This is a genomic window from Mesorhizobium sp. WSM4840 (genome assembly GCF_055811755.1).
Genome location: NZ_JBVVQD010000001.1, coordinates 1 through 55,357 on the forward strand (window position 1 = coordinate 1; position 55,357 = coordinate 55,357).

58 protein-coding genes and 1 pseudogene (1 of these 59 cut by a window edge) are annotated in these 55,357 nt (G+C 62.8%); 31 read left to right on the top strand and 28 right to left on the bottom strand.

Annotation, left to right across the window (positions count from 1 at the left end; translation table 11 throughout):
• The 3 genes from AC0L3I_RS00005 to AC0L3I_RS00015 all read left to right on the top strand — a co-directional run.
• Window positions 1-205, top strand: a 205-nt coding sequence (locus tag AC0L3I_RS00005; protein ID WP_473525550.1) for a hypothetical protein, incomplete at its 5' end; no start/stop codon positions are given.
• A 152-nt stretch (window positions 206-357) separates the two neighbouring features.
• On the top strand, window positions 358-1,104 hold the full coding sequence (locus AC0L3I_RS00010) for a GGDEF domain-containing protein (RefSeq protein WP_473525551.1): 747 nt from the start codon (window positions 358-360) through the stop codon (window positions 1,102-1,104).
• Between the two features lie 478 nt (window positions 1,105-1,582).
• Window positions 1,583-1,813, top strand: a complete 231-nt coding sequence (locus AC0L3I_RS00015; RefSeq protein ID WP_473525552.1) for a hypothetical protein — start codon at window positions 1,583-1,585, stop codon at window positions 1,811-1,813.
• A gap of 24 nt (window positions 1,814-1,837) precedes the next feature.
• Here the strand turns inward: AC0L3I_RS00015 and AC0L3I_RS00020 are convergent, their stop codons facing one another.
• The 8 genes from AC0L3I_RS00020 to AC0L3I_RS00055 form a co-directional block, all read right to left on the bottom strand.
• Complete coding sequence (locus tag AC0L3I_RS00020; protein WP_473525553.1) at window positions 1,838-2,896, bottom strand: ABC transporter ATP-binding protein; 1,059 nt, start codon at window positions 2,894-2,896, stop codon at window positions 1,838-1,840.
• 45 nt (window positions 2,897-2,941) lie between these two features.
• Entirely contained in the window at window positions 2,942-3,763 is an 822-nt protein-coding gene (locus AC0L3I_RS00025; RefSeq protein WP_473525554.1) for a carbohydrate ABC transporter permease, read from the bottom strand.
• On the bottom strand, window positions 3,764-4,723 hold the full coding sequence (locus AC0L3I_RS00030) for a carbohydrate ABC transporter permease (RefSeq protein ID WP_473486890.1): 960 nt from the start codon (window positions 4,721-4,723) through the stop codon (window positions 3,764-3,766).
• Window positions 4,723-6,060, bottom strand: a complete 1,338-nt coding sequence (locus AC0L3I_RS00035) for an ABC transporter substrate-binding protein (protein WP_473525555.1) — start codon at window positions 6,058-6,060, stop codon at window positions 4,723-4,725. Before AC0L3I_RS00035 ends, AC0L3I_RS00030 begins: the two co-directional genes overlap by 1 nt.
• A 62-nt stretch (window positions 6,061-6,122) precedes the next feature.
• Window positions 6,123-6,782 (bottom strand): GntR family transcriptional regulator, encoded by a 660-nt coding sequence (locus AC0L3I_RS00040; RefSeq protein WP_473525556.1) that lies wholly within the window; start codon window positions 6,780-6,782, stop codon window positions 6,123-6,125.
• Window positions 6,783-6,805: 23 nt separating this feature from the next.
• Window positions 6,806-7,690: a dihydrodipicolinate synthase family protein gene (locus AC0L3I_RS00045; protein WP_473525557.1), complete on the bottom strand. Its 885-nt coding sequence runs from the start codon at window positions 7,688-7,690 to the stop codon at window positions 6,806-6,808.
• 148 nt (window positions 7,691-7,838) lie between these two features.
• Entirely contained in the window at window positions 7,839-9,125 is a 1,287-nt protein-coding gene (locus AC0L3I_RS00050) for a D-tagatose-bisphosphate aldolase, class II, non-catalytic subunit (protein WP_473525558.1), read from the bottom strand.
• Window positions 9,122-10,066 (bottom strand): sugar kinase, encoded by a 945-nt coding sequence (locus tag AC0L3I_RS00055; protein WP_473525559.1) that lies wholly within the window; start codon window positions 10,064-10,066, stop codon window positions 9,122-9,124. Before AC0L3I_RS00055 ends, AC0L3I_RS00050 begins: the two co-directional genes overlap by 4 nt.
• Window positions 10,067-10,305: 239 nt before the next feature.
• Here AC0L3I_RS00055 and AC0L3I_RS00060 point away from each other — a divergent pair, with 239 nt between their 5' ends.
• Complete coding sequence (locus tag AC0L3I_RS00060) at window positions 10,306-11,331, top strand: LacI family DNA-binding transcriptional regulator (protein WP_473525560.1); 1,026 nt, start codon at window positions 10,306-10,308, stop codon at window positions 11,329-11,331.
• Here AC0L3I_RS00060 and AC0L3I_RS00065 read toward each other — a convergent pair.
• The gene (locus AC0L3I_RS00065; protein WP_473525561.1) at window positions 11,319-12,296 is read right to left on the bottom strand and encodes an alpha/beta hydrolase; all 978 of its coding nucleotides are present in this window, start codon (window positions 12,294-12,296) and stop codon (window positions 11,319-11,321) included. The genes AC0L3I_RS00060 and AC0L3I_RS00065 overlap by 13 nt on opposite strands.
• Window positions 12,297-12,314: 18 nt before the next feature.
• On the bottom strand, window positions 12,315-13,463 hold the full coding sequence (locus AC0L3I_RS00070; RefSeq protein ID WP_473525562.1) for a Gfo/Idh/MocA family protein: 1,149 nt from the start codon (window positions 13,461-13,463) through the stop codon (window positions 12,315-12,317).
• Window positions 13,464-13,828: 365 nt separating this feature from the next.
• Between AC0L3I_RS00070 and AC0L3I_RS00075 the strand changes: the two are divergent.
• From AC0L3I_RS00075 to AC0L3I_RS00130, 12 genes and pseudogenes are all read left to right on the top strand, one after another.
• Window positions 13,829-13,945, top strand: a pseudogene (locus AC0L3I_RS00075) (carbohydrate ABC transporter permease); the annotation flags it as partial.
• Window positions 13,946-13,997: 52 nt separating this feature from the next.
• Window positions 13,998-14,771, top strand: a complete 774-nt coding sequence (locus tag AC0L3I_RS00080) for a sugar phosphate isomerase/epimerase family protein (RefSeq protein WP_473525976.1) — start codon at window positions 13,998-14,000, stop codon at window positions 14,769-14,771.
• Window positions 14,772-14,781: 10 nt separating this feature from the next.
• The gene (locus AC0L3I_RS00085; RefSeq protein WP_473525563.1) at window positions 14,782-15,858 is read left to right on the top strand and encodes a Gfo/Idh/MocA family protein; all 1,077 of its coding nucleotides are present in this window, start codon (window positions 14,782-14,784) and stop codon (window positions 15,856-15,858) included.
• Entirely contained in the window at window positions 15,858-16,676 is an 819-nt protein-coding gene (locus AC0L3I_RS00090) for a sugar phosphate isomerase/epimerase family protein (RefSeq protein ID WP_473525564.1), read from the top strand. The genes AC0L3I_RS00085 and AC0L3I_RS00090 overlap by 1 nt, the downstream gene beginning before the upstream one ends.
• Complete coding sequence (locus tag AC0L3I_RS00095; protein WP_473525565.1) at window positions 16,676-17,509, top strand: alpha/beta fold hydrolase; 834 nt, start codon at window positions 16,676-16,678, stop codon at window positions 17,507-17,509. Before AC0L3I_RS00090 ends, AC0L3I_RS00095 begins: the two co-directional genes overlap by 1 nt.
• Entirely contained in the window at window positions 17,506-18,228 is a 723-nt protein-coding gene (locus AC0L3I_RS00100; protein ID WP_473525566.1) for a ribulose-phosphate 3-epimerase, read from the top strand. The genes AC0L3I_RS00095 and AC0L3I_RS00100 overlap by 4 nt, the downstream gene beginning before the upstream one ends.
• Entirely contained in the window at window positions 18,228-19,265 is a 1,038-nt protein-coding gene (locus tag AC0L3I_RS00105; RefSeq protein WP_473525567.1) for an ROK family protein, read from the top strand. The genes AC0L3I_RS00100 and AC0L3I_RS00105 overlap by 1 nt, the downstream gene beginning before the upstream one ends.
• Entirely contained in the window at window positions 19,258-19,800 is a 543-nt protein-coding gene (locus AC0L3I_RS00110; protein WP_473525568.1) for a TOBE domain-containing protein, read from the top strand. The genes AC0L3I_RS00105 and AC0L3I_RS00110 overlap by 8 nt, the downstream gene beginning before the upstream one ends.
• Before the next feature lie 340 nt (window positions 19,801-20,140).
• Window positions 20,141-21,130, top strand: coding sequence for a sugar ABC transporter substrate-binding protein (locus AC0L3I_RS00115; RefSeq protein ID WP_473486905.1), 990 nt, complete (start codon window positions 20,141-20,143; stop codon window positions 21,128-21,130).
• Window positions 21,127-22,128 (top strand): ABC transporter permease, encoded by a 1,002-nt coding sequence (locus AC0L3I_RS00120; protein ID WP_123150262.1) that lies wholly within the window; start codon window positions 21,127-21,129, stop codon window positions 22,126-22,128. The genes AC0L3I_RS00115 and AC0L3I_RS00120 overlap by 4 nt, the downstream gene beginning before the upstream one ends.
• Window positions 22,125-22,889 (top strand): ATP-binding cassette domain-containing protein, encoded by a 765-nt coding sequence (locus AC0L3I_RS00125; RefSeq protein WP_473525569.1) that lies wholly within the window; start codon window positions 22,125-22,127, stop codon window positions 22,887-22,889. Before AC0L3I_RS00120 ends, AC0L3I_RS00125 begins: the two co-directional genes overlap by 4 nt.
• A gap of 78 nt (window positions 22,890-22,967) precedes the next feature.
• On the top strand, window positions 22,968-24,053 hold the full coding sequence (locus AC0L3I_RS00130) for a Gfo/Idh/MocA family protein (RefSeq protein WP_473486907.1): 1,086 nt from the start codon (window positions 22,968-22,970) through the stop codon (window positions 24,051-24,053).
• A gap of 7 nt (window positions 24,054-24,060) precedes the next feature.
• Here the strand turns inward: AC0L3I_RS00130 and AC0L3I_RS00135 are convergent, their stop codons facing one another.
• Together AC0L3I_RS00135 and AC0L3I_RS00140 are read right to left on the bottom strand one after the other, a co-directional pair.
• The gene (locus tag AC0L3I_RS00135; RefSeq protein WP_473486909.1) at window positions 24,061-24,330 is read right to left on the bottom strand and encodes a hypothetical protein; all 270 of its coding nucleotides are present in this window, start codon (window positions 24,328-24,330) and stop codon (window positions 24,061-24,063) included.
• Between the two features lie 213 nt (window positions 24,331-24,543).
• Window positions 24,544-25,080: a TetR/AcrR family transcriptional regulator gene (locus tag AC0L3I_RS00140; RefSeq protein WP_473525570.1), complete on the bottom strand. Its 537-nt coding sequence runs from the start codon at window positions 25,078-25,080 to the stop codon at window positions 24,544-24,546.
• Between the two features lie 149 nt (window positions 25,081-25,229).
• On the opposite strand from AC0L3I_RS00140, the gene AC0L3I_RS00145 reads away from it, so the two are divergent.
• Together AC0L3I_RS00145 and AC0L3I_RS00150 are read left to right on the top strand one after the other, a co-directional pair.
• Complete coding sequence (locus tag AC0L3I_RS00145; protein WP_473525571.1) at window positions 25,230-26,495, top strand: efflux RND transporter periplasmic adaptor subunit; 1,266 nt, start codon at window positions 25,230-25,232, stop codon at window positions 26,493-26,495.
• On the top strand, window positions 26,492-29,575 hold the full coding sequence (locus AC0L3I_RS00150) for an efflux RND transporter permease subunit (protein ID WP_473525572.1): 3,084 nt from the start codon (window positions 26,492-26,494) through the stop codon (window positions 29,573-29,575). Before AC0L3I_RS00145 ends, AC0L3I_RS00150 begins: the two co-directional genes overlap by 4 nt.
• A 97-nt stretch (window positions 29,576-29,672) precedes the next feature.
• Here AC0L3I_RS00150 and AC0L3I_RS00155 read toward each other — a convergent pair whose 3' ends face one another.
• Window positions 29,673-30,146, bottom strand: coding sequence for a L,D-transpeptidase (locus AC0L3I_RS00155; protein WP_473525977.1), 474 nt, complete (start codon window positions 30,144-30,146; stop codon window positions 29,673-29,675).
• Between the two features lie 366 nt (window positions 30,147-30,512).
• Between AC0L3I_RS00155 and AC0L3I_RS00160 the strand changes: the two genes are divergently transcribed.
• Both AC0L3I_RS00160 and AC0L3I_RS00165 read left to right on the top strand, forming a co-directional pair.
• Entirely contained in the window at window positions 30,513-30,857 is a 345-nt protein-coding gene (locus tag AC0L3I_RS00160) for a hypothetical protein (RefSeq protein ID WP_473525573.1), read from the top strand.
• A 23-nt stretch (window positions 30,858-30,880) separates the two neighbouring features.
• Complete coding sequence (locus AC0L3I_RS00165; protein WP_123150255.1) at window positions 30,881-31,048, top strand: hypothetical protein; 168 nt, start codon at window positions 30,881-30,883, stop codon at window positions 31,046-31,048.
• A gap of 39 nt (window positions 31,049-31,087) precedes the next feature.
• Here AC0L3I_RS00165 and AC0L3I_RS00170 read toward each other — a convergent pair whose 3' ends face one another.
• Window positions 31,088-31,774 (bottom strand): response regulator transcription factor, encoded by a 687-nt coding sequence (locus AC0L3I_RS00170; RefSeq protein WP_123150254.1) that lies wholly within the window; start codon window positions 31,772-31,774, stop codon window positions 31,088-31,090.
• A gap of 46 nt (window positions 31,775-31,820) precedes the next feature.
• Here AC0L3I_RS00170 and AC0L3I_RS00175 point away from each other — a divergent pair, with 46 nt between their 5' ends.
• A complete protein-coding gene (locus AC0L3I_RS00175; protein ID WP_065007517.1) occupies window positions 31,821-32,600 on the top strand; it encodes a response regulator in 780 nt (259 codons plus the stop codon).
• Window positions 32,601-32,657: 57 nt separating this feature from the next.
• The gene (locus AC0L3I_RS00180; RefSeq protein ID WP_473525574.1) at window positions 32,658-34,745 is read left to right on the top strand and encodes a GAF domain-containing sensor histidine kinase; all 2,088 of its coding nucleotides are present in this window, start codon (window positions 32,658-32,660) and stop codon (window positions 34,743-34,745) included.
• Between the two features lie 122 nt (window positions 34,746-34,867).
• Here AC0L3I_RS00180 and AC0L3I_RS00185 read toward each other — a convergent pair whose 3' ends face one another.
• The 6 genes from AC0L3I_RS00185 to AC0L3I_RS00210 form a co-directional block, all read right to left on the bottom strand.
• On the bottom strand, window positions 34,868-35,272 hold the full coding sequence (locus AC0L3I_RS00185; RefSeq protein WP_473525575.1) for a hypothetical protein: 405 nt from the start codon (window positions 35,270-35,272) through the stop codon (window positions 34,868-34,870).
• Between the two features lie 276 nt (window positions 35,273-35,548).
• Window positions 35,549-36,835, bottom strand: a complete 1,287-nt coding sequence (locus AC0L3I_RS00190; protein ID WP_473525576.1) for a flavin monoamine oxidase family protein — start codon at window positions 36,833-36,835, stop codon at window positions 35,549-35,551.
• A gap of 136 nt (window positions 36,836-36,971) precedes the next feature.
• Complete coding sequence (locus AC0L3I_RS00195; RefSeq protein WP_473486916.1) at window positions 36,972-38,030, bottom strand: dipeptidase; 1,059 nt, start codon at window positions 38,028-38,030, stop codon at window positions 36,972-36,974.
• 184 nt (window positions 38,031-38,214) lie between these two features.
• Window positions 38,215-38,514: a GNAT family N-acetyltransferase gene (locus AC0L3I_RS00200; RefSeq protein ID WP_095494371.1), complete on the bottom strand. Its 300-nt coding sequence runs from the start codon at window positions 38,512-38,514 to the stop codon at window positions 38,215-38,217.
• A gap of 3 nt (window positions 38,515-38,517) precedes the next feature.
• Entirely contained in the window at window positions 38,518-39,141 is a 624-nt protein-coding gene (locus AC0L3I_RS00205) for an alpha/beta hydrolase (RefSeq protein ID WP_473525577.1), read from the bottom strand.
• Window positions 39,142-39,151: 10 nt separating this feature from the next.
• Window positions 39,152-40,084, bottom strand: a complete 933-nt coding sequence (locus tag AC0L3I_RS00210) for a VOC family protein (RefSeq protein WP_473486991.1) — start codon at window positions 40,082-40,084, stop codon at window positions 39,152-39,154.
• Window positions 40,085-40,301: 217 nt separating this feature from the next.
• Here AC0L3I_RS00210 and AC0L3I_RS00215 point away from each other — a divergent pair, with 217 nt between their 5' ends.
• Complete coding sequence (locus AC0L3I_RS00215; protein WP_473486918.1) at window positions 40,302-41,879, top strand: alkaline phosphatase family protein; 1,578 nt, start codon at window positions 40,302-40,304, stop codon at window positions 41,877-41,879.
• A gap of 50 nt (window positions 41,880-41,929) precedes the next feature.
• Here the strand turns inward: AC0L3I_RS00215 and AC0L3I_RS00220 are convergent, their stop codons facing one another.
• Window positions 41,930-43,327, bottom strand: coding sequence for a PRC-barrel domain-containing protein (locus tag AC0L3I_RS00220; protein ID WP_473525578.1), 1,398 nt, complete (start codon window positions 43,325-43,327; stop codon window positions 41,930-41,932).
• Between the two features lie 293 nt (window positions 43,328-43,620).
• Between AC0L3I_RS00220 and AC0L3I_RS00225 the strand changes: the two genes are divergently transcribed.
• On the top strand, window positions 43,621-44,541 hold the full coding sequence (locus AC0L3I_RS00225; protein WP_473525579.1) for a diacylglycerol/lipid kinase family protein: 921 nt from the start codon (window positions 43,621-43,623) through the stop codon (window positions 44,539-44,541).
• Between the two features lie 29 nt (window positions 44,542-44,570).
• Here the strand turns inward: AC0L3I_RS00225 and AC0L3I_RS00230 are convergent, their stop codons facing one another.
• A complete protein-coding gene (locus AC0L3I_RS00230; protein ID WP_473486921.1) occupies window positions 44,571-44,771 on the bottom strand; it encodes a hypothetical protein in 201 nt (66 codons plus the stop codon).
• Window positions 44,772-44,967: 196 nt separating this feature from the next.
• Between AC0L3I_RS00230 and AC0L3I_RS00235 the strand changes: the two genes are divergently transcribed.
• Window positions 44,968-46,485: a sensor histidine kinase gene (locus tag AC0L3I_RS00235; protein WP_473525580.1), complete on the top strand. Its 1,518-nt coding sequence runs from the start codon at window positions 44,968-44,970 to the stop codon at window positions 46,483-46,485.
• A gap of 102 nt (window positions 46,486-46,587) precedes the next feature.
• On the opposite strand, the gene AC0L3I_RS00240 is transcribed toward AC0L3I_RS00235, so the two are convergent.
• Window positions 46,588-47,052 carry a hypothetical protein gene (locus AC0L3I_RS00240; RefSeq protein WP_473525581.1) on the bottom strand — a complete coding sequence of 155 codons (465 nt, stop codon included), beginning with the start codon at window positions 47,050-47,052 and terminating at the stop codon, window positions 46,588-46,590.
• An 11-nt stretch (window positions 47,053-47,063) separates the two neighbouring features.
• Window positions 47,064-47,390 carry an ElaB/YgaM/YqjD family protein gene (locus AC0L3I_RS00245; protein WP_473525582.1) on the bottom strand — a complete coding sequence of 109 codons (327 nt, stop codon included), beginning with the start codon at window positions 47,388-47,390 and terminating at the stop codon, window positions 47,064-47,066.
• A 340-nt stretch (window positions 47,391-47,730) separates the two neighbouring features.
• Here AC0L3I_RS00245 and AC0L3I_RS00250 point away from each other — a divergent pair, with 340 nt between their 5' ends.
• Window positions 47,731-48,102: a response regulator gene (locus AC0L3I_RS00250; RefSeq protein ID WP_473525978.1), complete on the top strand. Its 372-nt coding sequence runs from the start codon at window positions 47,731-47,733 to the stop codon at window positions 48,100-48,102.
• A 55-nt stretch (window positions 48,103-48,157) separates the two neighbouring features.
• On the opposite strand, the gene AC0L3I_RS00255 is transcribed toward AC0L3I_RS00250, so the two are convergent.
• Window positions 48,158-48,709 carry an RNA polymerase sigma factor gene (locus tag AC0L3I_RS00255; protein ID WP_029348707.1) on the bottom strand — a complete coding sequence of 184 codons (552 nt, stop codon included), beginning with the start codon at window positions 48,707-48,709 and terminating at the stop codon, window positions 48,158-48,160.
• Window positions 48,710-48,712: 3 nt separating this feature from the next.
• Window positions 48,713-48,907 carry a NepR family anti-sigma factor gene (locus tag AC0L3I_RS00260; RefSeq protein WP_029348708.1) on the bottom strand — a complete coding sequence of 65 codons (195 nt, stop codon included), beginning with the start codon at window positions 48,905-48,907 and terminating at the stop codon, window positions 48,713-48,715.
• A 236-nt stretch (window positions 48,908-49,143) separates the two neighbouring features.
• Between AC0L3I_RS00260 and AC0L3I_RS00265 the strand changes: the two genes are divergently transcribed.
• The 5 genes from AC0L3I_RS00265 to AC0L3I_RS00285 all read left to right on the top strand — a co-directional run bounded on the left by AC0L3I_RS00265 (window position 49,144) and on the right by AC0L3I_RS00285 (window position 52,747).
• A complete protein-coding gene (locus AC0L3I_RS00265) occupies window positions 49,144-49,938 on the top strand; it encodes a response regulator (protein ID WP_258121726.1) in 795 nt (264 codons plus the stop codon).
• Between the two features lie 233 nt (window positions 49,939-50,171).
• A complete protein-coding gene (locus tag AC0L3I_RS00270; RefSeq protein WP_023797107.1) occupies window positions 50,172-50,339 on the top strand; it encodes a DUF1328 domain-containing protein in 168 nt (55 codons plus the stop codon).
• Between the two features lie 149 nt (window positions 50,340-50,488).
• Window positions 50,489-51,523 (top strand): sensor histidine kinase, encoded by a 1,035-nt coding sequence (locus AC0L3I_RS00275; protein ID WP_473525583.1) that lies wholly within the window; start codon window positions 50,489-50,491, stop codon window positions 51,521-51,523.
• Window positions 51,524-52,224: 701 nt separating this feature from the next.
• Window positions 52,225-52,422 (top strand): hypothetical protein, encoded by a 198-nt coding sequence (locus AC0L3I_RS00280; protein WP_473525584.1) that lies wholly within the window; start codon window positions 52,225-52,227, stop codon window positions 52,420-52,422.
• Window positions 52,423-52,504: 82 nt separating this feature from the next.
• Complete coding sequence (locus AC0L3I_RS00285; RefSeq protein WP_473525585.1) at window positions 52,505-52,747, top strand: YMGG-like glycine zipper-containing protein; 243 nt, start codon at window positions 52,505-52,507, stop codon at window positions 52,745-52,747.
• Between the two features lie 95 nt (window positions 52,748-52,842).
• Here the strand turns inward: AC0L3I_RS00285 and AC0L3I_RS00290 are convergent, their stop codons facing one another.
• Both AC0L3I_RS00290 and AC0L3I_RS00295 read right to left on the bottom strand, forming a co-directional pair.
• Window positions 52,843-54,486, bottom strand: coding sequence for a CHASE domain-containing protein (locus tag AC0L3I_RS00290; RefSeq protein ID WP_473525979.1), 1,644 nt, complete (start codon window positions 54,484-54,486; stop codon window positions 52,843-52,845).
• A gap of 113 nt (window positions 54,487-54,599) precedes the next feature.
• Window positions 54,600-55,357, bottom strand: partial view of an ATP-binding cassette domain-containing protein gene (locus AC0L3I_RS00295; RefSeq protein WP_065007457.1) — the 3' portion only. Its footprint extends 37 nt past the window's final position; only the last 758 of its 795 coding nucleotides appear in the window; the start codon falls outside the window, past its right edge; its stop codon occupies window positions 54,600-54,602.

Genomic DNA, 55,357 nt, shown 5'->3' on the forward strand with positions numbered 1-55,357 from the left:
GCCGGCGCGACAGACCTTCAAGCTCCTTGCGTTCCTCGGCGCTCAAGTCGATGGTTGCAGCAACTCGTCCCATGCATCGCATCTCCAATCGAATCAACGCAATAATCGCACGAATTACGCGATCATGACACTAGCGCAGCATGCTGATACAGGCGGTTGCCTGCGCTGCTGGTTGTTCAGCCTGCGCCGACACTTAGTTTGTTAACTGTTGTCTTCCATCTTTCTCGCGGGCAACTCCAGCTTCATCTGTGGTCAGCCAGAGCTCGTTCAGTCAGATCGATCAAATTGTATTGGCTTTTGAGACGGAATTTGTAACTTGCCGGCCTTATGCCAGCCTATCTGACAGGAGATCGGTTAGTGACAAAATCGATGGCGAACAGCTCTGCCCAGGCGTGGAAGAGTATCGCATGGCTGACGTTTTTGGGGACCGCCGGGAGTTTGGGCTTTTCGCTAGCCCTCAACTATCTGCTCCTGTTCGCCGATGGGCTCACGCCGTTCGGACGCGGCGTTGTCACGGCAACGCTCGTCCCCCTCGTCATTGGGCTACCGCTTTTCCTGTTGATCGGCTGGGGTCGGGTTGAGATCCGCCGCTATCGGCAAGAGCTAAACAAGTCAGCGACCTACGACGGTCTGACGGGCTGCTTGAACGGAACGGTTTTTACTTCGATCATCGAACGGAGAGTAAAGAAGCCGTCCGAGCGTGGCTCTCGTTCGGGCGCCTTCCTGGTCATCCATCCCGAACACCTTCGATCCATCAACCTGCGATTTGGTATTGAATGGGGCGACGAGGCCTTGCGGCTCATAGCCTCGACCATAAAGTCATCAGTGCGCGAGGAGGATCTGATCGGCCGCATAGGGACATCCATCTTTGGGGTATTTCTACCTGGTGCCACCGAAGAAGACGCCAAGGAGGTCGGTGAGCGTATCCGGGCGCGCGTTGCGCAAGTCTATTTCGCGCCAAAAGGGGCGGAGGATGTCCTGAGCATAGGCGTCGGAGGGGTAGTCTTCGAGGATGAACTCGCGTTCGACGACATGTTCCGGTCCGCCGAGCAGCGGCTATCCAGAAATGGAACCGACTTCGAACTGTCTCGTCTGCCCAGTTGACGATCACAGAGGGGCTAGGACGCCAATCGGAATTTTTGGTCTATGGACTCCTCTAACCAGATATCTGCACCTGCTTTGGACCGCGGCCGATTGGAAGGTTAGGTCATCCGCAGGGATGATGGAGGCTGACCGATCTCCCAGGCCGTGCTGCCGTCCTTGCCAATCGGCTTCCCTGCTTGCAGGACGGGAACTTGCTCCGCCTGCCAAGGCGAACGACGACGAGGACACACCCCACTCGCCCCAGGCGGAGCCACCCGCGAGAGTCGCCTCCACCAGCTTTTACACCCTTCGTTGGCAGCCGACAGACCGCCGGAATAAACAACTTTAAACTGAAGGTTGCATGTCGCAGCCGCTACCCGACATGGTACTTGCGCAATCCCTAAAATAATGGGATGTTGGTTCGGGGTATTGAGTATCGAGTATTGGGTTGGGGGAGCCTCTCGGCTGTTGTCAGTTCCGGGACGCTTTGAAAAAACAGATGAACGTTCTGCAGGTCCTGGTGGGGATACTCACTACGTCGTGCCTTGTGTCGATCTCGACGTATTGGGCAACGGGCTCAATCGGCTGGGCGATCATTAGCCCGATAGTTTTGCAGGTCGGGTATTTTGTCTACATGCTCTGGACGGTCTACGGCGCAGAAGCCGCAGAAGCTGATCCGGGACCCGAGAGCGTTGGCCAGCTCGACCGTAAAGATGGTATCTGGCTCTAGCGCATGACGCGCAGGCCACGCCAATCAGATACGCCGGCCGGTTTTCGCGTCGAAGAGGTGGGCGCATGCGCGATCGACTTCGATCCGCACCTGCGCGCCTTGCCTGAGCGGCAGCCGCTCGCGGAACAGGCAGGAAATTTCCTCGCCGGCGCAGTCGACCTTGGCGAAGATTTCTGAACCCGTGGCTTCCAGAAGCGTGACCGTTCCTGGCATGCCCTGGGCGGTTGCGCGGATATGTTCGGGGCGGATGCCGTAGACAAGTTCGCGTCCTGCAGCGTCAGCCGGGCGGGCACCTTCCGGCAGCGGCAGGATCAGCCCGCCGGCGCTGCGGAACACGCCTTCCTCGATGCGGCCAGCAATGAAGTTCATGGCGGGCGAGCCGATAAAGCCGGCAACGAAGAGATTGGCCGGCTGATCGTAGAGGTCGAGCGGCGCGCCGATCTGCTCGACCAGGCCGTCATGCAGCACGACGATCTTGTCGGCCATGGTCATCGCTTCGATCTGGTCATGCGTGACATAGATGGTGGTGGTGCCGAGCCGCTGGTGCAGCGCCTTGATCTCGCCGCGCATCTGGACACGCAGCTTGGCGTCGAGATTGGAGAGCGGCTCGTCGAACAGGAAGACCTGCGGGTCGCGCACGATGGCGCGGCCCATGGCAACGCGCTGGCGCTGGCCGCCGGAGAGCTGACGCGGATAGCGCTCAAGCAGCTTTTCCAGGCCGAGGATGCTGGCGGCATTCCTGACGCGGCCAGCGGTATCGGCCGGATCGGCTTTCTTGATCTTGAGCGCAAAGCCCATATTGTCGGCCACCGTCATATGCGGATACAGCGCATAGTTCTGGAACACCATGGCGATGTTCCGGTCTCGCGCCCGCAGATTGTTGACCATACGCTCGCCGATGGCAATCTTGCCGCCCGAGATCGTTTCAAGTCCGGCGATCATGCGCAGCAGCGTCGACTTTCCGCATCCCGACGGGCCGACCAGGATGACGAACTCGCCGTCGGCGATATCGACACTGACGTCGTGAATGATCTTGGTGGCTCCGAAAGCCTTCTGCACGTTGTTGATGGTTACCGATGCCATTGGATTTCTCCGGGAGAAAAAGTGATGTCGATCTCGAATGCGTCTTCAGCCGCCCTTCACCGCGCCGGCGGTCAGTCCGGCGACGATCTGCTTTTGCGCGAACATGGTCAGGACCAGCACCGGCAGCGTCACCACCAGTGCGGCGGCGGCGAGCGGCCCCCAACTCACCTGCTCATAGGAAAGCATGTTGTAGACGGCGACCGGCAATGTGCGCGTCTCGCGGCTGGCGAGCACCACGCCGAAGACGAAATTGTTCCACGAAAAGATAACGGACAGAATGAAGGCGACAACGATGCCCGGCTTGGCGATGGGCAGCGCGACCAGCCGGAACACCTGCCAGGAGCTGGCGCCGTCGATGTTGGCCGCCTCTTCCAGCTCCATCGGCGTGGTCTCGAAATAGCCGATCATCACCCAGACCACGATCGGCACCGTCACCACCAGATGGATAATGATCTGCGGCCAGAGCGTTCCGAGGATCCCGATCCATTGGAACAGCAAAAACAGCGGGATGAGATAGGACAGCCCCGGCGTCATGCGGGCGATCATGATGACGATCGCCGATCTTTCAGCCTTGAGCCGCGCTATGCCATAGCCGGCCGGTACGCCGATCAGCAGCGCCAGCAGTGTCGCCGTGCCCGTCACCAGAACCGAATTCCAGAGATAGAGCAGGAAATTGTTCTCCTCGAACACTTTTATATAGTTCGACCAGGCGAAGCGTTCGGGGATCAGGATCGGCGGATAGGCGCCGTTGTCGATCTCGAATTTCAGCGAAAGCGAGATCATCCAGAGAAAGAAGAGGATCGCCGGCGAGACGATGACCAGAGCCGCGAAAAACAGGCCGATCTGGTTGAGCAACCGTGAGCTCATCTATTTGCCCTCCGCATCGTTCCACTGCGAGCGCTGGCGCAGCATCAGGAGGATGAAGGACAGCGCCACAATGACGATGAAGAACACCACGGCCATGGCCGAGCCATAGCCGATGTCGTAGTAGGAGAAGGCGGTGTTGTAGAGATAGATATTGATGGTTTCCGACGCCGTGCCCGGTCCGCCCTGGGTCATCGCATAGATGATGTCGAAGCTCTTCAGCGCATCGATGGTGCGGATGATCAACGCAATCATCAGGAACGGCGCGATCATCGGCAGGGTGAGGTAGCGGAATTGCTGCCAGGCATTGGCACCGTCGATCTCGGCGCTCTCGAACGGCTCGCGCGGTACCGAGGCCAGCCCGCCCAGCACGATCAGCATCACCAGCGGCGTCCACTGCCAGGTCTCGACCGCGACCAGCGAAGGGATGACGGTGTTGGCGTTGAATATCCATTCCTGCGCCGGGATGCCGACCAGCGATAGAAGGTAGTTGAGCACGCCGAGTTGGGGATGGAACATCATGGTCCAGACCAGCGCCACCGCAACCGGCGTTGCCATCATCGGCATGACAAAGACGCCGCGCAGCAGGCCGCGCAGCGGAAACCTGGCGTCGAAGATCAGGGCGGCGACAGTGCCCAGGAACATCGGCGCTGCCACCGATAGCGAGGTGTAGGTTAACGTATGAACAAGGGATTCCCAGAATCGCGGGTCGCTGGCCAGACGGAGATAGTTTTCCATCCCGGCAAAGCTCCGCGACTGGCCGAGCGTCCAGCGGTTGACGCTCATCCAGAGCGTGAAAGCCCAGGGAAAGACGATCACGGCGCTAACGACGACGAGCGCCGGAACGACGAAGGGCCAGTAGTTGGGAGCCAGTCGGACCGACTGGCTCTCCTCGATGGCTTGCGTCGCCGCCCCGGTGCGATCTATCGTCGCCCCGGTGCGACCTGGGGCGATGGTCGACATCAGCCCTGCTCGCTCCTGTCGAGAACCGGCTGGAACTGCGCGGTGGCCTTCTTCAGTTCTTCGGCAGGATCGGCACCGGCAATCATGTTGGTCAACGCCACGCCGTAGATGTCGCGGAACTCGGTGACCGGGATGATCACCGGCAGCGCCAGCCTGCTGATATTGCCGGACTGAACCACCGCATCGAGCCAGCTTGCCGGCATGGTGACGCCTTCGCGCACCTTGGGATCTTCCAGCACCGACTTGCGGAACGGCACGCCGGCGCCGGCCTGGAGCAGGCGTGCGCCCATCGCCGGGGAAACCGCCCACTGACAGAAGAGATAGGCAGCTTCCTTCTTTTCGCTGGAGGCGGTCACGCCGAGGCCGTCGCCAAACGTCCCGGAGGCATGCGCCTTGGGCCCCTTGGGCATGACGCCATAGCCGACCTTGCCGACCACGCGCGACTTTTCGGGATTTTCCATCGGCGGGGCAAAACCCACGCCATCGAACCACATGCCGATCTTGCCTTGCAGGAAGGCGGACTGCGCTTCGGCCCAATTGAAGCCGGTGACACCGGGAGGGGCGGACTTGGTCATCAGCCTCTGGTAGAGGGCAGCGGCCTCGATCGCCTCGGGCGTTTCGGTGCGCAGCTTTCCCTTGTCGTCGAGCGGCGTCATGTCGTAGCCGAGCATCAGCGACGTCCACACCGGCGTGTTGGCATTCTTGAGGCCGCGGGCGACGAAACCGAACGTGTTGGTCGATGGATCGGTCAGCGTTTCGGCGGCGGCCACCAGCTGGTCGAACGATTCAGGGTATTTGAGGCCCTTGGCCTCGAACAGCTCCTTGTTCCAGTAGACGATCCAGTAGTCCACCGAGAAAGGCAGCGAACGCAGCACGCCCTGGTTGTCTTTGGCGAAAAGCATGCCGGCTTCGGCAAAATCGCTTTCAACCAGCCCTGGATCGGTCAGGGTCGGGTCGGCGAGATAGCCGGCGATGTCGGCTAGCCAGCCACCCTTTTCGAACTGACGCTTCTGCACGTGATAGCTCAAATGCACGACATCGAAGCTCGGTCTGCCGGAGCTGAGCTCGATCACCGTCTTCTGCCGCTGCTGCTGTTCCGGCGTCGCCTCGGCGTTGACCTTGATGCCGGTCAGCTCCTCGAATTCGGCGATATATTTCAGGATGGTGTCGCTGCGCGGGCTTTTAACCAGATTGACGTCGAGCGTCGTGCCGGCAAAGCGCTTCCAGTCGACGCTGGCGGAAAAACTCGGGCGAAGGCCCGCCAGGCCCGCGGCGGCGAGCGCCGTGGTTCCTGCAAGGACTTGCCTTCTTGTTGGCTTGAACGGATTGGACGACATTTCTTCCTCCCTGGGTTGCTGTCGTTGTGGCTAGTGTCGCGGCAGCCGCGAACCATACTTCCTCAGATCTGGAGCGCCAACCGGCGCGCGTTGTCGATATGCCGGCTGATCGCCTCGACCGCCTTTTGCGGGTCGCGGCTCTCGAGCGCTTCGATCACCGTCAGGTGCTCCTGCATCACCGGCACGACGCGCCCGTCGATACGGAAACGCTCCTGGTGGATAAGCCTGATCTTTACCGAGTTGACCAGATACGCCTTGGCGATGATCTCGTTGCCCAGCGCATCGATGAAGGTGTCGTGCATGGCCCAATCGATGTTCTGGGCCCTGGCTTCCATTTCCGGCGTCGGCGCCTGCGACAGCGCTTGAGCCAGCATGTCCTCATGCTCGTGCCGCAGGCGGGCGAGCTCGGCGTCGGAGGCATTGACGGTGAACAGCGCCACCGCTTCGCGCTCCATGAACAGGCGAAACTGGAAGGCCTCGCGGATCAGGTTGATGTCAATATGGGCGATCTGCATGCCGCGCTGCGGGATAGTCGTCAAAAGCCCCTCGGCCTCGAGACGCGGCACGATCTCGCGGATGGCGCCAAGCGGCAGCCCGGTAAAGGCAACCAGTTCACGCTGCGACACGAACTGTCCCGGCCTGAGATCGCGGGCCAGCAAATGCCGCGTGAAACTAGCATAAGCTCTTTCCCTGAGGGTTGCCGGTTCGCTGCTGTCGTCCATTTCAGCGCGCTTCCCTTTGCCGGTCAGGCCGGCTCTGTCGCAAACAGCCGGTCATAGGCGGCAGCAAGCTGTTGCCGCCCCTGCGAAGCGATCGGCTCCAGCGGCGGACGGACAGCCAGCCAGCGCTCGTCGCCGGTCTTGCGCGCCACCATGACCTTCACCGCCGGGGTGACCGGATATTTGAGCAATTCGAGCACGAAGCTCTCGACACGGGCATCGTCGCGCCCATCCTCGGCCATGGCACGGATTTCACCGGTGACGAAATTGGCCATGCCGGAAATGGCGCCCTGCCCGCCCTGGCGCACACTTCTGGCCAGGTGCCGCTCGTCGCCGATCAGGACCACCAGGTCGCCATGAGCTCTTAGCAGCGCCTCGCTGTAACTCCAGTCGCCACCCGAATCCTTGACGCCGGCGACCACGCCGGGGAAGGCCGCACGCAGCCGACCGATCAGGCCAAGCGGGAGCGGCACCATGGTTACAGAAGGGATGTTGTAGAGGAGGACGCCGCGGGCCAGTGGGCCGAGCGCAGCGAAGACGGCGGAAAACCATCCGAACAACCCGTCCTCGCCGACATTCTTGAAGTAGCTCGGTGGAGCCAGCAGGATGTTGCGGACACCGCACTGCAAGGCATGCTGCGCCTGTTCGGCAGCGTCTTCGGCCGCATCGACCAGCACGCTGGCGACGAGCTGATGTGCCGGAATGCCGGCGGCCAGCATGGCCTCGGTAACAATCCGCCGCTCTCCCGTGCCCACCGAGGCGCCTTCACCGGTGGTGCCGAAGAGCGTTGCGCTGCTGCAGCCGGCGCCAAGGCAAGCCCGGGCCTGCGTGATCATGGGAGAGATGGCGATTTGCCCGGAAGCCTCGAAAGGCGTGGTGAGGGCAACCGAAAGACCAAAGCGCGAGGCCACTGCTATTCTCTCCAGATATCAATGTGCAGCAGTCGTAGCACACTAACATGTTAGTTGTAAATTGCGGCGACGCTCTTTTCGAACGACGTCGACATCGGGCTCTATGAGGCGGATTTAGGCGGCTGCCGTTTTTCCGCCGGCGCAATCCCTACTGTCCCGTCGCGTCCGCGTAGATATCGAGGACACGGGTGATGCTGCCGATCAGAAGGTCGTGCGCGAGGGGCTTGACCCGGCCTGCCGCAACCTCGGCGTCGAGCTGCCCCAGATACTGGCTTATCAGAGGCCGGGGAATGTCCTTCTCGCTCAGCACGTCCAGCAGCGTCTGTGTCGCGCGCTGCGCCTCCGGCGTCGGCCAGTAATAGCGGATGCGGTCGCTGAGCGAGAAATGCCGCTGCACGCACTGCTCGTCCGGCGTGCCCAGATAATATTGCTGCCAGTTGTCCGGTGACGCCAGCATAATGCGTTCCATCGCGGCACTCAGGCTCTCGCGCGAAGGGTCCGGCGCGAGGATATCGCCGATGTGGCTGAGCCCGTACAGCGCTTCGCGAAGCGCGAAGGTCAGCCAGGGGCCGACCTTGAGAATGGCGAAGCCGTCGCGAACGAGAGCGTTAAGCGCTTCGGCCGGCTGGTAGTCGGTCGAATGCGCTTCAAAAACAACTTTTGGCATGCGGTCGAGCACGGCCGCGAGTTCGGTCGCCTTGGCCGGAGCATAGGGCACGATTTCGGTATTGCCGAACTCGACTCCCGGCTGGACGACGACGCCTATCGCTCGGGCAAAAGCGGCCTCGAGGCCGGCGCGGGAAAACGCTCGGGCGTGTACCTCCACCGTTCGCAAAGCATCGTCCGGCGCGGTCACATGCAAGTGGTCGAGCGCCTCCAATGCACCGCCCGGCACCGGCACTTCGGTGCCGATGACGTAGACCGGTTTTTCGCCGCCTGCCCGCTCGACCGCCGCCTCGGCGGTTTCAGCAAGTTCGGCCGCGCGCGCGGCGATCGTTTCGTCGGCAAGCACGGCTGGATCGTCGGCGCAGGCCATGCTCGTATCCAGATGCATCTTGGTGAAGCCGGCGCTCGCATAGGCATCGATCATCGCCCCCGCCTTCTTCATCGCAGCGGCCGCAGCCAAATGTTTCCACGGATTGGGTCCGAGATGATCGCCGCCAAGGATCAGGCGATCGACTGGGAAACCCGCTTTCAGCGCATGCGCCTCGACGAAGCTGCGAAAGCCGGCGGGCGTCATCCCGGTGTAGCCGCCCTCGTGGTTGACCTGGTTGCAGGTGGCCTCGATCAGCACGTCCGCGTGCCGCGCGGCGCCGTGACGCAGGGCAGCCTCGATGACCAGCGGATGCGCCGAGCAGACCGAGGCGATGCCGCTTCTCTCGCCTGCGGCGCGCCTGGCCGCAATGTTCGCAAACCTTCGCGTCGCGTCACTCACAGCGTGTTGCCCGTGGCGATGAATGCCTCGACCGCTTCAAGCGGGAAAATGCCTTCCATCGGCCCCTTGCGGGTGACGGCAAGCGCACCGCAGGCATTGGCGATCCGCAGGGCTTCGGCAGGAGCCGCCCCGCGCAGCCAGAACGAGACGAAGGCAGCACCGAAACAATCGCCCGCGCCGGTCGGATCGACCTCGTCGACGGCAAAGCCGGACGAGGCGACCGCACCGTGATGATCATGATAAACGGCGCCGGCGGCGCCTTTCTTTAAGACGATGCAGGACAGGCCACGGGCGAGCAATTCGTCGACTGCGCCCTTCTCGTCCTTCGCCGATGAAAACAGGAAGAGCTCCTCGCCGCTCGGCAGGAAGATGTCGGCTCGCGCCAGCACATGATCGAGCGCCGCGCGCATGCCGGACGCCTGCATGATCTCCCGGCGGATGTTCGGATCGAAGGACACGGTTCCACCTTTGGCCTTGACAGTCTCGATCGCCGATAGCGTCACCGCGATGGCGCGGTCGGAAAACAGCGACGAACCCATGACATGGACGTGATCGGCGCTAGCGAGCAAGTTTGTTGCCGCCGCGTCGGTCTCGATCAGGCCGGAGGCGCTGTTGCGGATGTTGAAGACGAAATGCCGGCTGGCGTCGGCCCGGTAGGTGACGAAGGCCGTGCCCGTTGCATGGCCCTTGTGTACCGCGATCGCCGACACGTCGGCGCCCAGTGCCCGCAGCCGCTCTATATTCAGCCTGCCGAAATCGTCGTCGCCCACGGCGCCGATGAGACCGGCCGGCTGGCCGAGCGCCGCCGCCTGGCCGATGAAGATGGCAGGCGCTCCGGACGGGTAGGGTCCAAGCAGCGGACCAGGCTCGAGAAAGCTCTGGCCGATCCGCTCGGCCATGATCTCGACCAGAATCTCGCCGGCACTGACCAGCTTCCTCATCTCGCGGAATCCCTCCCGGCGTTTCGCCCCGGCCTCGCTTCTGATGAACCGCGCGAGCACTTTCCGGGTGACATGAATTTCGAATTCGACCACGGAGGTGAATACGGCTTGTGCTTTTTCGCGTCAATTAATAAATTGACGCATGAAAACTATCAAAATTGTCTGTAAAGTTTCGCCTTGCAGATGCGCGCTGGCGTACCGTATGTAGACCGGGCAGCGCTCGCAGCAGCGCGGGGGCTTTGATGTCGATGACACACAAGACGATGGAGGATTTTGCTCGCTCTTGCGGCGTCTCCAGGCCGACACTGTCGAAATATTTCGACGATCCGACCAGCGTCAAGCCGGCGACACGTCAGCGGATCGAGGTAGCGCTGCGCTCGTCCGATTACCAGCCCAATCTCTTTGCGCGAAACCTGAACCGCAAGCGGACCCGCAGCATCGGCATTGTCGTGCCGACGGTCGCCGATCCCTTCTATTCCGAGATGGTCAGCCGAATCGAACTCAGGCTGCGCGACGAAGGCTACTGGCCGATCGTGATCTCCTCGCACGGCTCGCGCGAGCTCGAAGTGGAAGCAGCGCGAACCATTCTTTCGCTGAAAGTCTCCGGCGCGCTGATTGCGCCGCTCGGCCTGCGCTCAGACCACCGCACGCTGGAGAAGCTGACACAGACCATACCGATCGTCTATTTCGACACTTATCTCGAGGGCGACACGCCATTCGTCGGCAACAACAACAGCCAGAGCGTCTCGACCATCGTCGATTATCTCTGCCGCTCCGGCGATGCCCCGGTCTATTTCGACATCCCGCACGTCAACCACAATTCGCGCGAACGCCTGAACAGCTATGTTGGCGCCATGCAGCGGCTTGGGCATGAGCCGATGCTCATCGGCAACACCTATGACTACACCTGGGATTTCGAACGGATCGGCTACGAGCAGATGGAAGCGATGCTCGCCCGTGGCGGTCTGCCGGGCAAGACCATTCTGTGCGCCAACGACCGTCTCGCCTTCGGCGTGATGGCCGCCGCCTACTCGCAAGGCCGCAAGGTCGGCCGCAAGGGCGATTGCGACCTGCGGGTCGCAGCCCATGACGACCATCCGCTGAGCCGCTACACCTGCCCTGCCCTCACCACCATGGCGCAGGATTTCGCTTCGATGGCGGGACGCAGCGTCGAGACGCTGCTGGCCTTGCTGGACGAGGACGACGCGGCAGTTGCCCCCAAGGTCAGTCTCGACGCGACGCTGGTCATGCGTCAGTCGGCCTGAGCGTTTCCAAAGACAGGATCGAAGCCGCGCCATGCGGCAACCGCCGCGCCGACCGCTTGCCGCGCCGCCGGAACATGACGGCCCATCGACACGAAGCCGTGGATCTGGCCGGGCCAACGCCGCAGGACGACCGGCACACCGTCATCTTCCAGACGCTTGGCATAAGCCTCGCCTTCATCGGCGAGGATGTCGTGACCGGCGATGGCGACAAAGGCCGGGGCTGCGGCGGCAAGGCTCGCGGCTTTGAGCGGCGATACGCGCCAGTCGCCAATGTCCCTGGCATCGCGGATGTAGTGGTCGCGGAACCAGGCCATGGTCGCCGCGGTGAGACCATAACCCTCGGCAAAGCGGCGATAACTGTCTGCCGCCTGCGAGGCGTCCGTATTCGGATAGAACAGCAGTTGCGCAGTCGGCGGGTTCTTGTCGCCGCGCGCAAGCAGGCAAAGCACGGTAGCGAGATTGCCGCCGGCACTGTCGCCGGCGACAGCGAGTCGCTCTGCATCGATGCCGAGGTCGCCCGCGCGCTCCTGCATGAAGGAAAGTGCGGCACGGCAATCTTCGATCGCCGCCGGAAATTTGTGCTCCGGCGCCAACCGGTAGTCGGGGGAGACGACGACGCAGGCCGCCATATTGGCAAGCCACCGGCAGATCTCGTCATGCGACTCGAGATTGCCGATCACCCAGCCGCCGCCATGCAGATAGAGCAGCGCCCGGGCAGCGGCCCCGCTCGCGCCCTGTCCGCGATAGATCCTGAGCGTCAACGGGCCGCCTGGCCCGGCGATGATGCGCTCGGTCAGCGAAGCGACAGGCTCACGCTCACCTTGCAATGCCGGAAAGCCCTGCTCATAGGCGCGGCGCGCTTCTTCGGGCGTGCCAGCTTCGAATGGCGGGGCAGCCGCCTGCCGGTCGAGCCCGAGCACATGCCGCGCCTCCGGATCGAGCAAGGGCGAAAGCGATGTCGTCATGGTAGGTCCCCTCCGATATCAGGCAAGCAGGCTGGCCGCTTCGTCTTCCCCAAGAAGCGGCGGCTGATCAACCTTTGTGTTGACGGCGACGGACTCACGGCTTTCTCCCGAAGTGAGAATCGCCTCCATGATCTCCAGCACATGCAGCGCAAGGTCGCCGGACGCCCGCGGCTTTCTTCCGGTTGCCAGCGCGCGAGAAAGGTCGGCGACGCCGAGCATGCGGTAGTTGGCGCGGTCCGGCGCGGCATAGGGCCAATTGCGCAAGCCATAGAGTTCGCTCTCACTGTGGAAGTCGGCCCAGTCGGCCCCACGTTCCGACAGCGAAACGGTGCCGCCGAACGTGTCCGGATCGGGCAGCCTGAGCGAGCCTTCGGTACCGTGCAACTCGATCGGATGGTTGGAGTGCCTGAAGACATCCCACGAGGCGCCGAAGGTGACGGTGGCGCCTGAGCGGAACTTCAGCAGCGACAGGATGTTGGTCGGTGTGCCGACCTTGAAGCTGATGTTCCGGTAGGGGCCTTCGGCGGTGATCAGCCGCTCCTCCTGGCCCCGCGTCGCCATCGCCATCACGCGGGCCACCGGCCCGAGCAAATTGACCAGCATCGTCAGGTAGTACGGACCCATGTCGAAGACCGGTCTGCCGCCGGGCTGATAGTAGAATTGCGGATTGGGATGCCAGTGCTCCATGCCGCGCCCCATCATGAAGGCGGTGCCGGTCACGGCGCGGCCGATCGCGCCCTCGTCCATGAGGCGGCGCGCCCGCCGTCCGGCGGCGCCGAGGAAGGTGTCCGGGGCCGAGCCCAGCAGCAGCCCGCGCTCCGCCGCCTCGGCGACAAGGCGCCGGCCGTCGCTTGCCGAGGTTGCCAGCGGCTTTTCGGTGAAGACGTGCTTGCCCGCCGAAAGCGCTGAAAACGAAATATCGAAATGCGCCGCCGGGATGGTCAGATTGAGGACAAGCTCTATCTCCGGGTCGGCCAGAAGCGCATCGACGCTGACCGCCCGGATGCCGTATTCGCTGGCGCGCAGGGCGGCAATATCGGGCGATATGTCGGCGCAGGCGCGCAGTTCGACCTCACCGAACAGAGCCGCATTGTGCAAATAGGTCATCGAGATGTTGCCGCACCCGACAACGCCGATACCGAGCTTGGCTCCTGATTTTCCCGGCATTTTCTAGTCCACCTCCCGACGCGGCATGCCCTGGCTGAGTTACTGCACCAGCAACGGATCACATTCGAAAGCAGGCTTTACAGCATTTTTAAATGTTGACGCGCGTAAAATTTTTATGGAACATGCGGAAATGCTGCCTGGGAGGCTGCCAGAGCAAGGAGGAGAAAATGACTGATATCGTCAGGCTCGCCATCGCTGATCCCCGCGCTCGAGCCCTGCTACAACGCTGGCCACGACATTCCTGTGCCTCTTCGCCGGGTCGCCAGCTGCCTTCGCGCTGTCACGGCTCAACGTCAAGGGCCGCGTCGGCATCCTGAGGGTCATCCTTTCGGTGTCGATGTTTTCGCAGACCGCGCTGGGTCGGGCCCTGGGGTGACATCGCCGCAGCTTCGGCCGTCGTCACCGTCCCTTTGATCGTGCTGGTGCTGTTCTTCCGGCGGCACATCATCGAAGGGCTGACGCAGGGCGGCATCAAGGAATGAAAGGACGATCGTGAAAGACCTGAAAGTCGGATGCCAGACCTTTACCTGGGAAATGCTCGGAGAGCGTTTTACCGGCGGTCCCGACGACCTCCTGAAGGCGATCGCCGATGGCGACTATGCCGGCATCGAGATCACCGACACGATGATCGGCCGCTATGCCGGCAGGCCGGCGGAATTCGCCACGGCATTGAAGTCGGCCAGGCTGACGCTCGTCTCCTTCGCCTTCGGTTCGAAGAGCGGCTTCACGCTGAAGGAGAAGATCGGCGCCGACCTCGAGACCGCGAAACGCTGGATCGACTTTGCCGCTGCCTTTCCAGGCGCGCTGGTGTCGATGGGCTCGGCCACCGTCGTGTCCGATGGCCCGCGCGACGACAAATTCGCCATCGCGGCCGAGGTCTACAACAAGGCCGGCGAACTCGGGCTCAAGGCCGGCGTCCAGGTCGCCGTCCATCCGAGTTCCCATCACAACACGCTGCTCTTCGACCGTGCCGATTATGACCGGATTTTCGCTCTGATCGACCCCTCGCTCGTCGGCTGGGTGCCCGACACCGGCCACATACTGCGCGGCCATCAAGACATGATCGACACACTCACCACCTACCGCGACCGCATCCGCTACGTGCATCTGAAAGACGTCGATGCCAGCGGCACCTGGGCGATGCTCGGCAAGGGCGTCTGCGACACCCAAGCGGTGATCGACATCGCCAGCGCCGCACCTCGTTTCAACGGCTGGCTGGTGCTGGAAGAGGAATCCGAGATCGCCGCCGCCGATCCGGCCGCCGCGGTCAAGACCAACCGCCAGACGATGCGCGGCTACGGCGCGTGAGGAAGAGACCATGATCCGGAAGCAAGACCGTCGCCTTCGTGTCGGCGTGCTCGGCTGCGGGCCGATCGCCCAATTCGCCCATCTCGAATCCTGCGTGAAGGCCGGGAACGCCGATCTCTATGCGATCTGCGATGCCGCCCCCGATCTTCTGGCGCGCATGGGCGCGACCTATGAACCCGAAAAAATGTATGGCGATTACGATGAGATGCTCGCCGACCCGCAACTGGAGGCGGTGATCGTCGCGACCTCCGACGCCTACCACGTGCCGATGTCGATCAAGGCGCTCAAGGCCGGCAAGCACGTGCTGTGCGAAAAGCCGATCGGCGTCTCGATCGAGGAAGGCGAGATGCTCGCCGATGCGGTCAGGCGCTCCGGCAAGGTACTGCAGGTCGGTCACATGAAGCGCTTCGACCCGGCGCTGGAAGCGGCGCGCAATTTCGTCCGCGATGAGATCGGCGAGATCCTGGCGCTAAAAGCCTGGTATTGCGATTCCACTCACCGCTACACCAACACCGACGCGGTCCAGCCGCTGCCGGTCACCAGCAAGCTGGCGCGCAAGCCGGGTGGCAATCCGAAGGCCGATCTCAGGCAGTATTTCATGCTCGCGCACGGCTCGCACCTCGTCGACACTGCGCGCTTCCTGTGCGGCGAGATCGTCGCCGTGCGTGCCCGCCTCAACGAGCGTTTCGGCGCCTATTGCTGGTTCGTCGAAACCGAATTCGCCAACGGCGCGCTTGGCCATCTCGACCTCACCGTGGCTGTCCGCATGGACTGGCACGAGGGCTTCCAGCTCTATGGCGAAAACGGCTCGGTGATCGCGAAGACCTTCAACCCCTGGTATTTCCGGGCGAGTGAAGTCGATATCTTTCACGAGAAGGATGCAACGTCGCGAAAGCCGCTCGGCGCCGACGGGCATTTCTTCAGGCGCCAGCTCGAAGGCCTCGCCGAGACAATCCTTGACGGCAAGCCGATGCGCGGCGCCAACGTCGAGGACGGCCTTGCCTCGATCCGCGCCATGGTGGCGATCGCCCGTTCGGTCGAAACCGGCGATCGCGTCGAGATCGCCAGCGTCACGGGAGCGGTCTGATGCAGATCGGGGTGTTCGCCAAGACCTTCCCGGGCAGCGAACCGGCCGGCGTACTGGCAGCGGTCCGCGACGCGGGATTTGCCGTCACCCAGTTCAACCTGGCCTGCGCCGGCCTGCCGTCGATGCCGGATGCGGTACCGGAAGACGCCATTAATGCCATCGCGGCCGCGTCAAATGCTTGCGGTGTCGCGCTGGTGGCGCTCTCGGGCACCTACAACATGGCCCATCCCGACAGAGCTGTGCGCAACGACGGCCTGCGCCGGCTTGGCGTGGTCATCAAGGCCGCGGCAGACCTTTCTGTTCCGCTGGTCACCTTGTGCACGGGAACGCGCAACGCGGACGATCAGTGGGCGTATCACCCTGACAATGCCGCCCCTGAGGCATGGGACGACATGGCGAGCGAGATGGAAAAGGCGCTTCAACTCGCCGAGCGCCACGGCGTTGATCTCGGCATCGAGCCCGAACAGGCCAACATCGTCACCTCGGCGTCGGACGCGATGCGCCTCATCGCCGAGATGGGCTCGAAACGGCTGCGCATCGTGCTCGATCCGGCCAACCTGTTCGAACAGGCGAGCCCGGCCGAAGCACGCGACATCGTCGCCGCCGCCGTCGAAACCACGGCAGGCCATGTCGCCATGGCGCACGCCAAGGACCGTTTCGCCGACGGCCGCTTCGCCACCGCCGGGAAAGGTGTCGTCAATTTCCCGGATTTTGTCGCTCGACTAAAGGTATCAGGCTTTGACGGGGCGCTGGTCACCCACGGCCTTTCGGCCGACGAAGCGCCCGGGGTCGCCCGCTTCCTGAAGGGGCTGACCTGATGCGCCGCCTTGCCAAGCTGCTTCGCGATGACGCATTGCTCCAAGTCTGCGACCACGGCGACGGGCTTGCGGTTGTCTTTCAGCACGGCCTGGGCGGTGGCGAGGCGCAGGTCGCCCAGGCTTTCCCTTCCGGGCCGGGGTTGCGGCGCATCACGCTGGAATGCCGTGGACACGGCGCGTCCGGACTGGGCAGCCGCCGGCCGTTTTCCCTGGAGATGTTCGCGGACGATGTTGTTGCCGCCGCCGATCAGGCCGGCCTCGATCGTTTCGTCGCCGGCGGCATTTCCATGGGCGCCGCGATCGCCATGCGCCTGGCCTGCCGTCATCCGGACCGCGTCGCGGGTCTTCTCCTGGTGCGGCCGGCCTGGATTTTCGACAGCGCGCCGGTGAACCTGCGGCCGATCGCCGAGGTTGCCAAGCTTATCCTGGACCACGGCCCCGACAAGGCGAGGGCGATCTTCGCGCAATCGGAAACCGCCGCGCGCCTGCAGCGCGACGCGCCCGACAACCTTGCCTCGCTGTTCGGCTATTTCGACCGGACGGACGCCGCGCCATTCGCGCAGGTCCTCGCCGACATTGCCGACGACGGCCCGGGCGTTTCGGCGAGTGACGCCGCTGCCCTTGGCATCCCCACGCTCGTCATCGGCAATGCCATGGATGCGGTGCATCCGCTGACGGCGGCCCATACGCTCGCGGCGGCGATCCCCGGCGCAACCTTTGCCAAAACCTCTCCCAAGGCACTCGACAGCCTCAGGCATTTCGCCGAGCTGCAGGCTGAGATCACGACCTTCCTTCACACCTACTCGAATTTCCGGAGCCTCATTCCGTCATGACGACCAAAACCCTGTCCGGTCCCGCCGCCATCGCCGCCCTGCCGCGCAACCGGCTGCTCGGCGAGTTTTCGCTGTGGTCGGCCGACCTTGCCAATATGGAGCGCGACCTGAAGCGCATAGAACCTCATGTCGATCTCCACCACATCGACGTCGCAGACGCCCGCTTCACCCCCGGCTTCCTGTTCTTCCCGGATCTGGTAGCGCGGATCGCCGGGCTGACGGCAAAACCGATCCATGTGCACCTGATGGTCGAAGCGGGGATCGTCGAGGAGCAGACGCGCCAGTTCATCGAGGCCGGTGCCGACCTAGTCAGCGTCCATGCCGAAAACGGCGAAGCCGGCCTGCGCGCCGTGCGGCTTGCGCATCAACTCGGCGCCGAGGCCGGCGTGGTGCTCAGGCTGGAAACGCCGGTCGCTGCGGTCACCCCGTTCCTGCCCGAAGTCGCGTTTGTGACGCTCCTCGGCACATCCATCGGCGTCAAGGGCCAGAGCCTTTCCGACCAGGCTTGCCCCCGCCTGATTGAGGCACGCATGCTGATGCAGCAAGCCGGTCGCGAGGCCGATCTCATCCTGGCTGCCGACGGCGGCATCCGCCACGAGACGGTGCCGCGCCTGCGCGCCGCCGGGGCCGAGACGGTGGTGCTCGGATCGCTGGCATTCGGCGACCCTGACCTCGCGCAGCGCATGGCCTGGCTGCGTGGACTGAAGGTCGCCGCCTGATGACAAGACTGGCCCTCGCCTTCGATCTCGGCGGAACGGAGCTGCGCGGCGCGCTGGTCGAGAGCGGCGGCCGCATTGTCGCGCAGGTTTCGGCGCCGACGATGGCGATCGCGGGATCGGATGCGGTGATCGGCCAGATCATTGCACTGGCCGAGGCGCTTCTGACACAGCGCCCACAGGCGGATGTCGCCGGGATCGGCATCGGCGCGCCGGGACCGCTCGATCCCAAGGCCGGCATCGTGATCGCGCCGCCGACGCTGGCCGGCTGGCACGACGTGCCGTTGATCGACATTCTCGGCAAGCATTTCGGCCTGCCGGTGCGGCTGGAAAACGACGCCAACGCGGCCGCCCTTGGCGAATGGCGCTTCGGCGCCGGCCGAGGCAGCGGATCCCTGGTATTCGTCACCGTGTCGACCGGCATCGGCGGCGGGGTCGTTGCCGACGGCCACATCTATCACGGCCGGCGCGGGCTGGCGGCCGAAATCGGCCACATGACCATCACCGGCGAGGGCGACCGCTGCTTCTGCGGCGCCGTCGGCTGTTTCGAGGCGGTCGCCTCCGGAACCGCGCTCGGGCGGCGTGCCACAGCGCTGACAACGCCGGGCGACGGCTCCCGGCTCAGGCGCCTTTCGGCTGACGGCGATGTTTCAGCCAGGCACGTCGTCGAAGCCGCACGTGCCGGCGATATCAGCGCGCTCGAATTGATCGAGGCGGAGGCGAAGTGGCTCGGCATCGGCTTCACCAACCTGCTTCACCTCTATTCGCCGGACCTGATCGTCATGGGCGGCGGCCTCGCCAATGGCTTCGACCTGTTGGCTCCAACCATCAGGGCGACCGTCGAGCAGCGGGCGATGCCGGCCTACCGGGATGTGCCGATCGTGCCGGCGCAGCTTGGCGACCGCGCAGGACTGATCGGCGCGGCCAGCCTGATCCTGTGGGAAGGCGAACCGGGCGCGCCATTGGCGATGGCGCAGGACGAGGACAACAAAGACGGCGCGACTGAGCGTGCCGGCGCCAGGGAGACAAGCCATGGCTGAGCTCAAGCTGCGCGGTGCGCGCAAATCCTACGGGTCCGTCGAGATCATCAAGGGGCTTGATCTTGACGTCGAGGACCGCGAATTCGTCGTCTTCGTTGGCCCGTCCGGCTACGGCAAATCCACGCTGCTCCTGCTGAAGCTGAAGGTGGCGTCGACTGGCCCCGAAGGCGTCACCGTAACCTTGCCGGACGGCAAGGCGCTGACCGAGCAGGTCGCCGCCGGTGCAAGCAAATCTGGCGACGATCTGCTGCTCGGCATGCGGCCGGAACATCTCCGCATCTCGGCCAACGGACAATTCAAGGGGCAAGCCGTGCTGGCGGAGCGGCTTGGCAGCCTGACCATCCTGCATGTCGAGATCGCGCCTGACATCACTTGGTCGTCCAGGCCGAAGGCAGCGACAGGACGCCGTTGCACAGCCCGATCGCGCTCGACATCTCGCCATCGGCTTGCCACCTATTTCGCACCGATGGGCCAGCGCTGGCGCCTCTGCAACCGGCCTGACGGCGTGCACTTGCAGTTTGACCCGGACCACTGACGACGCCGCATCGAGCCTGCTTCGACTTCCCAGCAGTGTCGATTTCTGCTGCATCGCAGCACATCAAAAACCACTGCACACCATTTTAAATCTTGACGCGTGTCAAATTTTTCTAAAACATGCGGAAATGCTGACAGGCATCGGTCAGCGCTCTGGGAGGAGAAATGCCTGACACGAACAATGACCCGGAACGGTTCCTGAACCGGCGAGCCGCATGGCAATCGCCCAGTGGTCGGCAGCTTTTCGCAAGTGCCGGGCTGGCCTTAGCCGGCACAGGCATTCCGTTCGCCGGACAACGGGTCAATTGCGGCACAACCAACAATTAGGAGGAGGCAGAAGCATGCGTATGTTCAATTGCCTGTCGCTTGGCGCAGGCCTGTTTGCAGCCATCATTTCCATGCCGGCCCAAGCCCAGGACGCAGCCCGCGTCGCGGCTATCGTCAAGGGTCTCGACAATCCCTTCTTCCAGTATATGCACCAGGGCATCGAAGAGCAGGCCAAGGCCGAGGGTGTGGCCGTCACTATCCAGGCAGCCGCCAATATGGGCGACGCCACCGGGCAGGCCGATCGGTTGACCGCCATGGCCATGCAGGATTTCGATTGCTATCTGGTCAATCCGATCAGCGTCAGCAACCTCGTCCAGGCACTTGTGCCTGTCGCCCAGAAGAACAAGCCGATCGTCAACATCGACAGCACCATCGACGCCGAGCAGGCCAAGGCCGCGGGCTTCACCATCTCAACCTATATCGGCACAGACAACGTTGCCGCCGGCGTGCTGGCAGGCGAAGAGATGCTGAAGCTGGTTCCTGCAGGCTCCAAGGTCGCGCTGGTGGCCGGCATCGTCGGCGATGTCGGCAGCAACGCCCGCATCAAGGGCTTCAAGCAGGCTGTCGAAGGCAAGCTCGAAGTCGTGGTGATGGTCAGTGCCGACTGGGATCGCGAGAAGGCACTCACCGCTGCCACCGACATCCTGGCCGCGCATCCCGATCTCGCCGGCTTCTTCGCCGCCAACGACATCATGGCGCTCGGCGTTCAGCGCGCCGTCCAGACCTCGGGCAAGGACGTCAAGGTGATCGGCCTCGACGGCATCGTCGACGCGTTGAAATCGGTCGCGGCCGGCGAACTCGCCGCGACCGTCGCGCAATATCCCTATGTCGTCGGTGCCATGGGCGTGGAAGCCTGCAAGGCAGCGGCCATGGGCAAGGAACTGCCCGCCAACGTGCCGGCGCCGGTTCTGTTGATCAACAAGGACAATGCCGAAGCCTCGCTGAAGAACTTCCCGCGTCCGGGCGGCGACTATCCCGATCCCTTCCGCGAGATGTTGAAGTGAGCATTCCTGAACAAAACGCGCCCGTGCATACCGCGGGCGCGGCGGAGGAGAGCCGCCCCTCCCTGTCGGCTCTCCTCCTGGATCCTTCCTTCTGGGCCGACTGGGCATCGGTCGTCGGCCTTGTCGGCCTCGTCATCGTCTTCGGCATTAGTCAGCCGGTCTTTCTCAGCATCGCCAATTTGCAGGCCCTGCTGCTGGCCGCGGCAATCCTGGTCGTGCTGTCGATCGGCCAGACCTTCGTCGTCGCCACCGCCGGCATCGATCTCTCCTTGGCGGCAGCCGTCATGCTGGGCGCCATCATCCTCGGCCTCGTCGATGCCGCGGGGTATGGCATCTTCCTCGCCTGTGTGCTCGCCGTAGCCGCCACCAGCGCGGTCGGCTTCCTCAATGGCGTGCTCATCACAGCCGGGCGAATACCCGACTTCGTGGTAACGCTCGGCACGCTTTCGGGCGTCACCGGGCTCGGCCTGATCTTGTCGGGCGGCGAGCCGATAATGGTCGGCTCGCCTTTCCTGCTGCGGCTGGCCTCCGGCTCCTTTGGACCGTTCGGCTATCCCGTCTGGGTGGCGATATCGGCCGTTCTGGTGGCGCATATCGCGCTCTACCACACCCGCTTCGGCGTGCATCTGCTGGCGACCGGCGGCCAGGTCGAAAGCGCCAGCGCGCTCGGCATCCGCACCAACCGGGTCAAGATCGCCGCCTATACGATTTCAGGCTTCTGCGCCGGCATCGCCGCACTGCTCCTGGTCGCGCGCATCGGCTCGGCCGAACCGCAGATCAACACCAGCCTTCTGCTGAATTCGGTGGCGGCGGTGGTTCTCGGCGGTGTCAGCCTGTTCGGCGGCCGCGCCAGCATTCTTGGCCCGGCGATCGGTGCGCTGATGCTCACCGCTCTCGTCAACGGGCTAACGCTGCTCAGCGTTTCGGCCTTCTACCAACCCCTTGCCGTAGGGGCCATCGTGGTGCTGGCGGCACTGATCATGCGGTATCAGAAATGAGCGCCGTCAATCACTCCCCGTCGGCCGACGCGATCCTCGCCTGCGAAGGGCTGAGCAAGCATTTCGGCGGCATCCGAGCCTTCACCGATGTCGCCTTCCAGGCCCGCCGTGGCGAGGTCACGGCGGTGATCGGCGACAACGGCGCCGGCAAGTCGACACTGATACGCTGCCTGGTCGGCGTGCATGTGCCGGATGCAGGAGACATCTTCTTCGACGGGCGGCCGCGTCCCTTCGCCAATCCCGACGAGGCGCGTAAGGCCGGCATCGAGACGGTGCACCAGAACCTGGCGCTCATCGACGAACTGACCGTCGCCCAGAACCTGTTCCTCAACCGCGAGATCGTGCGTCGGATCGGTCCCTTCGCCCTGCTCGACCGCAAGGCGATGAAACAGCAGGCGCGCGCCATGCTGTCGCGCCTGTCGATCAACATGCCTTCGGTCAGTCAGCGCGTGCGGCGCCTTTCGGGCGGACAACGACAGGCGATCTCGATCTGCCGCGCCGCGGGTTCCGGCGCCAAGCTGGTGGTGATGGACGAACCAACCGCAGCGCTCGGCGTGCAGGAGACGGCCAATGTCGAAGCCCTGATCCGGCGGCTGCGCGAACAGGCCGTCAGCGTCATCCTGGTCAGCCATAATTTCGATCAGGTGCGGTGCCTGTCCGACCAGATCTGGGTGATGCGAGCGGGACGGATGGTGGCGACGGTGCGTGCCTCGGAGACGACCGGCAACGAACTCGTTGCGCTCGTCACCGGCGCCGCATGACGGACGGCCGGGTCGAGCCGCACCTGTCGCTATAACGAGCTGTTGGCTGAAACAATTGGTTTGCAAAGGGAGTGTGCCGTGGCGGTAATCCGTGTCGGACTTGTGGGTCTTGGCGAGGTCGCGCAGTCGATCCATCTGCCGGTGCTGAGCGATCAGCGCGACCGCTGGCTGATATCAGGCGTCTATGATGTTTCGCCGAGCCTGGTGGCGCTCTGCCGGTCCCAAAACCCGACGGCTGCGGCCTTTAATTCCGCCGAAGAGCTGATCGATTCGCCGGATATCGACGCGGTTTTCATCCTCTCGTCCGACGAAACCCACAGCCGTTTCGTCCGTGCCGCCGTCCAGGCGAACAAGCATGTCCTCCTGGAAAAGCCCGCCTGCCTGACGGTGCGCGAGATCGACGAGCTTCTGGCGCTGACGCCAAACTACGCCAAGACGATCCTTGTCGGCTACATGCGCCGCTACGCGCCGGCCTATCTGGCAGCGATGGAGGAACTGCCTGACTTCGCCGATATCACCCATGTCCGAATCTTCGACCTGATCTCCGAGGGCCGGCATTTCCTGAAGAAGAGCCAGAACGTCCTCTATCCCCGGGATATCGACCCGGCGCTTCTGGAGCGTGGCGCCAAGGAGCGCGACACGCTGATTCGAGAAGTGGTGGGCTCCGATGCGCCGGCCGATCTCGTGCGCGCCTATCGCGGCCTGACGGCGCTGAGCTCGCACCATATTTCGGCGATGCGCGGGCTGCTCGGCGAACCGGTTCGCGTGCTGGCGGCGCACCGCACCAATGGCGGCGCCAACACCAGCGTGACCTTCGACTACGACCATTTCGCCTGCTGCTACGACGCAGTGGTCGACGATCTCGGCCTGTTCGACGCGATGATCGAGGTGCGCTCGAATACCAAGCGGGTCCGCATCATCTACGACACACCCTACATCCGCAGCCTGCCGACGCGGCTAGAAGTGACGGAGGCCGGCGCAGCCGGCCCGGTGACGCGGACATACGGGCCGCTCTATGGCGACGCCTTCTCGAATGAACTTGAGACCTTCCATCGCCACATCACCGACGGGACAAAGCCACTGACCGACCTCGCCGATTCACGTCGCGACCTGGCGCTGATGGCCGAGATCATCGAGCAGATGAAGAAGACTGGCGGGCGCTGAAGCCTGCCTACTTGCCGCAATGGTGATCGTTGATCTTGTTCAACGCATTCGCGTCGGGGCCGACCCTTTGGTAGGAGCAGGCTCCGGCGGCCGTCGTGAACAACTGCTGGTCATAGTAGCGCGGGCCGCCGAACAGGATGTCGATGATGTCGCCTTCGGCGGGAACGTAGCGTTCAGGGTCAGCCCGTTGGTCGCGACTTCCAGCGAAGGCCGCGGCGGACATGCTGCAGCCCATCGCGAAAGCGAGCGCGCAGATCGCAAAGCGTTTTGTCGTCATCGGCAACACCCTTCTGGCCGTTCGGGTTCCCACCATACATCCAAAATCGCCAGCCGAACAAAAGTTCCCTGAACGGCACTCTGGCCAACCAGCTCAACCTGTTTCTCGACCAAGCTGGTCACCACCGGCATCGTCTACAACAGCAAGGCGCCCCTCGTGCCGGCGAGCGGAGAGGATCTCACCAAGGTGGCTACGCCCGCCCTACGCGGCAATCTATCCCGCGATGTCCAGCAAGGACGATACCAGCAACCGACGTTCGTCCTGTGAGAGAACGTCCGAATCGAAGAGGTTCATGCTGCGAAGTCCTTCGATGGCGAGGTAGCAGACCAGCAGCGCCTTGAGGTCCGGCGTCTCTCCCTTGAGGCGCTCGAAAACCTGCCGCCTGAACAATTTTATCGGTGTCAGGAAATCGGGATCCTCGGCGATCGCTGCAAATATCCAGGAAGCCGACGGCTTCGATTCCTCGGTATGTTCGGCCGAAAGCTTGATGTAAGTCGCAAGCGGGCTTTCGCCGCCGACGCCGGCCGTGCGGGCGGACTCCAGCGCCTGCTCGAAGGCGCGCAGGTAATCCTCTACCAGCGCCTGCATCAGTTTCGCCTTGGTCGGGAAATTGTACAGCAAGCCGCCTTTCGACACGCCGGCTCGGCTGGCGACGGCGTCCAGCGACAGGCTGCCGGGCCCTGTCTCGCGTGCCACATCGGCGGCGGCGGCGAGAATCTTATCACGCGAATTTGTTCTGCGGGCCTTCATCATTCGCTCCCCATACTTAGCCTACGCGGAATTGACAAGACCGTCCAGACGGTACAGTAAGATCGCCGTCATTTGAAATCGGGACCAGTCACAGGTATGTGTTTCGGTCATCCGACTGTTATGCCGGGCCATGGCCAAGGGGACTGTTCGTGATCAAGCGTTTCATCATTGCCTTCATTCTGCTCGTGCTGGTGTGCGGCGGCATCGTCGGCTTCAATTTGTTCCGCGACAATGCAATGCAGCAATTCTTCGCCACGATGAAACCGCCGGCCGCGACCGTGTCGACGACAATCGTCAAGCCGACGGAGTGGACGCCGGGCGTCGAGGCGATCGGCACTGTCAGCGCGGTCCGCGGCGTCGACCTGACCGTCGAAACCGCCGGCATCGTCAAGGACATCCTGTTTCACGCCAATCAGAAGGTTGAAGCCAACGCGGGTCTCCTTCAGCTCGACGATGCCGCCGAACGCGCCGATCTCGATGCGACGAAGGCGCAAGCAGCGCTCGACCAGACGGCGTTGACACGCGCCCTTGAATTGCAGAAACGCGATGTCGGCTCGGAATCGACGCTCGATACGGCGCGGGCAGCCGCATTGGCTTCCGCTTCGCGGGTCAACAGGCTGCAGGCGGTGCTCGAGCAGAAGCTGCTGACAGCGCCCTTCAGCGGCACCGTGGGTATCCCCAGGATCGATCTCGGCCAGTATCTCTCACCCGGTACTTCCGTAGTCACCCTGCAGGATCTGGAGACGATGCGGGCCGATTTCTCGGTTCCCGAACAGCAGCTTCCGCTGCTCAAGATCGGCCAGAAGGTACGGCTTGGCGTTGGTGACGGCGAGCTGCCGTTCGCTGGCACCATCCGCGGTATCGACCCGAAGATCGACCCGACCAGCCGGCTGGTGACGGTCAGAGCCGAGGTCGCCAACCCCGAAGGCAAGCTGACCCCTGGCCAGTTCGTGCAGGTGCGCGTCGAACTGCCCGAGGAAAACAACGTGCTGACGGTGCCGCAGACTGCGCTGACCTCCAGCCTCTACGGCGACTTCGTCTTTGTGGTACGTCCCGCAAAGCCCGCCGCGGCCAACGGCGCCGCCCCTGCTGCTCCTGCGAAGCCGGAAGAAAAGCCCGCCACGGATACTGCGAAATCCGCGGCCGAGGCGCGCGCGGCAAAAGCCGAGGAAGAACCGGCGGCAACGCCGGCCGAACCGACGGCGGAAGAACAGAAACCGCAGCTCGTGCTTGCCCAGGTGTTCGTCAAGCCAGGCCGCCGCAATGCCGGCCTGGTTGAGATCCTGGAAGGCATCGCGCCCGGCGACGAAGTCGTTACCGCCGGCCAGAACCGCCTTTCCAACGGCATGTCCGTTGCCGTCGACAACACCATCGATCCGACCAAGCCGGCAGACCAGCAGGCAGCCCAGAAATGAGCTTCTCCGACATCTTCATTCGCCGTCCGGTCCTTTCGACCGTGCTCGCCTTGATGATCCTGCTCCTGGGTTTCCAGGGCATCTTCAGCCTCTCGATCCGGCAGTATCCGGAGGTCGAAGAAACGGCCATCACGATCACCACGGCCTATCCCGGCGCCAGCGCCGACCTGATCCAGGGGTTCATTTCCGCGCCGATCGCCCGTGCCGTCGCTTCGACCGAAAACATCGACTATGTCACGTCGGCAAGCCGGGCGTCCTCCAGCACCGTGACGGTGCAGATGAAACTCGGCTCCAACCCCGACGTCGCGCTGAACGAAGTCCTCTCGAAGGTGCAAGGCGTGCGCGGCGACCTGCCGGACGAGTCCGAAGACCCGGTGATCGTCAAGGGCACCGGCGAGCAGTTCGCGATGATGTATATCTCGATGCAGAATCCGAACATGACGCCGGAACAGCTCACCGAATATATCGAGCGCGTTGTGCGGCCGCGCATGTCGACGGTCGAGGGTGTCGCCGACGTGCAGATCTTCGGCGCCGCCGAATATTCGATGCGCGTCTGGATCGACCCGATCAAGCTGGCGGCGCGCGGCGTGACGGCGGCAGAAGTGCTGACCGCCATCAACGAATCGAATTTCCTGTCAGCACCCGGCAACACCGAAAACGAATACGTCGCTTCCTCGATTACCGTTCGCTCGACGCTGCAGACGCCGGAAGCTTTCGCCGCTCTTCCGCTCCGATCGAAGGACGGCAATGTGGTGAGGCTGCGCGACGTGGCACGCGTCGAGCTCGCCGCAGCGAACACCGACACCAGGGTCACTTTCAACGGCAAGCCCGGCATCTTTCTCGCCATCTTCCCGACGCCGGCCGCCAATCCGCTGACGACGGCGGAGGCGATCCACGAAATTGTGCCGACAATTCAGGAGACGCTGCCGCTCGGCATGACGATCGAGATCGTCTACGATTCGACCGAGCAGATCAGCGCGTCGATCGAGGAGGTGTTCAAGACCATCGGCGAGGCGGTCGCCATCGTCATCGTCGTCATCCTGCTCTTCCTCGGCTCGTTCCGCTCGGTGCTGATGCCGATTGTAACCATTCCGCTGTCACTGATCGGCGTCTGCTTCCTGCTGTTTTCGCTGGGCTATTCGATCAATCTTTTGTCGTTGCTGGCCATGGTGCTGGCGATCGGCCTCGTCGTCGATGATGCCATCGTGGTGGTGGAAAACATCCACCGCCACATGGAGGAAGACGGTTTGTCGCCGATGCAGGCGGCCTTCAACGGCATGCGGGAGATCTCGTCCGCCGTCATCGCCATGACGATAACGCTGGCCGCGGTGTTCGCGCCGCTGGCCTTCACCGGCGGCCTGACCGGCGCACTGTTTCGCGAATTCGCGGTGACGCTTGCCGGCTCGGTGGTGCTTTCGGGTGTCGTTGCCCTCACCGTCACGCCGATGATGTCGGCACGCATCCTCAGGGCCGGCTCGCACAGCCGCTTCCAGCGTATTGTCGACAACACGTTCGGGCGCGTCGAAAACATCTATGAGCGGCTGGTCAGCGGCTCGTTGAAATATCGCCCAGTGACGCTGATGATCGTCATCGCACTGGTGGCCACGACCGGTTTCATGTTCACCAAGACCGCGAGCGAACTGGCACCGGAAGAAGACCAGGGCTTCTTGCTGTCTATTGTGAATGCGCCGCGCTATGCCACGTCGGACTACACCGAGACCTATGTGAACCAGATTCTCGGGCTGATGAATGATATCCCCGAAACCAGGGCGCGGTTCTCCGCTGTTGCGTTCCAAGGCCCGACGAACAACGCCTTCGTCGGCTTCGCATTCAAAGACTGGGCCGAGCGCGCGCGCAGCTCGAAGGAACTTCAGGAAGACATCACCGCCCGCCTTGCCAAGGTGGCGGGCGTCGAGGCTTTCGTCTTCGCCCCGCCGACGCTGCCCGGCTCCGGCGGCGGCCTGCCGGTCACGATGGTGGTGCGCTCGACCGGCGATGCCTCCCAGGTGTACGAAGCGGCCGAGGACATCAAGAACAAGGCGCAGGCCTCCGGTCGCTTCCTCGCCGTGCAGAACTCGATGTCCTACGACGCGCCGCAAGTGACGGTGACGATCGACCGCGACCGCGCCGCGGCGCTCAACCTGCCGATCGCCGACATCGGCCGGACGCTGACCCTCTTGGTCGGTGGCGCCGAAGTGGCGCAATTCGACCGCGAATCCAACAGCTACGACATCATCCCGCAGGTGCCGCAGAACTTCCGCGACAACCCTGAAAAGCTGGCCGAGTATTTCGTGCGCAGCGCGTCGGGCGAGATGGTGCCGCTCTCGGCGGTGGTGAAGATCTCGAACAACGCCTCGCCGGCCGTGATCGAGCAGTTCAACCAATTGAACTCCGCCACGATTTCCGCTCTGCCATTGCCAACCGTCACCACCGGCGACGGGCTGAGGACCATCGAGGACATCGCCAGGGAAAGCCTGCCCGAGACGTTCTTCATCGACTATACCGGCCAGTCGCGGCAGGAGAAGGAACAGGGCTACACGATCATCATCGCCTTCGCGGCAGCCGTTCTCGTTATCTATCTGGTGCTGGCGGCGCAGTTCGAAAGCTTCCGCGATCCGTTGATCATCATGATGTCGGTGCCGCTGTCGATCTTCGGCGCGATCGTGCCGCTCAATCTGGGGCTGGGAACGCTCAATATCTACACGCAGGTCGGTCTGATCACGCTGATCGGCCTGATCACCAAGCACGGCATTCTTCTGGTCGAGTTCGCCAACCAGCAGCGCGAGCTCCACGGGATGCGGCGGCGCGATGCGATCGTCGCCTCGGCCAGGGTGCGGCTAAGGCCGATCCTGATGACGACGGCGGCGATGGCGCTCGGCGTGGTGCCGCTGATCATCTCCAGCGGCGCGGGTGCGGCGGCGCGCTATTCGATGGGCCTGGTGATCTTCACCGGCATTCTGGTGGGGACCATGTTCACCTTGTTCGTGGTGCCGATGTTCTACACCTTCATTGCCAGCAAGGACCTGCCGCATCACGCCGAGAAGCCGGATCCGAAGCTGATGCCGGTCCCGGTTGATTGATTGACAAAAAAGGCCGGAAATTTCCGGCCTTTTTCTTGGGCAGTGATATCCGACCCGCAATATATTTATACCCGGCAGGCGGATAGTCTTTGGTTATCTATTTGACGATGACGATCCGGGTGTTGGCCGGACCAAAAATCTCGACAAGCTGGTAGAAATCGGCGGCGTTGTCCGGATGCAGCCGCACGCAGCCATGCGAGGCCGGGCGGCCGAGACGCTTGACGAAATTGGTCGCATGCACGGCGTAGCCACCCTTGAAGAAGACCGAATGCGGCATCGGCGCGCTGTCGTATTTCCTCGAATACCACATTTGGTGCATGCGGGTCGGCTTGAACGAGCCGGTCGGGGTGACATGCCCCTTGCCGCCGGTCGAGACTTTCCACGCGAAGGTCGGCCGCCCGTCGACCAGGACTTCCATCGTCTGCTGCGAAAGCGAAATCCGCGCCACGATCTGATTGGCGGCCCGATTGGCGGCATGGGCAACGCCGTTGCCGGCGCCGAACAGAAGAACCGTACCCGCAGTGACGGCGGCGGCGATGTTGATGAGCTTGGCGGAAATGCCAGTGTACATGATATCCCCCTGTCTGCCGGGCACGGCCGGCTCCAATTCGATGAGTGGCTTATCGTTGGGTCACGTTTCGAATTGATTTCGCACGGCAGACGTTTCTGTTTCGAATCTGTTTCCTCTGGTTAACGGACGGAAGCCCATCCGAGGGGTTTGCAGGGGTGAATCAAGGACACAACGCCTCGGCTGATCGAGCCCGGATTCCGCAAAAAGCTACTGCCATCTCCAAGCGAAAGTGCGGTTTTCGCTCCTAGGAAAGAAACTTGACTTGGCTCGAAACCAATCTGCAACAAAGCGCGGACTCTAGCGGCATGAGCCGGATACAGGCCACCCGCAGAGTTGACCCAACGAAAACAGCCGGCACAAACGAAGATGAACATGCAATCGAACGCGATCTCCTGGCTCTTTAGGATAAGCATAGCCGCAGCGATCATTGGTGGTGTCGGCACCTTCGCCGGCAACCCGATGACGAAGCTTGCGGAGATGACTTCAGGCGAAGTTTCGACGCTGTATGCCGCACTGTTTTTCGCCACGGTCTGGATCGTGTCCAGTCTGCGCATTAACCGGCTCAAGACCCTCTGGCGGGTCGGTTTTGGGCTGAAGAAGATGCGCGGCCCCTCCGGCAACTTGCAGCCGAGAGGACCGAAGGCCCGCGCCGCGACGGGGGGCTCCGCTGGCGGCGCGGGCACTTCGGGGGTTTCCCTGAACCGAACTTAAAACCAAATTGGGGGACGAAAACGATGAACACGAAATTTGCAGCTTCGGTGCTTTCCGCACTGCTCTACGCACAGGGCCTGCTCGGCTTTGCCGGCCTCGCCACCGTGCTTCTTAGGGATCGTGCCCATGCGAGCGAATTCGTCGCGGCCAGCGAAATGCCGACAGGTCCGTCGCTTCTCGTGGTGCGCTGAGCGCCTGGGCCTGTGGACAGTACGGTGAGGGCCCCGGCCTCAGTCGGCGAACTGCGTCGGCGGATCGAACCGGTAGCCCGCACCCCTTATGGTGGTTATGGTTTCAGTGTCGAGCTTGCGGCGCAGCCGCACGATGCGCGAATCGATCGAGCGATCGAAGGCATCGGCATTTTCGGCGGGCGCGGCGGCAATGATGTCGTCGCGCGTCAAGACCTTGCGCGGACTGGCCAGGAACAATCTGAGCAGCGCCACCTGACCCGGCGACAATTGCTCTTCCGTGCCGGACCGATGCATGACCATGGCCGACCGGAGGTCGACCGTCGCGTTCTCCAGCACCACCAGTTCCCCGGCGTTCCTGCCGCGCCGTGCCAGCAAGCCGCCGATACGGGCGGCGAGTTCCCTGACGTTGAGCGGGCTCTCGACGACGTCGGCGGCGCCGAGTTCGAGCGCCAGCACCTTGTCGACGAGATCGGCCGGCCGGCAGATCAGGATGAAATCCGGCCCGCCCTCGCCGCCATGGCGCCTGAGCAGATCACGCCCTTCCGCCTGGCTGAGGCTGTCGCCGACGACGACGACATCGATGCCCTTTCCGGAAAGCAAGGATTCGGCCTCCCACGGCTGCCGCACCGCGCGCACGTCATGGCCACGCCGTTCGAGATGGTCGGCGAGATCGGTCGCGACCACTTCGGCGACCGAAACAAGCGCGATGACGGATCGTGCAACCATTTTTTTCCACCCTGCAACCGGCAACCGAAGATGAGTGCTGGACATGATGTTTATACCCAATCTACTTTCCGCTGAAAGCGGGAGCGAGAGCATAGTGCGGGCACGAATTGTCATCGTCGAGGACGAGCCCGATCTGAGGGACGCGGTCGCCGAGTATCTCGGCGCCAGCGGCTACGATGTCGCGACGGCCGAGAGTGCCAGCGCCGCGCGAACCTTGCTGGAAACGCAGTCGTTTCATCTGGCCATCCTCGACATAGCCATGCCGGGCGAGGACGGCCTGTCGCTCGGCCGCTGGTTGCGCTCGAAAATGCCGATCGGCATCATCTATGCCACTGCCGCCGGCACCGCGCTCGACCGCATAGTCGGGCTGGAACTCGGCGCCGACGACTACATCGTCAAACCTTACGAATTGCGCGAGGTGCTGGCGAGGGTCCGCAGCGTGCTGCGCCGCGTGCCGCAGCCGGCCGAACCACAGGGCGCCAAGGCTGAAACAACTGCCAACCGCCGTTTCATGAGCTTCGGCCCTTTCCATGCCGATCTCGACGGCCGGTTCGTCACCGGCACCAATGGGACGGTCATCGACATGGCCAAGAGCGAATTCGACGTGCTGGAGGTCTTCCTGACACGTGCCAACCGTTTGCTGACGCGTGCGGCGATCTCCGAGGCGATCGGCTTCGCGGAAGATCCGGAATCGTCACGCGCGGTCGATATCCGCATCATGCGGCTGAGAAAGAAGATCGAGGCGGACCCTGCCAATCCGAAATTCCTGCGCACGGTCCGCGGCGAAGGCTATATCTTCTCGCTGCCGACCGGCGAAAGCAACTGAGCGGCGCGACCACTGGTACCACTGTGGCCGGGCACGACTGTGAAATGACGGCTGACCATGACGGCTGAAGCAGCACGCAGCGGTATGCAAGGCGTCAGGCAGGGCGCGGCGATGGCGGCTGTCCATGTCGTTCGCCGGCTTCGCGAAGCCGGCGACTGGCAGCGCGAGATGGACGGCATCCTTGAAAGGCTTTGCGAGGCCATGGATTGCCAGCGCGGCATCCTGTTTCGGCTGCGCGAGCTGCCCGGCCAGGGCTTTGCCCAGTCGGTCGCGGCCTACTGGATCAACCCGCGATTTGGCGGCGAACTGGCATCGCCAACGGTGATCTTGCAGTCGGTTGTCAATTCGGACCCACTGCTGGAACGGTTGGCGGAGGACGAGCGGCAAGGCAAGATCTTCGCGGGACACACGCGCGACCTCGAAGGTTTTCTGAGAATCGACTTCGAAAAGCAGCACATCAAGTCGTTCCTGTCGGTGTCGGTCTTTGCGCATGGCCATCTGTGGGGCACGCTGGCGGTCAACGACTGCGTCAACGAGCGCGAATGGACCGACGAGGAAGAGGCAACGCTGCACATCGTGGCACTGGCCATAGGCGACGCCATCGAACGATCGCTTTCCGATGCCCATGCCAGCGAAGTCATCCGCCGCACCATGCTGCAGGCTTCGCTCGACGCCATCATCGTCATCGACGAGACCGGTTCGATCATCGAATTCAATCCGGCCGCCGAAAAGATGTTCGGCTACCAGCGCAGCGACATCCTCGGCAAGGACCTGCTCGACACCGTCGTTCCGGAATATTATCGAAAGGGCTATGTGTCGGGCGCCGAATACATGTCGGGCCGCGGCGCGCCGATGGTCGGCCAGCGGATCGAGACCGTAACCCAGAATGCGGCCGGCGAGGTCTTTCCGATCGAACTGACCGCGACCGAGATGCGGGTCGCCGACCGCCGCCTGATTTTCGGCTCGATCCGCGACCTTCGCGACAAATTGCGCGCCGAAGAGGAGATCGGCCGCCAGCGTGAAAAGCTGCACCAGAACGAGAAGATGGCGGCGATGGGCTCGCTGCTTGCCGGCGTGTCACACGAGCTCAACAACCCGCTCGCCGTGGTCGTCGCCCAATCGACGCTGCTGCACGAGTTCGCCTCAGACCCGCAGACCAAGGTGCGGGCCGAGAAGGTGCGAGCAGCCGCCGAGCGGTGCGGCCGCATCGTCAAGAGCTTCCTCTCGATGGTCCGCCTGCATCCCGCGTCGCAGGCCGAAACCGACCTCAACCAGGTGGTCCGCGCGGCACTCGAAGTGACAGCCTACGGCGCCAGGTCAACCGGCATCATTATCGATACCGATTTCGCCAGCGGTCCGCTGCTGGCCATGGCCGACGCCGACCATGTGACGCAAGTGGCTGCCAACTTCCTCATCAACAGCCAGCACGCTCTGGCCGGCATCGGCGGCGACCGGCTGATCAAGGTACGCACGTTTCGCAGCGATCGCGGCAATCCCTGTTTCTCGGTCGAGGACAACGGGCTGGGCGTGCCGGAAGCGATACGCTCCCGCATCTTCGAATCCTACTTCACCACCAAGCCGGTCGGCGTCGGCACCGGCATCGGCCTGTCGATCTCGAAATCGATCATCGAACGGCACAATGGCGATGTCTGGTTCGAGGAAGTTCTGCCGAGGGGCGCCCGTTTCGTCGTCCAGTTGCCGGCGATCGCCGCCGGCGCGGCCGCCGCCGGCGAAACCCCGTCGCGCTCGAGCGGATTGCGCCATGCGCTGATCATCGACGACGAGCCGGATGTCGCCGCGTCGCTGTCCGACATTCTGGAATTGATGGGCATCAAGTCGCGGATCGTGCCGGCCTGGGCATCGGCCGCCGCGACCTTGACCGGCCACATGCCACCGGACATTGTCTTTTCCGATCTGCGCATGCCCGGCACCAGCGGCATATCAGTCTATCGCGAACTGCTCGCCGAAAAGCCTGATCTGGCGCGGCGCTTCGTTCTGGTCACCGGCGACCTGATCGGAGCGAAAGCCGAAATCGAGGCGTTGCCCGCGCCGCAGCGTCCGCAAATCCTGGAAAAGCCGTTCAGCACGCTGGACGTGCGCGGCGTGCTGTCGGCCATTGCCGAGCAGGCCGCCTTGGGCAGCTAGAACACTGGCGGAAATCGGTTTTTGAAAAAATCCGATGCTCAAACAAAGGGCAGAGAAAAAAGACTCCCAGCCGAGGATGCGGCGGGAGCCTGCCTGGAGCGCTGGAGGGTCGCTCGGGGGCATCAAAAAACGTTCGGCGTATGGGTCAGCGGCGCGGCATTGGCGATCACGCGGACCGCGCGAGCCTTGTGAATGCCGGATTGCTCGGCGATGACGCGCAGGCAGTCCGCACTTTCGGCGCCCCAGGCCTGCCCCTTGCAGACAAAATCGATCTCCGGCATCGGCAGACGCGCGGTCTTGGTTGTGGTCGGCGCGCCGTTGACGATGTTTGCCGGCGGGTTCAGTGAAGCAAAGGCTGGACCGACCGTCGGCGCGAAGGCCATGCCGACGAACGCGGCGGCGCCCAGCACCACGAACAGCGCCATCGGATGGTCGTTGGCGCGCCGGCGCAGCGCCAGCTTCGGCCGCCGATCGTTGCGCTCCGCCTGCAGGCGGGCGCTGTAGGCAGACTGGATTTTCGTATGCATCGCCATTCCCTTCATTGATTTTCTTTTTCTGTTGAAAGGAACTTAGCCGCACCCGGTAACGGACGAACGACGCGCGCAAACTGACCGTGTAACAGATTTGAAACGGGAATTCGGGCAGTACCGGGCATATTCGGTCATGCGAGGGCGAGGGAGTTCGTTGCCGAACTGTTTCATGCAGTCGCATGTTCACGGGATCAAATCACGCCGCCGCTCTGGCCCGGCGACGTCCGGTCGCCACCTTGAGACGCCTCTTCTGCGACCATGAGGCGCTTTTGACTATTGCGTATTGAATTTCGAGAGGATTTTCTGTGCAGCAGTGCGCCCAGCCACGATTGCGCCTTCGACATAGCCCGGAAATGACGGAGACAATTCCGAGGATGCGAAATACACTGGCGGGGCGCCGGCCAGGATGGTTTGTTCGGCGTCGGTGGCACTTGTATCGATGATGAGATCGCTGTAGCCGCCGCCGCTCCAGCGATCGTCGGTCCAGTCGCGACATGTGAAATCGGTGAAGCTGCCTGCATCCGTGCCGAGCGCCTCCTTGAGCCGCGCCGTAACCTCCGCGCGCAACGCGGCATCTCCCAATTCCCGCCAGCGTAGGGCAAGCGGCCCGCCGACGAAGACGACCAACGCAGGGTGGCCGCCATCCTTGCTGACGTCACAGGCAAAAAGGGCCGGCGGATCGCGCCACATCACCATGCCGCTCAAGCCCTTGGCGCGCCAAAAGGCTGTGGGGTAGCGCACCTGCATTTTGATCACCGCGCCGCTTTGCCAGACACCGAGGGCCTTTTCCAAGGCAACCGGCAGCGGCGGCGCGAAATCCAGCTTCGAAGCCATCATAGGCGGCATGGCGATCAGCGCCGTTCGCGCTGTGATCGAGCCCGTCGTCGACGCGAGACGAACGCCTCCCAGTCTGCGCTCGATCGTTCTGACCGGCGTGTTCAATCGCAGGCGGTCGCCGAGATCGCCAGCCAGATCATCCGCCAGAGACTGCATGGTTTCGTGCACGAAATACTGCAGTTCCGACACTTCATTGGTGATACGACGGTCATTGTTGATGAGGTGCCAAAGCGGCAGTTTTTCGAGCGCCTGGCACCACAGGCCCTCGATCATCGAGCGAAAAGCCGCCTTGGCCTCACCGGGATCGTTCTGGCGATCGAGCCATGCGGCGACGGTCAAGCCGGCAATAGTCGGATCGGCCGGTGCAATCGCGTTCATGCGGTCGCGGATCGCCATCGAGGCGCAGTAGATTCGCTCGGCTTCCTTTTCGCCCGTCCGCGGCTGGGCAATGACTTCGCCCTTAACATAGGTCTCGACCAACGTCTTACCGCGCGTTCGCACCAGGGCCATCAGTTCCGGCATGTCCTCGCACAGGAACTGACCGCCGCTGTCGATCAGCTCGCCAAGCCCATTCCACTTGGCCTCGACCCGCCCGCCGACGCGGCCGCGCGCCTCGAGCAGCACAAAATCAATGCCGGCCCTGTTCAATTCATGCGCGGCCGACAGGCCGGTAAAGCCGGCGCCGACGATGGCGACATCGGCTCGTACGGTCTGGCGCTTCAAGAGCCGGCCCTAAAGTTCTCGAAGTCCGCAATCATCCGCGGCTTGAGCTCCGGAGACAACGGTCTTGTCGAGATCATCAAAACCCCGCTCGATCGATATATTGCAGGTCGCTGGCTACTCTGCCGGGCGACACGCTTTAGCCGATGGTCTTTTCCAGCATACTGATCCAGTTGCGATAGGCGATCTTCTCGATCAGCGCGCGACCGAAGCCGCGCTCGGCGAACGCATCGAGCAGCTTCGGCAGGCCGGTGACGTCGCCGATCACAGCCGGGATCATGGCGCCGTCGAAATCGGACCCGAGGCCGACGCCGTCTTCGCCCAGCGCCTGCAGCAGCGAATCGACATGGCGCACCATGATGTCGAGACTGGTATCGGCATTCATCCTGCCGTCCTCGCGCAAAAACCCGGTCGCGAAATTCAGCCCGACCATGCCGCCCGACTCGCGGATCGCGCCGAGCTGCCAGTCGGTGAGGTTGCGGGAATGGCCGCAGATCGCATGGACGTTCGAGTGGGTCGCCACCAGCGGTGCGTCGCTGATCTCGGCGACGTCGCGAAACCCCTTTTCGTTGAGGTGCGAAAGATCGACCATGATGCCGAGCTGGTTACAGGCCTTGACCAGTGCCTTGCCGGCATCGGTCAGGCCAGGTCCGGTATCGGGCGTCGACGGGAAACGGAACGGCACGCCGTGGCCGAAAGCGTTCGGGCGGCTCCAGACGATGCCGAGCGAGCGCAAGCCGGCCGCATGCAGCACGTCGAGCATTGTCAGTTCGGGGTCGATCGCCTCAACGCCTTCTATATGGAACACCGCCGCGATCGACCCTTGCGCCATCGCGTTTCGCACGTCGCCGGCGCTGCGGCAGACGGTGAGCGCCGACGCTCGTTCCAGCCTGAACAGGATCGAGGCCATCGCGATGGTGGAGGCGAGCGCGTCGGCGCGCGGAAGCTCGGGCGGCAAGGGCTCAGTATCGCTCGGCGCAGGAGGAACCGCACTGCGCTTGGATTTCTCGAGCGGCGGCGGAAAGATCGCGAACATGCCGCCGGCAAAGCCGCCCTTTTTCGCACGCGGCAGGTCGATGTGGCCGCCCTGCGTTCCCTCGATGAACAGCTTTTCGACATCCGCGTCCTTCGACTGATGGAGCCTGAGCAGCGTATCGTTGTGGCCGTCGAAGACGGGAACAAGGTCGGTTTCGGTCATCAAGGGATCATTCGGTTCGATTGGTCGGGCGGCAATATACCTACTTAGGCAAGGCGACACCCACTAGGCAAGACAACCCACCGGGTAGGACAGGCGATCTGCGCAAATGCCACAGCGATGGATGCCCTTGCGGCTGCCCGCCCTCAACCGTCACCGCGGGCTAAGGCCTGTGGTAGGACCAGCGCTATTGCTTCAGCACGTCGGCCCATTCCGGGTGACGATGGAACTGGGCATTGGCGAACGGACAAAGCGGGATGATCTTCTTGCCCGCCGCGCGCGCGTCCTCGACGGCGCGGGTAACGAGGCGAAGCCCGGCGCCCTGGCCGCGAAACGCATCCGGCACCTCGGTGTGGTCGATGATGATCTGGTGCTCGCCGATCTTGGTGAAGGTCATCTCCGCCTCGGCGCCATCAGGCCCGCGCAAGAGATAACGGCCCTTGGAACCGCGATCCTCCAGTTCGATCTCCGGCAATTGGTCAAGCATTGCTTACGCTCCTTCTACCGGCGTAGCGGACAGGAACCGCCGCGCCGCCTCGATCTCGTTCGACTGCACCTCATGGCCGCCGTCGTGCCACTCCACTGTGACATCGGCGCCATCGGCGCGCAAATAGGCTTCGAGCCGAGCGGTCAGGTTGGGCGGACAGATCGGATCGCGCCTGCCTGCTGTGACCAGGATGCGGCGGCCGGCGAGACTTCCCTCGATTTCCGGCTCGAACGGAATCAGCGGATGCATCAGCACCGCCGCGTCGAACAGAGAGGGCGCCGCGAACACCACCGAGGCCAGGATGTTGGCGCCGTTGGAATAGCCGAGGCCAAGCACCGACGAGGGCTTTGCCGCCTCGACATGTGCCTTGACGAAGCCAACCATCTTGTCTGTCGCCCGCGCCAGATCGTCCATGTCGTAGACGCCCTCGCCGGTGCGGCGAAAGAAGCGCGCGGCACCGTGTTCCGAGACATCGCCGCGCGGCGATACGATGGTCGCCTGCGGCGCGAGATCACGCCCGAGCGACAGAAGCTGGCTCTCGTCGGCCCCAGTGCCATGGAAGACGAAGAGCAGCGATCCATCAGGCGAACCGGACAGTGTCTTGTAGATGTAAGCGTCCTTGCTCATTGCCTTGTCCTCAGCCTTCCAGCTTTTGCAGATGTTGCTCGAGATAGGGCCGCAGATGCTGGTGCTGCGACGGCAGCTTCAACGCCTCGCCGAGATGGGCGGTGTCCTCGTCGCGGTCGAAGCCCGGCTCGTTGGTGGCGACTTCGAACAGCACGCCGCCCGGCGTGCGGAAATAGATCGCCCAGAAATAGTCACGATCGATCACCGGCGTCACCTGATAGCCGGTGTCGATCAGCGCCTTGCGCACTTCGAGCTGCTTGGCGCGGTTTTCGACGGCGAAGGCGACGTGGTGGACGGAGCCGGCGCCGAGATCGGCAAAAGCGGCGCCCGGCAGCGATTCGATGTCGACGATATTGGCGCCGTTGCCGTTCTTCACCGCCAGCCTTTTTACAGTGCCGGATGTGTCGACTTCTTCATAGCCCATGAATTTCAGCAGCTCTTCCGTGGCGCCGCCATCCTTCAGCCTGAGCGACACCGAGTGAAAGCCGCGGATCGCCTCGTCGGAGGGAACATCGCCCTTCGCCCACGGCGTACGGGTGTCGGCGTTGTTCTCGACCAGCGCAAACCCGTCGCCGTCGGGACCGGCGAAGCCAAGGCGCTTCTCGCCGAAGCTCTCGTCGCGCGAGAGGCCGGCGACGCCCTCATCGGCAAAACGCTTTTCCCAATAGGCAAGCGTGCCTTCGGGCACCGAATAGATCGTTGTGCCGACTTCGCCGACGCCGTGGCGGCCCTTGCCGATGTTGGGGAAAGGAAAATAGGTCATCACCGAACCGGGCGTGCCGACCTCGTCGGCATAGTAGAGATGGTAGACATCCGGCGCGTCGAAGTTGACGGTTTTCTTGACCCGGCGCAGGCCGAGCTTTTTTGTGAAGAACTCATTGTTCTGGCGTGCATCCCTGGCCATCGAAGTGACGTGATGCAGGCCCTTGATCTGGTCGAGCATTTCCTGCTCCTTCCCTTGTCCTGTGCGGCCCATGCCGCGCTCCACGCCAATATGAGGACCCGCCGGCCGACGGCAAAGGTCGCAAACACAGAATGGACTGTGCTCTATAAGTGAACAATAAGACAACTTTTGTTCACCGTTTCGCGAACACCTCAGGCTTGCGTCGCCACAAAAATTCGGCTCCATGAGCGGCACGTTCTCAATGAAGGATACAGCATTGGTCAGAAAAGACAGACGCCCGAATGTTCTCCTGATCACCTGCGATCAGTGGCGCGGCGAGTGCCTGTCGGCGGCAGGCCACAAGGTGGTGCGGACGCCGAATGCCGACGCGCTCGCCGCCGAGGGTGTACTGTTTCGACAGCATTATGGCGGCGCGGCGCCGTGCTCGCCGGCACGCGCCTGCCTCTACACCGGCCTCTACCAGATGAACAACCGCGTCTGCCGCAACGGCACGCCGCTCGACGCCCGCCATGGCAACATCGCGCTCTCGGCGCGCAACCTCGGCTATGATCCGACGCTGTTCGGCTATACCGACGTATCGCCCGATCCGCGCACGCTGGCGCCGGGCGACCCGCGGCTGAAAAGCTACGAAGGCGTGCTGCCCGGCTTCACCGTGCGCCAACTCCTGCCGGAGCACCAGAAACCATGGCTGTCGTGGCTCAAGGCGCGCGGCATCGATAGCGGCGCCGGCTTTCCCGACATCCATCGCCCAGCCGACGAGCATGGAGGCACGACCGACAGCGCAGTGACCAACGCGCCACCCGTCTACTCGAAGGACGAATCCCCAGCCGCTTTCCTGACCGGCGAATTCCTCCGCTGGCTTGGCGAACAGGAGCGCGATACACCGTGGTTCGCGCATCTTTCCTTCCTCAGCCCGCATCCGCCGTTCATCGTGCCAGAGCCCTACAACAGCAGGTATGATCCTGCCGAGGGACCGGCTTTCCACCGCGCCGTGAGCTGGCAGGCCGAGGCAGAATGCCATCCCTACCTTGCCTACAACCTTAACCTGCAGGAGCGTTCGAATTTCCGCCCCGGCGCCGAGGGCAAGGTGCGCGATTGGGGCGACGACGATTTTCGCCGCATCCGCGCGCTCTATTACGGCATGATCTCGGAAGTCGACGCGCAGCTTGGCCGTATCTGGCAGGCAGTCAAGGCAGCGGATGCCTGGGATGACACCATCGTCGTGCTGACCTCCGACCATGCCGAAATGATGGGCGACCATTACATGCTGGGCAAGGGCGGCTTCTTCGACGGCAGTTATCATATTCCGCTGATCGTCCACGACCCGCGTCGCCGCAAAGCGGCCGGCGCCAGCGTCGACCGCTTCACCGAGGCGGTGGACATAGCGCCGACCTTGCTCGATCTGCTTGGCGAGGAAACCCCGCCGCATCTCGACGGACAGTCGCTGAAGCCGTTCCTGGATGCCACGGAGCCGGACAACTGGCGCGAGGCCGCGCATTGGGAGTTCGATTTCCGCTCGATTGCCGATGGTCATGCCGAGCGCCATTTCGGCATCGGTCCGCGCCAGTGCAATCTGGCCGTCATCCGCACGAAGGAATTCAAATATGTACATTTCGGCGGCGGCCTGCCGCCGCTGCTGTTCGACCTGGAGCAGGATCGGGACGAACTAACCAATGTCGCTGCCGATCCGGCCTATCTGCCGGTCCGGCTGGAGCTTGCCGAAAGGTTGCTTGCCTGGCGGGCCGAACATCTCGATCAGTCGCTGGCGCTTGCCGAACTGACCGAGGACGGCGTTGTCGGCCACGTCGCCGGCCTGCCACCTTTCCAGTCATAAGAAAGGCCCGCGCCTTTGCCGGCACGGGCCTCCTTCGTCGTTGGAGTAAACTAGCGCATCATCATGCGCTGGGTGTCGCGGTTTTGCGCATATGTGGCCTTGTCATAGGGGGCCTGCGCCTCGAGCTGCTCCTTGGTGAAGTTCGTGTAGAGATAGCGCTTGCCATCCTTGTCGGTCATGAATTTCAGGTTATCCATGCCGATCGCCACTTCCTTCTCGCCAACGCCAAGGAAACCGCCGACGTCGATGATGACGGCATCGACCTTCTTGTCGCCCGTCAGCACGACGTCACCAATCTCACCGACGTTGACATCATTGGCGCCATAGACGGTGGTGCCAACCAAATCCTCGGACCGGATTTTGTCGACCGGCATTTCGGTCAGCGCCGACTTGTCGATCGCCGCGGTCTGTGTCTGGTCGGGGGTTGCATCAGGCGCTGCTGCAGCCGGAGCCTCGGCTGTCTTGTCCATTGGAGCCGGAGCAGCGGTGTCAGGCGTTGCCGCCGGAGCTTCCGCGGTCTTCTCCGCCGGGGCTGGAGTGACAGCAGGGGTGGTGGTCACCGGCGCCGGCGTCGCCGCGTCAGTCGATGCGGTTGTCGCCGGGGCGGGATCATAGGGCTCGCGGTTGAACTCCGGCAACGCCTCCAGACCCTCCCTCGTGGTCTCGGCTACCAGCCAGCGATCGCCATCCCTTTCAGCCCACTTGGCCTTGTCGAACTGATAGGCGACATTCTTTTCGCCAATCTCAAGGAAGCCGCCGACGCCGATGATCAGCGACTCGGCCTTGCCATCCTTGGCCAGGACGATGTCGTTCACGTCACCGATGTTTTGAGCGTCGTCGCCAGTGCCGTTGTAGACGGTTTCGCCGATGATATTGGTGGCAAGGTTACCGTCGGCACGCTTCACGGGTTCGGCCGGAACCGGTTCGACCGGAGCCGCCGGAGCGTTCTGTGCGGTGGTATCGGTCGTGCCAGAAGGGGCTGGAGGAGCCGTAGCCGTGGTGTCGGTGGCCGCAGGAGGCGGATCGTAAGGCCTGCGGTCGAAGTCCGGCTGAGCCATCAACTCATCCTTTGTAGTTTCGGCGATCAGCCAGCGGTCGCCACCCCGTTCGGCCCATTGCAGCTTGCTGTAGTCGAAAGTGACATTCTTGGCGCCGACGCCAAGAAAGCCGCCAACACCGATGACGACGGATTTCGCCTGACCGTTTTCATCGAAGACGACATCACTGACATTACCGATGTTCTCGGCATCGTCGCCTGTGCCGTTATAGACCGATTCACCGACGATGTTGGTTACCAGGCTGCCCTCGGCGCGTGGAATGGGCGCAGCCGGAGCGGTCTCCTGAACCGCCGGATCCTGGGTCGGCGCCGGGGTTGTGGCTTCCTGCGCATACGCACCAGTCGCAATCAACGCTGCCAGTGCGGTGGTGGTTAAAAGGGTGCGGATCATCATAATCCTCCTCGAGCGTTATTTCGTTCACGCCACGAGCCGCCGGGTGGGAGATTGGTCGCGGCGTTACATATTCACAACGTCGTGACCGCGCCGTTGTTCCGACACCATGGCGAGCGTCGTGAAAAAACCACCCGAATCGCGCTCAATCATGCGTTCGGCCGGTGAGATTCGCTCCTGTATTTTCGTCAGAGCTGCGGAACTTTTTTTCAGCCGCCCCGTTCCAACCTGTGGCTGGGTCTGTCCTGGCCGATGATTATCCAATGGTTGGCAAGAAAAAACGGAGCGGGGGGATGAGATTTGCGGCGGTGCTGAACCAGGAGGGCGGCACCCTGCGTACGATTGATCTTTCCGCCTTCACGGACCGGATGCGCCAGACGTTGGAGGCAGCAGGTCACTCCATCGATATCGACATCGTTGCCAGCAAGGACATCGTCGCAACGCTGGACCGCATCGCTTCGAAGCACAGCGTCGACATTGTGCTGGCCGGCGGCGGCGACGGCACCATTTCGGCCGCGGCGGCTCGGTTGATGGGCAGGAAGAAGGCACTTGCCATTTTACCGGCTGGCACGATGAACCTGTTCGCGCGCGGGCTCGGCATTCCACAGACCCTGGACGCGGCCGTGAAATCTTTTGCCGACGGCGAGGTGATCGCAGTCGATATGGCAACCGCCAACGGTAAGCCATTCGTGCATCAGTTCTCGATCGGCATGCATGCCAGGATGGTTCAGCTTCGCCAGACCATGGAATTTGGCTCGCGGTTGGGAAAGATGCGGGCTTCAGTGAAGGCTGCCTGGGCGGCGATCAACAACCCGTCGGCAATGAAGGTGACGCTGACCATCGGCGAAGCCGAGATCGTGACGCGCACCACCGGCATCGGCGTCACTAACAATCTGTTCGGTGAGGGTCACCTGCCCTATGCCGACAATCCCGCCGGCGGCGTGCTCGGCATCTATGTCACGGTGGCGCGGCGACGTGGCGAACTGGTCAGGGTCCTCTTCGACATGGCGCGCGGCAAATGGCGCGACAGTGAACATGTGGAAATCCACCAGGCTGACCGGGCCGTTTTGAAAGTCCACTCGGCTGCGAAGAAGTTCCGCGCCGTCATGGACGGCGAACTGGTCAGGCTTGACCGCGAAACGACGATCGAAATTCATCCTGGCGCGCTGAACGTTCTCGTCCCGGCGCGCGCCGTCCAAGCGAAGGCCGCGTGATGCAGCCCGGCATAGTCGATTGGACAGCTTCAGCCTTTGGGAATCTCGCCCTGTTCGTCCCTGGGAAGCTCGCCCTGTTCGGTTGTCGACCTCTTGTCTATCATGTTGCCGTAAATCTCCGCGATGCCCCAGGCGATAAACGCCAACAGCAGCGCGGCGATCAAGATACGGAAAGTATGCCACCCCCAGCGTCCCTGGCGGGCTTTGTCTTCAGGAACGATCCTGGGCATGATCGGCCTCCATTTCGTTGGGCGCCGGCATGTCGTTTAGCGCCGGCAAGTCGTTTGGCGCTGGCGGACGCAGCTGACAAAACGTGGTTGGGTAACGGTTCCTCAAGGCGAAGGTTCCGGTTTCAGAGCCAGGCAACTGGCCTGGCGCGAATGGCTGCAAGCCGATACATTTGGGGGCCTTGTGGATAGCAGGGTAGTGAAAAAGCCGAATCTGCCGGTCGATGTCCTTAGCGTGGTAAGGGCGCAGGACCGGCTTGCCGTACTGCACGGTCTCGATGCAATCGACACGGCGGCCGATCCTGACTTCGACCATATCAGCCGTCTTGCCGCCGCGGTGATGCAAACGCCTATCGCGCTCGTCACGCTGCTTGACGTCGAGCGGCAATGGTTCAAGTCCTGTGTCGGCCTGGATGAGACCGAGGCCGCGACAGATACATCTTTCTGCGCCCATGCCATTGCCGCCGGCGACGAGCCGATGGTGGTGACCGATGCGACCACGGATCTACGTTTCAACGCCAGCCCGCTGGTCACTGGCGAGCATCATGTCCGTTTCTATGCGGGTGCGGCGATTGTGGTGGCCGGCGCCCGGATCGGCACGCTCTGCGTGTTCGACCGGAAGCCGCGCGCGTCCCCGTCTGCCGCCCAGCTCGAACAATTGACGGCGCTCGCCAGCCTCGCCGCCAGCCTGTTCGCATTGAAGGACGCCACCCGCAACGGCGCCAGCGTCGCTGCGGCGCTGGCGCGCGAGGAAAAACGGCGCGGCATCGCGCTCGATGCCGCCTCGCTCGCAAGCTGGGCATGGGATATCCACACCGATGTGATCGAATGCGACGTCCGGTTGTCCGAACTGTTCGGCCTGCCGCGCTCGAATCGGCTGAGGGCGCGCGATATCCTTGCCGCCATCGACCCGCGTGATGTCTACCAGACCGAGACGCGCTTTCGTGACGCGCTGACCGGCGGCGACGATTATTTTGGCGAATACCGCATCAAGGGCTTCAGTCCGCCGCGCTGGCTCGCGACGCGCGGCCGTGTCATCGAGCGCGACGGCGACGGCAAGCCGACGCTGATCTTCGGCGTCAATTACGACATCACCGAACGCAAGCTCGGCGACGAGCGGCAACGGCTCTTGCTGCGCGAGCTGAACCATCGCGTCAAGAACACGCTGGCGACCGTGCAGGCGCTGGCGACGCAGACCGTTCGCCATGCCCGCCAGCCGAGCGAGTTCCTTGAAGCCTTCAGCGCCAGGCTTCAGGCGCTGGGCGCCGCCCACAGCCTGCTGTCCGACCGCGAGTGGCGCGGCATTGGCATCCGCGAACTCGTGCAGATCGAGGTCAAGCCGTTCGATACCGCCGAACAGCCGCGCATGACGATCTCAGGCGCCGATCTGCTGCTTTCGCCCGACCAGGCAGTCGGGCTCGGCCTGATCCTGCATGAACTGGCCAGCAACGCGTTGCAATACGGAGCGCTGTCGGCGGCTTCGGGCAAGGTCGATCTCGACTGGCAGGCACAGGGCCGGAAAGGCGCACGGCGCCTGGTGCTGACCTGGCGCGAAAGCGGCGGGCCTGAGGTTGCCTCGCCCGAACGCCACGGCTTCGGCTCGATCCTGATCCGCCGCAGCCTGGCCAAGGTCATCTCCAGCGAAGTGACCCACGAATTCCGGCCGGAAGGCGTGTTCGCCGAAATATCGATGCCGCTGGAGGATCTGCCGAAGTGACGGCCCGGCCATGATCCCGAACCGAAGGTCCGCGTCAGCGAAAGGTGGGAGCCCGGTTTTCGGATAAGATCATTGTCAAACAAGGAGAAGAATCGCTTCGAGCTATTTCGCTTCGCCGGCATCCGGATCGTCGGCATCGGGCTTGGTGTTCTCGCGGTAGATGGCGTAGGCGGCGAGTGCAATCGCCGGGCCGAGTATCGTGCCCAGGCCGCCTTTCCCCTTGAGTAGCGCCGGCAGTACGGCGAGCGCGGCCGTGATGCCGACCGCCTTCATGTCGGCATTGCGCCTCCGCGCCCGGCGTCGGGCGCGCGCGCCGGCCGACAGCTGATGGATGAGCAGGAGGAGCCCTGCGATCACCAGGAAGCCGACCCCGAACCCAAGGCAGGCTGCCATCGGCCCGTAGCGACCCGCCACCCAGATATAGGCCGCTCCGACGAGGAAACCGACGCCGCACAATGCAGCAAGTGCTGCGAGCGCATAGACGATTGCAGCCGTGCGCGCGCGGCGCACGGCTGCAGCGGCTTCACCCGAGACGAGGCCCGAGATCAACGATGCCAGCATTCCCATCTGGGCTGAGACTAGCGGCGCGCGAGAAGCGCGAACAGAAAGCCGACGCCTGCCGCGATTGCCAGCGACGTCACCGGCTTTTCGCGCACGCTCGCCACCACTTGCGCCTCGATGTCCTTGGCGTTGCTGCGCAGGGTATCGAAGGCTGCTTCGCCCTGGGCGCGCAATTGCTCGACACCTTCGGTCGCGGCGCGGCGGGCCGTCCCATAACCATGTTCGCCGGTCTTGGCCAATTGCTTGGTGAGTTTTTCGATATCGGCTTTCAATTGCCTGATGTCGGCCTCAAGATCCGATTCCGCCCGGCTTGCGTTCGCGGCCTTTCCTGCAGCAGTCGCCATTGCTTAACTCCTTGCTTGCTTGGCTCCAAACGCTCGATACACGCCAAGGTTCCGAAATCGGAATGAGGTCCATGAAAGGGTGTTTCCGCGTATGAGTCCAGCCCGACCCGAGCGTCCCGGGACCGGCGTCAGATCATCGGCCGGCGATCCTCGCTCAACCCTCCCAGCGAGTTGAGCTTTCGTTAAGGATCGAGATTTCCGTCATCTGCGACGGGCATGCCTTTAGATGACAGGATGCCAAATAACTTTAGATGACAGGAAGCCAAATAGAGATCATGACTCCTCTGTTCCCTGCGCTTCCCCTTTTCCCTGCGCCCCACGGAGACATTGCCACGTGCCCTTGCTTGACGGATTGCGGATTCTTGTTCTGGAGGATGAATTCCTGATCGCCATGGATGTCGAGCAGCTTTGCCGCGACTACGGCGCCGGCAACGTGATCATCGCCCGCGATCTGGGTGAGATCGATCGGAAGAGCGTTGCCTCGCAATTCGACGCAGCCATCGTCGATCTCATGCTGGGCGGCGCTTCGACACTCGATTTCGCTTCGCGGCTGCGCGAATCGGGCGTGCCTTTCGTCTTCGCCTCGGGCTATTCCGACATGGACGAAATCAAGGTGTCCTTTCCCGATATCAGATTGGTCACCAAGCCTTATTCGGGAGACGATCTCGTGCAGGCAGTGGCGGCGGCGTGCGGGCGCGGCCCTCTTGTTTGATGCCCGGAAACCGGGACCGATATTACCGGGGGCCTATATTGCCGAGAGTCAGTATTCAGGCGGCGTTCGACCCCGTCACCTGAGCCGATATCGCATCCGGCCCAAACTCGTCATCGCCGGAAATCTTCAAGATTTCCTGCAGCCGCGTGCGGGCGCGGCTGACGCGGCTCTTGATCGTTCCGACCGCACAGCCGCAAATCTCAGCAGCTTCCTCGTAGGAAAAACCCGAAGCGCCGATGAGAATGATGGCTTCGCGCTGGTCCTCGGGCAATTGCTCGAGCGCGCTACGAAAGTCCTTGAGGTCAAGCTGACCGTGCTGGGCCGGATGAACGGCTAGCCTGGCTGTCATGATGCCGTCGCTGTCCTGCACCTCGCGGCCGCGCTTGCGCATCTGCGAATAGAATTCGTTGCGCAGGATGGTGAACAGCCATGCCTTGAGATTGGTGCCCGGCTCGAAGCTTTCATGCTTGTCCCAGGCCTTCACCAGCGTTTCCTGCACCAGATCGTCGGCCTTGTCGGCGTTTTGCGTCAGCGACACGGCAAAGGCCCGCAGGCTCGGAATCGAGCCGAGCAGATCCGTCTTGAAGCTCTGGGAGACGGCCGCCATGCCTCAGTCCTTTTTCCGTGCAGGCTGGGCCTGTTCCAACTGGCTGAGCAATTGGGCGAAGCGATCCGGCACATTGTCGGAGACCAGCTCGTCGTAATATTGCTTGAGTTTGCGGCCGATTTCCGAATTTGGCCCGAGCGGGTCGCCGGAAGCTGCCCGGCGCCTGTTTGCAGCGCCAGCCGTGGTATCTTTCGTCATGTCTTCATTTCGCCCTTTGTTCCCAGCACCCTGCCGCCCTTCAATACACGATGCAAAGCAGGCGGTCCCCTCGTCTGGTTGCCCGTCCCGACCTCAAACGCCGTCCTCTTACATTAGTTCCAAACCATCGGAACTTTTTCGGAAAGCCGGCGTTTATGCTTTCAGGGTTTATTTTCGGGGCTTGTAATCACCTTGGCCTGCAATCTATGCAATTACGTCGGAGGGAGACGTCCATCATGAGCCTATCCGCAACCATCGCTCCGCACCTGCCGTTCCTGCGCCGCTTCTCGCGAGCCGTTTCCGGATCGCAGGAGAGTGGCGACGCGCTGGTCGCCGCGATGCTCGAAGCCATCATCGCCGACATCGACATCTTTCCGGACGCGTCGAACGACCGCATCGCGCTCTACAAAGTCTTCGCCAGGCTGTTCACCTCGGTCGCCATCCGCGTTCCGCAAGAACACCCGCAGTCGGCGTGGGAACAGCGCGCCGCCGCCAATCTGAACGCGATCTCACCCCGCCCCCGCCAAGCCTTCCTGCTGGTCGCCGTCGAAGGTTTCAGCGAAGACGAGGCGGCGGAGATTCTCGACGTCGACGATCAGGAGTTCTCCGAACTTCTCGCCGAGGCCAGCAACGAGATTTCCCGCCAGGTGGCAACCGATGTGCTGATCATCGAGGACGAGCCGCTGATCGCCATGGACATCGAGCAAATGGTCGAAAGCCTCGGCCATCGCGTCGTCGGAACTGCGCGTACCCACGCCGAGGCGGTGGCGATGTTCACAAAGACGCGGCCGAAGATGGTGCTGGCCGACATCCAGCTTGCCGACGGCAGCTCGGGCATCGAAGCGGTGAACGAGATCCTGTCGTCCACGCCGGTGCCGGTGATCTTCATCACCGCCTTTCCCGAGCGCCTCCTGACCGGCGAGCGGCCGGAGCCGGCCTTCCTCGTCACCAAGCCGTTCAATCCGGATATGGTCAAGGCCCTGATCAGCCAGGCGCTGTTCTTCGACCGGCATGCGAAAGCCGCTGCATAGGACCGGGCAGGCCCAGCCTCGCGCTGCCCGTTCCACGGATCGCCCGTTTTCCCACTGATCGAATGATGCTGGCCGCTTGCGGCTGGCAAACGTCACTTGCGCCTCGAACTTCCCCCTGCGCATGGCGATTCAATTCGGGCCGGAAAGATTTCCAGGGATCGTCTTTTTCGGGAAATGGTGGAACAAACGGTAGCGAAAGACGTTTTTGCCGTACCATTTGAAGGAGATGGATCATGCTTTACTGGGCGCTCGTATTTCTCGTCGTCGCGATCATTGCAGGCGCTCTTGGTTTCGGCGGTATCGCCGGCACCTCGGCCGGTATAGCGCAGATACTGTTTTTCATTTTTCTCGCTTTCCTGATCATTTCGCTTATCGCGGGCTTGTTCAAACGCGCGTCGTGAACTGCGATCGAACACTGGGAGCCGCACCCCTCAAGCGGTTTCCAGCTACCGCCGGGCGGAGTCCTTACCGGACGTCGCTCGGCGGACCTCTTTTGGGAACCCATTTTTCCGTCAGCCGTTCAGCCTGCATTGGGCGGGTGAACTGAACAATGCAACCCAGAGCCGGAGACATGAAAGACAGCGGACGGAGCGATGAGATCATCGCTTTGCAGTCCGCTGAGAGTGGAATGCAGCTTGGCCGGGCCCTTCTCCATGCGCTGCACAATGCCGGCATTTCGGTTCTCTATCAGGATCGCGAGATGAAAACCGTCTGGGCCCGCAACATGCGCCCGCCATGGGCTTCCGATACGACCGACAGCAACGGCATCCTGCCGCTGGCGCAGGCGGAGCGTATCGGTGCGGCCAAACGCAATGTCGTCGCATCCGGCAATCCGGAACATCTTGAGCTCAGCATTCCCGCCGACGATGGCGTTCGCTGGTTCCAAATATGGGTAGACGCGGATCACGACGACGGCGGCGCCGTGCAGGGCGTCGTCACCACCATGGTCGAAACGACCGAGCAGAAACGTCGCGAGCAGACCCTGAAGACGCTGCTGCGCGAGGTCAGCCACCGCTCAAAGAACCTTTTGGCAATCATCCAGAGCATCGCCACCCAGACCAGCCGTTATTCGGACACGCTCGGTGATTTCCTGACACGCTTTCGCGGCCGGCTGCAGTCGCTTGCCTCATCCCAGGACCTGGTGACCTCGTCGAACTGGCGGGGAGCGGCACTACGCGAACTGGTGTCCGGACAGGTCGGCCGCTATGGAGCCGACCCTGTGCGCAGCTTGCGTTTCCAGGGTGCAAATCCCTACCTCAACCCCAATGCCGCCCTGCATATCGGCTTGGCCATGCACGAGCTTACCGTCAATTCGGTCAGCTACGGCGCTCTGTCGCGAGCCGACGGATTCGTCGAGGTGACGGCCGATCTGACGGCCGCTTCCGCTGGCGAGACCGCACTGTCGCTGACATGGGCCGAAGCCATCGGAGCCAACGACAATCAGCCCAGTGAGAAGCGCTTTGGCAGCGTCGCGCTGGAGCGCGTCGTGCCTGCGTCGTTGAACGGTACGGCGACACTTGAAATCACCGGGGACCGTCTCGAATATCGTCTTGTCGTTCCTCGCGGCAATTTCGAGACGGATTGAACGGACAGCAGCCGAGCCCAAGAGAGCCGGGGCCAAGAGGGCTGGGGATCGATACCGGCCGCGCCGGCTTAACCATCTGTTCACCATAAAGTCCGATGCTGTTTTTCCCAGACACCGCTCCGCATGACGTTTTCGATCGCAGTTGCTGCGCAGTACGGGAGGAATGGCTTTGACGGTTGCCGACATCAACAGGCTGGAACAGGCCGCGCGCGTTTCGATGGGCGGGTTTCAGGATCTCGAAGCATCCGCGATGCCGTCGCCCCGTACTTCCCTCCCGACCCCGGCGTCGCCGCGATCGGGCTGGCTGCAGTGGTCGTCCTGGTCGCCGCGTTCCAGTTGATCTAATGCATGTCGCGCGAAAGCATGCCCTCGGGCCTGACCCGAGGGTGTGCAGCGGTTTTGCGATAACGACATGCATAAATACAATTTAAAGCGTCGGACCCAAAGTGGCCGGCGGCTTGTGCTTGCCTCATGTCGACCTGTTCTCCAATCAGTCGCGCCAGCCTGCATGGCAGGAACTTTGACGGATGTGGCCCGTTCTTATGGCCGGAGGACCGTCGCCATGGAACACATCGCTGCCGTGTTGCTGGTCATTGGCTGTTCGAACGCGATGACCGAGTGTCGCGAACTGCCCGTATCGGTGAGCGTTTTCGAAACCGCTCAGGAATGCACCGCCGCGCGGCCCTTTGCCTTGCTTTGCCTTGAGCGATTTGCAGGGTCAGGCTCCGCGCATAATTGCCAAATGCCTTTCCGTCGATCCGGCACTTGAGGATGATTACGACCAGATCGGCTGGAATGTGCGTCCGGACGGCACGCTCGACGCGTCCGTGGAGATTTCCAATCTTGAGGTTGCCTCGAACGGCGCGCGCCCCGAAAAAGATTCCCTTAGCCAACAATGAAATCGAGCAGGCAAAACGCTTTTTCGCATGATACATGACGGGTAGAGCTACAAGTGAGGACAAAAAGGCGAGGAGTGACCCTATGCGGAAGATGATTATTGCCATGGTTGCCGTGATCGCAGCCAGCGGTTGCAGCACCACTGAGAAGGATGTCGCCGTCGGCGCCGGTGTCGGCGCTCTGGCCGGCGGCCTGATTGATGGCGGCAAGGGTGCGCTCGTCGGCGCAGCCATCGGTGCCGGTACCGGCCTGCTGGTGCGCAACCTGCGCAATGGCTATTGCCAGTACCGCGACAACCGTGGCCGTCTGTTTACGGCTCGCTGTTGATCCGTTTCAAACGCATGAAGCAATAGAAGCGGAGACCGGACGAGCCGGTCTCTGTTTACTTGCGCCTTCGAAAACGGTCGGTTTGCGGCAGCGTTTCAGTCCGACAGTGGAATCCTGATTTCCACGCTCAACCCGCCATCGTGAAAATCGCGATTGATCGTACCGCGCAATTCGCGCGTGACGTTCAGATCGATCAGCTTGGTGCCAAAACCGGTTTTGACAGGTGGTTCGAGCTTCTTCTGGCCGGCTTCGCGCCAGTTGAGGACCAGCGTCCGGTCGCTCCTGCGGCCCTCGACCGACCAGTCGACCTTGAGTGACCACTCGCCCGTTCTAGCATTGACCGAATTGCCGGTTTCGCCATATTTCAGCGCGTTCGTTGCCAGTTCATGAAAGGTCAGGCCGAGCGCTTGCGTCGTCGTCTCGTCGAGCAACACCTCTGGCCCCGACAATATCCCCTCGGGAAGCTCCTTGCCGAACACCTGGCCAAGTTCGATGCGCAAGAGATCGCCGAGATCGGCCTTCTGCCAGCGCGAGCGCGTCAGCATGTCCTGGGAAGCCGCCATCGCTTGCAGCCGGGCCGAAAAAGAGGACGAGAACTCGTGGACGTCGGTGGCGTGCGACGCCGTCTGGCGCGCGATCGCCAGCACCCGCGTAATCGAGTTCTTGATGCGGTGCTTCATCTCCTGCAGCATCAGGTCTTTTTCGAGCAGGCTTTTTTCCGTCGTTTCATGAAGCAGCGAGACCGCGTCATAGGCCCGCTCCTGATAGCGGGCCACCAGCGCGATGGTTCCCGCAAGCAGCAGCCCGAACAGGCCGAGCATCACCGGAATGGCGCGCGAGGAGGGTTGCGAGAATGCGCTTGTCGGTCTGAACAGGACGGTCCATGGACGTCCGGCGATGGTGATCTCGCGAGAAACCACCAGCCTGTCACCGAAGCTCGACGCCGGCGGCGTTTCCGACTGGAACAAAAGATGGTCGGCATCCACCTTGCCGTCATAGATTTCGATGTTCACCGGCAGCAGCGGCGTTCGGCTGAGCGCGGTCTGGAACAGATCGCGGGCGCGGAAGGCCGCATAAAGAAAGCCTGATGTCGAGGATCTGGACGCATCGATGCCGTCCTGGGCGGTTTCGACGTTGAGCCGCACGAAGACCAGGAAGCCGGTGAAGGTCTGCGCAGCACCTGTTTCCTGGCCCAGCTGCACGCGCCCGCTCGCGTGCTGCTGGTTGTCGGCCATCGCCCTTTCGATCGCCTCGCGCCGCACCGGTTCGGTGAACATGTCGTAGCCGATGCTGGATTGATTGGAAGGATCCAGCGGCTCGAACAGCGTGATGGGCGTACGCCATGGCAGCGTTGTCGTAGCCGGATAGATCGCATCGCTGGCGCCATAGTCGTGCAGGATGGCACGCTCGACAGCTGCCTCGTCGCCGGCTCTCACCAGCCGGAGAAAGCCGATACCGCGCAGGCCGGTAAAATTGTCGTTGATACCAAGCGCTTCGAAGAACGCCTTGAACTCGCCCCGCGAAATGCCACCATTGCGCGCCTCGAACAGCGCATGGGTCGATCGCAGCAGCGACAGATGCAGGTCGATGCGGCTGTCGATCCGGTTGAGCGCGTCGTCCGCCGTCGCCTCGAACTTGATGCGCGCTGCTTCCTGCGTGGCGAAATAGGCGAATCCCGCCATCGTCAGGCTGATCAGCGCGACGGCGATGAAAGCGACGATCGGGAAGAACTTCTTCAAGTTGCTGCTGCGGCCCATGGTTCCCCATCTTATGGGCAAGTCCCCGTGGCAACACAATGGCGCGGCCAAACCATCATGACGACTGGCATATCACATGACAGGTATTTGACGCTTCAGGCGGCGATCTTCAGTGCACCTGGGCCCGGAATGGCACCGGGCGGGCACTTGCCCAAAATGATCATGCCGAGCACCTCGTCCTGGGTCACGTCGCTGGTGCGCGCCGTGCCGACGACCCGACCATTCTTCATCACGCAGACGCGGTCGGCAAGCTCGAACACATCGTGGATGTCGTGGCTGATCAGGAAGATGCCGATGCCGTCGGCCTTGAGCTGCATGACCAGTTCGCCGACCTGCGCCGTTTCCTGCGGTCCCAATGCCGCCGTCGGCTCATCCATGATCAGGATTCGGGCGTTGAACAGGATGGCTCGCGCGATTGCCACCGACTGCCGCTGGCCGCCCGAAAGCTTGACCACCGGCTCCTTGAAGCGCTGGAAACGGGGATTGAGCCTGCCCATCACCTTGCGCGCCTCAGCCTCCATGGCGCCGTCGTCGAGCGTGCCCCAGCCGGTCATCAGCTCGCGGCCGAGGAAGAGATTGGCGGCGGCGTCGACATTGTCGGCGAGCGCCAGCGTCTGGTAGATCGTCTCGATGCCGTATTTCTTGGCGTCGCGCGGATTGGAGATCGAAGCCTCTTCGCCATTGACGAAGATCTGGCCCGAATCGCGCTTGTAGGCGCCGGACAGGATCTTGATCAGCGTCGACTTGCCGGCGCCGTTGTGGCCAAGCAGTGCCACGACCTCGCCCGGGAAAAGGTCGATCGACGCATCGTCGACAGCACGAATGCCGCCAAAGGCAATCGAAATGTTGCGCA

What these genes read in the sequence shown, in the direction of transcription:
- AC0L3I_RS00015 (WP_473525552.1), top strand. Translation starts at nt 1,583, where the DNA reads ATGAACGTTCTGCAGGTCCTGGTGGGGATACTCACTACGTCGTGCCTT.
- AC0L3I_RS00020 (WP_473525553.1), bottom strand. Translation starts at nt 2,896, where the DNA reads ATGGCATCGGTAACCATCAACAACGTGCAGAAGGCTTTCGGAGCCACC.
- AC0L3I_RS00025 (WP_473525554.1), bottom strand. Translation starts at nt 3,763, where the DNA reads ATGAGCTCACGGTTGCTCAACCAGATCGGCCTGTTTTTCGCGGCTCTG.
- AC0L3I_RS00030 (WP_473486890.1), bottom strand. Translation starts at nt 4,723, where the DNA reads ATGTCGACCATCGCCCCAGGTCGCACCGGGGCGACGATAGATCGCACC.
- AC0L3I_RS00035 (WP_473525555.1), bottom strand. Translation starts at nt 6,060, where the DNA reads ATGTCGTCCAATCCGTTCAAGCCAACAAGAAGGCAAGTCCTTGCAGGA.
- AC0L3I_RS00040 (WP_473525556.1), bottom strand. Translation starts at nt 6,782, where the DNA reads ATGGACGACAGCAGCGAACCGGCAACCCTCAGGGAAAGAGCTTATGCT.
- AC0L3I_RS00055 (WP_473525559.1), bottom strand. Translation starts at nt 10,066, where the DNA reads ATGAGGAAGCTGGTCAGTGCCGGCGAGATTCTGGTCGAGATCATGGCC.
- AC0L3I_RS00065 (WP_473525561.1), bottom strand. Translation starts at nt 12,296, where the DNA reads ATGACGACATCGCTTTCGCCCTTGCTCGATCCGGAGGCGCGGCATGTG.
- AC0L3I_RS00070 (WP_473525562.1), bottom strand. Translation starts at nt 13,463, where the DNA reads ATGCCGGGAAAATCAGGAGCCAAGCTCGGTATCGGCGTTGTCGGGTGC.
- AC0L3I_RS00080 (WP_473525976.1), top strand. Translation starts at nt 13,998, where the DNA reads ATGCTCGGAGAGCGTTTTACCGGCGGTCCCGACGACCTCCTGAAGGCG.
- AC0L3I_RS00085 (WP_473525563.1), top strand. Translation starts at nt 14,782, where the DNA reads ATGATCCGGAAGCAAGACCGTCGCCTTCGTGTCGGCGTGCTCGGCTGC.
- AC0L3I_RS00090 (WP_473525564.1), top strand. Translation starts at nt 15,858, where the DNA reads ATGCAGATCGGGGTGTTCGCCAAGACCTTCCCGGGCAGCGAACCGGCC.
- AC0L3I_RS00095 (WP_473525565.1), top strand. Translation starts at nt 16,676, where the DNA reads ATGCGCCGCCTTGCCAAGCTGCTTCGCGATGACGCATTGCTCCAAGTC.
- AC0L3I_RS00100 (WP_473525566.1), top strand. Translation starts at nt 17,506, where the DNA reads ATGACGACCAAAACCCTGTCCGGTCCCGCCGCCATCGCCGCCCTGCCG.
- AC0L3I_RS00105 (WP_473525567.1), top strand. Translation starts at nt 18,228, where the DNA reads ATGACAAGACTGGCCCTCGCCTTCGATCTCGGCGGAACGGAGCTGCGC.
- AC0L3I_RS00110 (WP_473525568.1), top strand. Translation starts at nt 19,258, where the DNA reads ATGGCTGAGCTCAAGCTGCGCGGTGCGCGCAAATCCTACGGGTCCGTC.
- AC0L3I_RS00115 (WP_473486905.1), top strand. Translation starts at nt 20,141, where the DNA reads ATGCGTATGTTCAATTGCCTGTCGCTTGGCGCAGGCCTGTTTGCAGCC.
- AC0L3I_RS00125 (WP_473525569.1), top strand. Translation starts at nt 22,125, where the DNA reads ATGAGCGCCGTCAATCACTCCCCGTCGGCCGACGCGATCCTCGCCTGC.
- AC0L3I_RS00135 (WP_473486909.1), bottom strand. Translation starts at nt 24,330, where the DNA reads ATGACGACAAAACGCTTTGCGATCTGCGCGCTCGCTTTCGCGATGGGC.
- AC0L3I_RS00140 (WP_473525570.1), bottom strand. Translation starts at nt 25,080, where the DNA reads ATGAAGGCCCGCAGAACAAATTCGCGTGATAAGATTCTCGCCGCCGCC.
- AC0L3I_RS00150 (WP_473525572.1), top strand. Translation starts at nt 26,492, where the DNA reads ATGAGCTTCTCCGACATCTTCATTCGCCGTCCGGTCCTTTCGACCGTG.
- AC0L3I_RS00155 (WP_473525977.1), bottom strand. Translation starts at nt 30,146, where the DNA reads ATGTACACTGGCATTTCCGCCAAGCTCATCAACATCGCCGCCGCCGTC.
- AC0L3I_RS00160 (WP_473525573.1), top strand. Translation starts at nt 30,513, where the DNA reads ATGAACATGCAATCGAACGCGATCTCCTGGCTCTTTAGGATAAGCATA.
- AC0L3I_RS00165 (WP_123150255.1), top strand. Translation starts at nt 30,881, where the DNA reads ATGAACACGAAATTTGCAGCTTCGGTGCTTTCCGCACTGCTCTACGCA.
- AC0L3I_RS00170 (WP_123150254.1), bottom strand. Translation starts at nt 31,774, where the DNA reads ATGGTTGCACGATCCGTCATCGCGCTTGTTTCGGTCGCCGAAGTGGTC.
- AC0L3I_RS00175 (WP_065007517.1), top strand. Translation starts at nt 31,821, where the DNA reads ATGTTTATACCCAATCTACTTTCCGCTGAAAGCGGGAGCGAGAGCATA.
- AC0L3I_RS00180 (WP_473525574.1), top strand. Translation starts at nt 32,658, where the DNA reads ATGACGGCTGAAGCAGCACGCAGCGGTATGCAAGGCGTCAGGCAGGGC.
- AC0L3I_RS00185 (WP_473525575.1), bottom strand. Translation starts at nt 35,272, where the DNA reads ATGCATACGAAAATCCAGTCTGCCTACAGCGCCCGCCTGCAGGCGGAG.
- AC0L3I_RS00195 (WP_473486916.1), bottom strand. Translation starts at nt 38,030, where the DNA reads ATGACCGAAACCGACCTTGTTCCCGTCTTCGACGGCCACAACGATACG.
- AC0L3I_RS00200 (WP_095494371.1), bottom strand. Translation starts at nt 38,514, where the DNA reads ATGCTTGACCAATTGCCGGAGATCGAACTGGAGGATCGCGGTTCCAAG.
- AC0L3I_RS00205 (WP_473525577.1), bottom strand. Translation starts at nt 39,141, where the DNA reads ATGAGCAAGGACGCTTACATCTACAAGACACTGTCCGGTTCGCCTGAT.
- AC0L3I_RS00210 (WP_473486991.1), bottom strand. Translation starts at nt 40,084, where the DNA reads ATGCTCGACCAGATCAAGGGCCTGCATCACGTCACTTCGATGGCCAGG.
- AC0L3I_RS00220 (WP_473525578.1), bottom strand. Translation starts at nt 43,327, where the DNA reads ATGATCCGCACCCTTTTAACCACCACCGCACTGGCAGCGTTGATTGCG.
- AC0L3I_RS00225 (WP_473525579.1), top strand. Translation starts at nt 43,621, where the DNA reads ATGAGATTTGCGGCGGTGCTGAACCAGGAGGGCGGCACCCTGCGTACG.
- AC0L3I_RS00230 (WP_473486921.1), bottom strand. Translation starts at nt 44,771, where the DNA reads ATGCCCAGGATCGTTCCTGAAGACAAAGCCCGCCAGGGACGCTGGGGG.
- AC0L3I_RS00240 (WP_473525581.1), bottom strand. Translation starts at nt 47,052, where the DNA reads ATGGGAATGCTGGCATCGTTGATCTCGGGCCTCGTCTCGGGTGAAGCC.
- AC0L3I_RS00245 (WP_473525582.1), bottom strand. Translation starts at nt 47,390, where the DNA reads ATGGCGACTGCTGCAGGAAAGGCCGCGAACGCAAGCCGGGCGGAATCG.
- AC0L3I_RS00255 (WP_029348707.1), bottom strand. Translation starts at nt 48,709, where the DNA reads ATGGCGGCCGTCTCCCAGAGCTTCAAGACGGATCTGCTCGGCTCGATT.
- AC0L3I_RS00260 (WP_029348708.1), bottom strand. Translation starts at nt 48,907, where the DNA reads ATGACGAAAGATACCACGGCTGGCGCTGCAAACAGGCGCCGGGCAGCT.
- AC0L3I_RS00265 (WP_258121726.1), top strand. Translation starts at nt 49,144, where the DNA reads ATGAGCCTATCCGCAACCATCGCTCCGCACCTGCCGTTCCTGCGCCGC.
- AC0L3I_RS00270 (WP_023797107.1), top strand. Translation starts at nt 50,172, where the DNA reads ATGCTTTACTGGGCGCTCGTATTTCTCGTCGTCGCGATCATTGCAGGC.
- AC0L3I_RS00275 (WP_473525583.1), top strand. Translation starts at nt 50,489, where the DNA reads ATGCAACCCAGAGCCGGAGACATGAAAGACAGCGGACGGAGCGATGAG.
- AC0L3I_RS00285 (WP_473525585.1), top strand. Translation starts at nt 52,505, where the DNA reads ATGCGGAAGATGATTATTGCCATGGTTGCCGTGATCGCAGCCAGCGGT.